Source organism: Nonomuraea sp. NPDC051941 (assembly GCF_044593615.1).
This window is the reverse complement of sequence record NZ_JBIUCF010000027.1, coordinates 115,343-171,280: the sequence shown is the minus strand read 5'-3', so window position 1 is coordinate 171,280 and position 55,938 is coordinate 115,343. Positions and strand designations below refer to the sequence as shown.

General features: G+C 72.1%; 53 protein-coding genes (1 of these 53 running past the window's edge). 31 read left to right on the top strand and 22 right to left on the bottom strand.

The annotated features are described in order from the left end of the window. The first annotated feature begins 2 nt into the window (after positions 1-2). The 3 genes from ACIHFD_RS38065 to ACIHFD_RS38055 are packed head-to-tail and all read left to right on the top strand — an operon-like array spanning position 3 to position 3,861. Positions 3-1,055, top strand: a complete 1,053-nt coding sequence (locus ACIHFD_RS38065; RefSeq protein ID WP_397371110.1) for an ABC transporter substrate-binding protein — start codon at positions 3-5, stop codon at positions 1,053-1,055. Beyond that, positions 1,052-2,773 (top strand): ABC transporter permease, encoded by a 1,722-nt coding sequence (locus ACIHFD_RS38060; RefSeq protein ID WP_397371109.1) that lies wholly within the window; start codon positions 1,052-1,054, stop codon positions 2,771-2,773. The genes ACIHFD_RS38065 and ACIHFD_RS38060 overlap by 4 nt, the downstream gene beginning before the upstream one ends. After that, positions 2,770-3,861, top strand: coding sequence for an ABC transporter ATP-binding protein (locus ACIHFD_RS38055; protein ID WP_397371108.1), 1,092 nt, complete (start codon positions 2,770-2,772; stop codon positions 3,859-3,861). Before ACIHFD_RS38060 ends, ACIHFD_RS38055 begins: the two co-directional genes overlap by 4 nt. Here ACIHFD_RS38055 and ACIHFD_RS38050 read toward each other — a convergent pair. From ACIHFD_RS38050 to ACIHFD_RS38030, 5 genes are all read right to left on the bottom strand, one after another. Then, complete coding sequence (locus ACIHFD_RS38050; RefSeq protein ID WP_397371107.1) at positions 3,856-4,647, bottom strand: SDR family oxidoreductase; 792 nt, start codon at positions 4,645-4,647, stop codon at positions 3,856-3,858. The genes ACIHFD_RS38055 and ACIHFD_RS38050 overlap by 6 nt on opposite strands. 196 nt (positions 4,648-4,843) lie before the next feature. Next, positions 4,844-5,215: a hypothetical protein gene (locus ACIHFD_RS38045; protein WP_350741005.1), complete on the bottom strand. Its 372-nt coding sequence runs from the start codon at positions 5,213-5,215 to the stop codon at positions 4,844-4,846. Positions 5,216-5,244: 29 nt separating this feature from the next. Then, positions 5,245-5,619 (bottom strand): roadblock/LC7 domain-containing protein, encoded by a 375-nt coding sequence (locus ACIHFD_RS38040; protein WP_397371106.1) that lies wholly within the window; start codon positions 5,617-5,619, stop codon positions 5,245-5,247. A gap of 29 nt (positions 5,620-5,648) precedes the next feature. Then, positions 5,649-6,569 (bottom strand): hypothetical protein, encoded by a 921-nt coding sequence (locus ACIHFD_RS38035; protein ID WP_397371105.1) that lies wholly within the window; start codon positions 6,567-6,569, stop codon positions 5,649-5,651. 3 nt (positions 6,570-6,572) lie between these two features. After that, positions 6,573-6,947, bottom strand: a complete 375-nt coding sequence (locus ACIHFD_RS38030; RefSeq protein WP_319719198.1) for a roadblock/LC7 domain-containing protein — start codon at positions 6,945-6,947, stop codon at positions 6,573-6,575. Positions 6,948-7,307: 360 nt separating this feature from the next. Between ACIHFD_RS38030 and ACIHFD_RS38025 the strand changes: the two genes are divergently transcribed. Genes ACIHFD_RS38025 through ACIHFD_RS38010 form a run of 4 tightly spaced genes read left to right on the top strand, consistent with a single transcriptional unit; the run spans position 7,308 to position 12,187 of the window. After that, positions 7,308-8,030: a FadR/GntR family transcriptional regulator gene (locus tag ACIHFD_RS38025; RefSeq protein WP_397371104.1), complete on the top strand. Its 723-nt coding sequence runs from the start codon at positions 7,308-7,310 to the stop codon at positions 8,028-8,030. Position 8,031: 1 nt separating this feature from the next. Continuing rightward, positions 8,032-8,835: an SDR family oxidoreductase gene (locus ACIHFD_RS38020; RefSeq protein ID WP_397371102.1), complete on the top strand. Its 804-nt coding sequence runs from the start codon at positions 8,032-8,034 to the stop codon at positions 8,833-8,835. Beyond that, entirely contained in the window at positions 8,836-9,861 is a 1,026-nt protein-coding gene (locus tag ACIHFD_RS38015; protein ID WP_397371101.1) for an alcohol dehydrogenase catalytic domain-containing protein, read from the top strand. It begins immediately after the preceding gene. 58 nt (positions 9,862-9,919) lie between these two features. Then, positions 9,920-12,187, top strand: a complete 2,268-nt coding sequence (locus ACIHFD_RS38010; RefSeq protein ID WP_397371100.1) for a glycoside hydrolase family 6 protein — start codon at positions 9,920-9,922, stop codon at positions 12,185-12,187. A 7-nt stretch (positions 12,188-12,194) separates the two neighbouring features. Here the strand turns inward: ACIHFD_RS38010 and ACIHFD_RS38005 are convergent, their stop codons facing one another. The 4 genes from ACIHFD_RS38005 to ACIHFD_RS37990 are packed head-to-tail and all read right to left on the bottom strand — an operon-like array spanning position 12,195 to position 16,098. Then, positions 12,195-12,776, bottom strand: coding sequence for an ATP/GTP-binding protein (locus tag ACIHFD_RS38005; RefSeq protein WP_350740995.1), 582 nt, complete (start codon positions 12,774-12,776; stop codon positions 12,195-12,197). Further along, positions 12,757-13,107: a DUF742 domain-containing protein gene (locus tag ACIHFD_RS38000; RefSeq protein WP_363982148.1), complete on the bottom strand. Its 351-nt coding sequence runs from the start codon at positions 13,105-13,107 to the stop codon at positions 12,757-12,759. The genes ACIHFD_RS38005 and ACIHFD_RS38000 overlap by 20 nt, the downstream gene beginning before the upstream one ends. Beyond that, the gene (locus ACIHFD_RS37995) at positions 13,104-13,529 is read right to left on the bottom strand and encodes a roadblock/LC7 domain-containing protein (RefSeq protein WP_364257225.1); all 426 of its coding nucleotides are present in this window, start codon (positions 13,527-13,529) and stop codon (positions 13,104-13,106) included. The genes ACIHFD_RS38000 and ACIHFD_RS37995 overlap by 4 nt, the downstream gene beginning before the upstream one ends. Next, on the bottom strand, positions 13,510-16,098 hold the full coding sequence (locus tag ACIHFD_RS37990) for a nitrate- and nitrite sensing domain-containing protein (RefSeq protein WP_397371099.1): 2,589 nt from the start codon (positions 16,096-16,098) through the stop codon (positions 13,510-13,512). Before ACIHFD_RS37990 ends, ACIHFD_RS37995 begins: the two co-directional genes overlap by 20 nt. Positions 16,099-16,659: 561 nt before the next feature. Between ACIHFD_RS37990 and ACIHFD_RS37985 the strand changes: the two genes are divergently transcribed. From ACIHFD_RS37985 to ACIHFD_RS37975, 3 genes are all read left to right on the top strand, one after another. Then, on the top strand, positions 16,660-17,943 hold the full coding sequence (locus ACIHFD_RS37985) for a YcaO-like family protein (protein ID WP_397371098.1): 1,284 nt from the start codon (positions 16,660-16,662) through the stop codon (positions 17,941-17,943). A gap of 68 nt (positions 17,944-18,011) precedes the next feature. Next, a complete protein-coding gene (locus tag ACIHFD_RS37980) occupies positions 18,012-20,186 on the top strand; it encodes an NACHT domain-containing protein (protein ID WP_397371097.1) in 2,175 nt (724 codons plus the stop codon). A 16-nt stretch (positions 20,187-20,202) separates the two neighbouring features. Continuing rightward, positions 20,203-21,591, top strand: coding sequence for an amino acid permease (locus tag ACIHFD_RS37975; RefSeq protein WP_397371096.1), 1,389 nt, complete (start codon positions 20,203-20,205; stop codon positions 21,589-21,591). Between the two features lie 50 nt (positions 21,592-21,641). On the opposite strand, the gene ACIHFD_RS37970 is transcribed toward ACIHFD_RS37975, so the two are convergent. Further along, positions 21,642-22,919 carry a discoidin domain-containing protein gene (locus ACIHFD_RS37970; RefSeq protein WP_397371095.1) on the bottom strand — a complete coding sequence of 426 codons (1,278 nt, stop codon included), beginning with the start codon at positions 22,917-22,919 and terminating at the stop codon, positions 21,642-21,644. A gap of 180 nt (positions 22,920-23,099) precedes the next feature. Here ACIHFD_RS37970 and ACIHFD_RS37965 point away from each other — a divergent pair, with 180 nt between their 5' ends. Further along, positions 23,100-23,519 carry a CoA-binding protein gene (locus ACIHFD_RS37965; protein WP_397371094.1) on the top strand — a complete coding sequence of 140 codons (420 nt, stop codon included), beginning with the start codon at positions 23,100-23,102 and terminating at the stop codon, positions 23,517-23,519. 19 nt (positions 23,520-23,538) lie between these two features. Here the strand turns inward: ACIHFD_RS37965 and ACIHFD_RS37960 are convergent, their stop codons facing one another. Genes ACIHFD_RS37960 through ACIHFD_RS37950 form a run of 3 tightly spaced genes read right to left on the bottom strand, consistent with a single transcriptional unit; the run spans position 23,539 to position 27,505 of the window. After that, positions 23,539-25,041 (bottom strand): carboxyl transferase domain-containing protein, encoded by a 1,503-nt coding sequence (locus ACIHFD_RS37960; protein ID WP_397371093.1) that lies wholly within the window; start codon positions 25,039-25,041, stop codon positions 23,539-23,541. Further along, the gene (locus tag ACIHFD_RS37955) at positions 25,026-26,192 is read right to left on the bottom strand and encodes a CaiB/BaiF CoA transferase family protein (protein ID WP_397371092.1); all 1,167 of its coding nucleotides are present in this window, start codon (positions 26,190-26,192) and stop codon (positions 25,026-25,028) included. The genes ACIHFD_RS37960 and ACIHFD_RS37955 overlap by 16 nt, the downstream gene beginning before the upstream one ends. Further along, a complete protein-coding gene (locus tag ACIHFD_RS37950) occupies positions 26,189-27,505 on the bottom strand; it encodes an SLC13 family permease (protein ID WP_397371091.1) in 1,317 nt (438 codons plus the stop codon). The genes ACIHFD_RS37955 and ACIHFD_RS37950 overlap by 4 nt, the downstream gene beginning before the upstream one ends. A 99-nt stretch (positions 27,506-27,604) precedes the next feature. On the opposite strand from ACIHFD_RS37950, the gene ACIHFD_RS37945 reads away from it, so the two are divergent. The 6 genes from ACIHFD_RS37945 (at position 27,605) to ACIHFD_RS37920 (ending at position 33,106) form a co-directional block, all read left to right on the top strand. After that, positions 27,605-28,243 carry a GntR family transcriptional regulator gene (locus ACIHFD_RS37945; protein WP_364257198.1) on the top strand — a complete coding sequence of 213 codons (639 nt, stop codon included), beginning with the start codon at positions 27,605-27,607 and terminating at the stop codon, positions 28,241-28,243. A 150-nt stretch (positions 28,244-28,393) separates the two neighbouring features. After that, positions 28,394-29,674, top strand: coding sequence for an esterase-like activity of phytase family protein (locus tag ACIHFD_RS37940; protein ID WP_397371090.1), 1,281 nt, complete (start codon positions 28,394-28,396; stop codon positions 29,672-29,674). 111 nt (positions 29,675-29,785) lie between these two features. Then, the gene (locus tag ACIHFD_RS37935; protein ID WP_397371089.1) at positions 29,786-30,673 is read left to right on the top strand and encodes a DNA-3-methyladenine glycosylase family protein; all 888 of its coding nucleotides are present in this window, start codon (positions 29,786-29,788) and stop codon (positions 30,671-30,673) included. A gap of 65 nt (positions 30,674-30,738) precedes the next feature. Continuing rightward, positions 30,739-31,263 (top strand): EXLDI protein, encoded by a 525-nt coding sequence (locus ACIHFD_RS37930; RefSeq protein WP_185072484.1) that lies wholly within the window; start codon positions 30,739-30,741, stop codon positions 31,261-31,263. A gap of 92 nt (positions 31,264-31,355) precedes the next feature. After that, on the top strand, positions 31,356-32,312 hold the full coding sequence (locus tag ACIHFD_RS37925; protein ID WP_397371088.1) for an ATP-binding cassette domain-containing protein: 957 nt from the start codon (positions 31,356-31,358) through the stop codon (positions 32,310-32,312). Then, positions 32,309-33,106: an ABC transporter permease gene (locus ACIHFD_RS37920; protein ID WP_397371087.1), complete on the top strand. Its 798-nt coding sequence runs from the start codon at positions 32,309-32,311 to the stop codon at positions 33,104-33,106. The genes ACIHFD_RS37925 and ACIHFD_RS37920 overlap by 4 nt, the downstream gene beginning before the upstream one ends. A 28-nt stretch (positions 33,107-33,134) precedes the next feature. On the opposite strand, the gene ACIHFD_RS37915 is transcribed toward ACIHFD_RS37920, so the two are convergent. Continuing rightward, complete coding sequence (locus ACIHFD_RS37915) at positions 33,135-33,695, bottom strand: helix-turn-helix domain-containing protein (protein WP_350740962.1); 561 nt, start codon at positions 33,693-33,695, stop codon at positions 33,135-33,137. A gap of 89 nt (positions 33,696-33,784) precedes the next feature. Between ACIHFD_RS37915 and ACIHFD_RS37910 the strand changes: the two genes are divergently transcribed. From ACIHFD_RS37910 to ACIHFD_RS37900, 3 genes are all read left to right on the top strand, one after another. Next, positions 33,785-34,534, top strand: a complete 750-nt coding sequence (locus tag ACIHFD_RS37910) for an SDR family NAD(P)-dependent oxidoreductase (protein ID WP_397371086.1) — start codon at positions 33,785-33,787, stop codon at positions 34,532-34,534. A gap of 78 nt (positions 34,535-34,612) precedes the next feature. Next, entirely contained in the window at positions 34,613-34,813 is a 201-nt protein-coding gene (locus ACIHFD_RS37905) for a ferredoxin (protein WP_350740959.1), read from the top strand. Beyond that, positions 34,810-35,964 (top strand): NAD(P)/FAD-dependent oxidoreductase, encoded by a 1,155-nt coding sequence (locus ACIHFD_RS37900; RefSeq protein WP_397371085.1) that lies wholly within the window; start codon positions 34,810-34,812, stop codon positions 35,962-35,964. The genes ACIHFD_RS37905 and ACIHFD_RS37900 overlap by 4 nt, the downstream gene beginning before the upstream one ends. 33 nt (positions 35,965-35,997) lie before the next feature. On the opposite strand, the gene ACIHFD_RS37895 is transcribed toward ACIHFD_RS37900, so the two are convergent. Further along, on the bottom strand, positions 35,998-37,446 hold the full coding sequence (locus ACIHFD_RS37895) for an MFS transporter (RefSeq protein ID WP_397371084.1): 1,449 nt from the start codon (positions 37,444-37,446) through the stop codon (positions 35,998-36,000). A gap of 102 nt (positions 37,447-37,548) precedes the next feature. On the opposite strand from ACIHFD_RS37895, the gene ACIHFD_RS37890 reads away from it, so the two are divergent. Then, positions 37,549-37,980 (top strand): MarR family transcriptional regulator, encoded by a 432-nt coding sequence (locus ACIHFD_RS37890; RefSeq protein WP_350740953.1) that lies wholly within the window; start codon positions 37,549-37,551, stop codon positions 37,978-37,980. 30 nt (positions 37,981-38,010) lie between these two features. On the opposite strand, the gene ACIHFD_RS37885 is transcribed toward ACIHFD_RS37890, so the two are convergent. After that, the gene (locus ACIHFD_RS37885) at positions 38,011-39,063 is read right to left on the bottom strand and encodes a zinc-binding dehydrogenase (protein WP_397371083.1); all 1,053 of its coding nucleotides are present in this window, start codon (positions 39,061-39,063) and stop codon (positions 38,011-38,013) included. A 28-nt stretch (positions 39,064-39,091) separates the two neighbouring features. Next, the gene (locus ACIHFD_RS37880; protein ID WP_397371082.1) at positions 39,092-40,297 is read right to left on the bottom strand and encodes a mandelate racemase/muconate lactonizing enzyme family protein; all 1,206 of its coding nucleotides are present in this window, start codon (positions 40,295-40,297) and stop codon (positions 39,092-39,094) included. A gap of 131 nt (positions 40,298-40,428) precedes the next feature. On the opposite strand from ACIHFD_RS37880, the gene ACIHFD_RS37875 reads away from it, so the two are divergent. Genes ACIHFD_RS37875 through ACIHFD_RS37850 form a run of 6 tightly spaced genes read left to right on the top strand, consistent with a single transcriptional unit; the run spans position 40,429 to position 46,450 of the window. Next, positions 40,429-41,544, top strand: a complete 1,116-nt coding sequence (locus ACIHFD_RS37875) for a cellulase-like family protein (RefSeq protein ID WP_397371081.1) — start codon at positions 40,429-40,431, stop codon at positions 41,542-41,544. A 14-nt stretch (positions 41,545-41,558) separates the two neighbouring features. Continuing rightward, positions 41,559-42,842 carry an extracellular solute-binding protein gene (locus ACIHFD_RS37870; protein WP_397371080.1) on the top strand — a complete coding sequence of 428 codons (1,284 nt, stop codon included), beginning with the start codon at positions 41,559-41,561 and terminating at the stop codon, positions 42,840-42,842. Then, positions 42,839-43,708 (top strand): carbohydrate ABC transporter permease, encoded by an 870-nt coding sequence (locus ACIHFD_RS37865; protein ID WP_397371079.1) that lies wholly within the window; start codon positions 42,839-42,841, stop codon positions 43,706-43,708. Before ACIHFD_RS37870 ends, ACIHFD_RS37865 begins: the two co-directional genes overlap by 4 nt. Beyond that, positions 43,705-44,514, top strand: a complete 810-nt coding sequence (locus ACIHFD_RS37860; RefSeq protein WP_397371078.1) for a carbohydrate ABC transporter permease — start codon at positions 43,705-43,707, stop codon at positions 44,512-44,514. The genes ACIHFD_RS37865 and ACIHFD_RS37860 overlap by 4 nt, the downstream gene beginning before the upstream one ends. Continuing rightward, positions 44,511-45,638, top strand: a complete 1,128-nt coding sequence (locus ACIHFD_RS37855; protein ID WP_355211161.1) for an ABC transporter ATP-binding protein — start codon at positions 44,511-44,513, stop codon at positions 45,636-45,638. Before ACIHFD_RS37860 ends, ACIHFD_RS37855 begins: the two co-directional genes overlap by 4 nt. After that, positions 45,635-46,450, top strand: coding sequence for a FadR/GntR family transcriptional regulator (locus ACIHFD_RS37850; protein ID WP_397371077.1), 816 nt, complete (start codon positions 45,635-45,637; stop codon positions 46,448-46,450). The genes ACIHFD_RS37855 and ACIHFD_RS37850 overlap by 4 nt, the downstream gene beginning before the upstream one ends. Here ACIHFD_RS37850 and ACIHFD_RS37845 read toward each other — a convergent pair. From ACIHFD_RS37845 to ACIHFD_RS37830, 4 genes are all read right to left on the bottom strand, one after another. Continuing rightward, a complete protein-coding gene (locus tag ACIHFD_RS37845; RefSeq protein ID WP_397371076.1) occupies positions 46,422-47,282 on the bottom strand; it encodes a glycerophosphodiester phosphodiesterase in 861 nt (286 codons plus the stop codon). The genes ACIHFD_RS37850 and ACIHFD_RS37845 overlap by 29 nt on opposite strands. Before the next feature lie 160 nt (positions 47,283-47,442). Beyond that, on the bottom strand, positions 47,443-48,303 hold the full coding sequence (locus ACIHFD_RS37840) for a hypothetical protein (RefSeq protein ID WP_397371075.1): 861 nt from the start codon (positions 48,301-48,303) through the stop codon (positions 47,443-47,445). 1 nt (position 48,304) lies between these two features. After that, complete coding sequence (locus tag ACIHFD_RS37835; RefSeq protein ID WP_355211169.1) at positions 48,305-48,805, bottom strand: SigE family RNA polymerase sigma factor; 501 nt, start codon at positions 48,803-48,805, stop codon at positions 48,305-48,307. Between the two features lie 80 nt (positions 48,806-48,885). After that, entirely contained in the window at positions 48,886-49,659 is a 774-nt protein-coding gene (locus ACIHFD_RS37830) for a FadR/GntR family transcriptional regulator (protein WP_397371074.1), read from the bottom strand. 125 nt (positions 49,660-49,784) lie between these two features. Here ACIHFD_RS37830 and ACIHFD_RS37825 point away from each other — a divergent pair, with 125 nt between their 5' ends. From ACIHFD_RS37825 to ACIHFD_RS37810, 4 genes are read left to right on the top strand one after another with little or no spacing between them, the layout of a single operon-like run. Then, the gene (locus tag ACIHFD_RS37825) at positions 49,785-51,134 is read left to right on the top strand and encodes an ABC transporter substrate-binding protein (protein ID WP_397371073.1); all 1,350 of its coding nucleotides are present in this window, start codon (positions 49,785-49,787) and stop codon (positions 51,132-51,134) included. Continuing rightward, complete coding sequence (locus tag ACIHFD_RS37820) at positions 51,131-52,003, top strand: carbohydrate ABC transporter permease (RefSeq protein WP_397371072.1); 873 nt, start codon at positions 51,131-51,133, stop codon at positions 52,001-52,003. The genes ACIHFD_RS37825 and ACIHFD_RS37820 overlap by 4 nt, the downstream gene beginning before the upstream one ends. Beyond that, on the top strand, positions 51,990-52,871 hold the full coding sequence (locus ACIHFD_RS37815; RefSeq protein ID WP_397371071.1) for a carbohydrate ABC transporter permease: 882 nt from the start codon (positions 51,990-51,992) through the stop codon (positions 52,869-52,871). Before ACIHFD_RS37820 ends, ACIHFD_RS37815 begins: the two co-directional genes overlap by 14 nt. Positions 52,872-52,891: 20 nt before the next feature. After that, positions 52,892-54,793 (top strand): hypothetical protein, encoded by a 1,902-nt coding sequence (locus tag ACIHFD_RS37810; protein WP_397371070.1) that lies wholly within the window; start codon positions 52,892-52,894, stop codon positions 54,791-54,793. Between the two features lie 81 nt (positions 54,794-54,874). Here ACIHFD_RS37810 and ACIHFD_RS37805 read toward each other — a convergent pair whose 3' ends face one another. Further along, positions 54,875-55,938 carry the 3' portion of an SGNH/GDSL hydrolase family protein gene (locus ACIHFD_RS37805; RefSeq protein ID WP_397371069.1) on the bottom strand. The gene runs 205 nt beyond the window's last position, so 1,064 of the gene's 1,269 nt are visible here — the last part of the coding sequence; the start codon falls outside the window, past its right edge; the stop codon is at positions 54,875-54,877.

Below are 55,938 nucleotides of genomic sequence, written 5' to 3'. Positions count from 1 at the left end.
CGATGGCTTCACCTCTTGCCCGCTCACGTCCGGTCCTGTCGATCGGCGCCGCCCTCGTGCTCGCCTGCTGCGGGTGCACGCGCGCCCCCGGAGCGGCGAGCGCCGACGCCGGGAAGGTGGTGGTCGCGTGCGGCGCCACCGAGGAGTGGTGCGCGGCGATGACCTCCGTCTTCACCTCCGAGACGGGGATCCCGGCGGAGTTCGTCCGCCTGTCCAGCGGTGAGGCCCTCGCCCGGATCAAGGCGGGGCGGGCCGATCCGGAGTTCGACGTCTGGCACGGCGGCCCGGCCGACGGGTACGCCGCGGCGGCCGACGACGGCCTCCTGCAGGACTACGTCTCGCCGAACGCGGCCGCCATCCCCGACCGGTACAAGGACCCCGACGGCACCTGGACCGGCGTGTACGTGGGCGTGCTCGGCTTCTGCGACAACACCGCGGTCCTCGCCGAGAAGCACGTGCAGGCGCCCACGTCGTGGGAGGACCTGCTGGACCCGGCGCTCAGGCAGAACGTCGGCATCGCGCACCCCTCCACGTCCGGCACCGCGTACACGGCGCTGTGGACGCAGGTGGAGCTGCACGGGGGCGCCGACGACGGGGCGCTGGCGTACATGAGGCGGCTGCACCCGAACGTGCTGCAGTACAGCAAGTCCGGCGCGGCGCCCGCGCAGCAGGCCGCCAGGGGCGAGGTCGGCGTGGGCGTCGTGTTCTCCCACGACTGCGTGGCCACGCGGGAGCAGGGCTTCACCGACCTGCAGGTCACGTTCCCGGCCGAGGGGACGGGCTACGAGGTGGGCGGCGTGGCGCTGCTCAAGGGGGCGCACAACGTGGCCGGCGCGAAGAAGTACATCGACTGGGCGCTGACGCCGGGGGCGCAGGAGGTCGGGCCGACCGTCCACTCGTACCAGGCGCCGACCAACCCGGCCGCGAAGCGGTCGGACAAGACCGCCGACCTGGCCGCGCTGAAGCTCATCGACTACGACAGCACCGCCGCGGGCGCCCGCAAGCTCGACCTGACCCGGCGCTTCGACGCCGAGATCGCGAAGGCCCCCAGATGAGCACACTCACCGACTCCCCGCACCCGCGGGCGCGGCGCAGGCGGCACCGCGAGACCAGCGTCGCGCTGGCGATCGCCGCCTGCGTCGTCCTCGTCCTCGTCGGCAGCGTCTTCCCGCTCGGCACGGTGCTCGCCTCGGCGCTGTCGGCCGAGGCGTGGCCGCGCTATGCCCGGTTCTTCACCTCGCCGGTCGACCTGCGGATCCTCTGGAACACGCTCGTCCTCGGCGTGCTGGTCGGCCTGTGCGGCACGGCGATCGGCTTCCTGTTCGCCTTCGTGCAGACCCGGCTGGACGTGCCGGGCAAGCGGGTGCTGCACCTCGTCGCGCTGATGCCGGTGGTGAGCCCGCCGTTCGCGGTGGCCACGGCCACGATCGTGCTGTTCGGCCGGCGCGGGATGGTGACGCACGACCTGCTGGGCGTCGAGTACGACGTCTACGGGCTGGACGGGCTGGTGTTCGTCCAGTCGCTGTCGCTGTTCCCCGTCGCCTACCTGGGGCTGCTCGGCATGATGCGCGGCCTCGATCCGGCCATGGAGGAGGCCGCGATGACCATGGGCGCGTCCCGGTGGCGCGTCTTCAGGACCGTCATTCTGCCGCTGCTCGCGCCGGGGCTGGCGGCGCCGTTCCTGCTGCTGTTCGTGGAGGCCGTCGCGGACCTGGCCAACCCGCTCGTCGTGAGCGGCGACTACACGGTGCTGGCCAGCCGTGCCTACCTGGCCGTGACCGGCGAGTACGACACCACGGGCGCGGCCGTCTACAGCCTGATCCTGCTGGTGCCGTCCGTGGGCGTGTTCGTGGCGCAGCGGTACTGGCTGGGCCGCAAGGTCCGCACCACGATCACCGGCAGGCCGTCCGGCAGCGTGCACCCGGTCACGAGCTGGGTGCGCTGGCCCGTCCTCGCCCTGGCGGTGCTGGTCGCGCTGGTCATCGTCAGCCTCTACGGCACCATGGTGGCCGGCGGGGTCACGCGGGTGTTCGGCGTGGACAACGCGCTCACGTTTACGCACCTGCGCGAGGTGCTGCTCGGCGTGGGCCAGGAGGCGCTGAAGGACACGACCCTGCTGGCGGCGATCGCCACCCCGGTCGCCGGAGGGTTCGGGCTGCTCATCGCCTGGCTCGCGGTGCGGCAGCTGGCGCGGACGGGCGGCTGGCTGGACTTCGCCGGGACGCTCGGCGTGGCCGTGCCGGGTACGGTGCTCGGCATCGGCTACGTGCTGGCCTACCGGCCCGCCCGGTACGCCGGCGACCTGCTGGTCCTGCCCGGCTTGGTGGGCGGCAGCGCGGTGGCGGGCGGGGCGCTGGCGATCGTGCTGGCGTACGTCGTCCGTTCCGTCCCGGCCGGGCTGCGTACGGGCACGGCGGCGCTTTCGCAGCTGCACCCGAGCCTGGAGGAGGCGTCGAGGAACCTCGGCGCCGGCCCGCTGCGGACCTTCCGCAAGGTCACGCTGCCGCTGATCCGCCCGGCGCTGCTCACCGGGCTCAGCTACGGCTTCGCGCGCTGCATGACCTCCGTCTCGACGATCATCCTGCTCGTCACCCCGGGCACGCACATCATCACCTCGCAGATCCTCAGCGCCGCCAACACCGGCCGCTACGGGGTCGCGTTCGCCTACTGCACGGTGCTGACCGCGATCGTGCTGGCCGGCTTCGGGGTCATCCGGCTGCTCGTCGGGCGCTCCGCGACACTCCACCGCTCCCCCGGAAGGCAGGAACGATGACGGACGAGACTCGCAGGGGGCGCCTCCACCTGGACAAACTGACCAAGGCGTTCCTGGGCCGCGCCGGCGCCCCCGTCGTCGCGGTCGACACGATCACGCTCGACGTGGCGCCCGGCGAGTTCATCACGCTGCTCGGGCCCTCCGGCTGCGGCAAGACCACGACGCTGCGCATCGTGGCCGGGCTGGAGGAGGCGTCGAGCGGGCACGTGCGGCTGGACGGCGAGGTCATCGACGGGCTGCCGCCGCAGCGCCGCCCGATGGCCATGGTGTTCCAGAGCTACGCCCTGTTCCCGCACCTCACCGTGGGCGAGAACATCGCCTACGGCCTGCGTACCCAGCACCGGGCCAAGGACGAGACCGACACCGCCCTCCAGATCGCCCTCACCAGCATGAACCTCGTCGGCCTGGAGAACCGTGCCCCGCACGAGCTGTCCGGCGGCCAGCAGCAGCGCGTCGCCCTGGCCCGCGCGCTCGTCGTACAGCCCGAGGTGCTGCTGTTCGACGAGCCGCTGTCGAACCTGGACGCCAAGCTGCGCGGCGCCATGCGCGCCGAGATCCGCCGCATCCAGCGCCGGCTCGGCATCACCAGCCTGTACGTCACCCACGACCAGGACGAGGCGATGACCATGTCGGACCGCGTCGTGGTGATGAACAGGGGCCGGATCGAGCAGGCGGCCACCCCCGCCGACATCTACTTCCGGCCGGCGACCGTGTTCGTGGCGGACTTCATCGGCCGGGCCAACTTCGTCGAGGTCGTGCCCGAGCGGATGGCCGCGGGCGGCGCGGTCGTCACGGCCCTGGGGCGGACCATGACGGTGGCGGCCCACCCCGACGTGCAGGTGAACGCCGCCGCCTACCTCATGGTCCGGCCGGAGACGCTGTCGCTCCGCCCGGCCGCCGAGGGCGGGACCGGCTCGGTGCTGCGGGCCGCCTTCCACGGGCACAGCGTGGACTACGAGGTGGAGACCGCCTCGGGCACCCTGCTGGTGACCGTGCCGGGGCCGGATCCGCAGGGCCTGCTGGCCGAGGGCACGAACGTGACCGTCGCGATCGACCCCGGCCGCGCCTATGTCCTCACCAAGTCATGACAGGTCGGGCAGCCCCAGGTCGAGGTTGGGCCGGTCGATCCCGCCGTCCACTTCGAGCACCTTGCCCGTCACGTACCGGGCGGCCGGGGAGACCAGGTAGAGCACGGCGGCCGCCACGTCCTCCGGTTCGCCGATCCGCCGCAGCGGCGTGGCCTGCTCCATCTGGGCGCGCAGCCCTTCGTCGTTCATGACGATGTCGAGCGCGGAGGTGGCGACCGCGCCGACGGCGACCGCGTTGACCCGGACGGCGGGGGCCAGGTCGAGCGCGGCCAGCCGGGTGTAGTGCGCCAGGGCCGCCTTGGCGGTGCCGTAGGCCAGGTAGCCGCGGCCCGCCACGCGGCCCACGGCGGAGGAGACGTTCACGACCGCGCCGCCGCCCGCCTTCAGCAGGTGCGGGACGGCGGCCCTGGTCAGCTCGTGCGCCACGCCGACGTTGAACTGGAACGCGTTCTCGAGATGCTTCCGTTTCGTGTCGAGGAAGGCGCGGGGCATCGCACCGCCCACGTTGTTGACGACCACGTCCAGGCGGCCGAACGCGGCCGCGGCCCGCTCCGCGAGCTCCTCCGCGGCGCCCGGGAGCGTCAGGTCGGCGGGGACGACCAGGACCCGTCTCCCCGCCTGTTTCACCTGCTCGGCGATGGCGTGGAGCTGGTCCTCTGTGCGGGCGCAGATCGCGACGTCGGCGCCGGCCTGGGCGAGGGCGACGGCGGTGGCCGCGCCGATGCCCCGACCCGCGCCGGTGACCACGGCCGCGACGCCGCCGATCTGGAAGCGGTCCAGGATCATGCACTCAGCCTAAAGACGAACTGCAACCCGTTTCAATACGGCATCCGGCTGCGGCTCGCGACCGCCGCCGCCACCCTCGTCTCGGTCCGTACGACCGACCTCCCCCTCACCGGCCGCGGCGCGGTGGGGCGGCGCGGTGGAGAGGAAGGGTGGGTGGCCCGCGGTTGAGCGGGGGCGGGCCACCCGAGGGCCGGGGTCAGACCTCCAGTTTCTCCTCGATGCCCCGGAGCTGGTGCCGGGACATGGCCAGGTTGGCGCGCCCACGGTCGAGCGCCAGGTAGAGGAACAGCCCCTTCCCCCCGCGCCCCGTGATCGGCCGGATGATGTGGTACTGGCCGCCGAGCGTGATGAGGATGTCCTCGATGCTGTCCTTGAGACCGAGCGAGTCCATCGTGCGGAGCTTGGCCTTGACCACCTCCGTGTTGCCCGCGGCGGCGACCTGCAGGTCCAGGTCCTTGGAGCCGCCGAGGGTGCCCAGCGCCATGCCGCTCCCGTGATCGACGATCGCCGCACCGATGGCGCCGTCGATCGTCATCATCTCCTTGAGCGAGACGTCCATGCTGGCCATTGTTCTCTCCCTTTCTGCCAGGGGACGGTTCAGTGCTTACGTGCTGCGACGGCGGCCACTCCGGCGGCCGTCTTCCTGCCCTCCAGCCGCAGCAGCCCGACGTTCGCGCCGGGCTTGGCCAGGACTGTGAGGACGATGGTGGGGCCGGCGGCGTAGAAGGCCACGAAGCCGGCGGTGCCCGAGATGAGCGTTTCCTCAAGAGCGCCGTGGCCGGTCATGGTCAGCATCCGCCTGCTCATCGCGAGCAGCGCCGCCGACAGCGCCGCGGTCTGCTCGCCGCGGTCTCCTTCGAGGTCGCAGGCGATCTGTATGCCGTCCACGGTGCAGGCGACGCTTCCGCTCACGTCCGGTGTGCGCTCGCGCAGGAGCGTCATTTCCTCCAGAACCTCTTTCCGCAGCTCCACCGGTGGCCTCCTCCTGAGTACGGGGAACCTCACGCCAGCTCCTCGAGCGCCTTCTTGAGCCGCATCAGCAGCGCCAGATCGGTCGGGTCTCCCGTCACGGGCGGGCCGAGCGGCTGGGCCACCGCCCCGGGATCGTGGGGCGGCCGCTCGTAGGGGTGCCGCGCTCGCTTCGGCAGCCAGGCTCCAGGCGCTTCACCACCGTCGGCGACCTCATCGGGCTCGGTGGCCCCGGCGGTCCCGGCGGGCTCGGCGGGCCCGGCGGGCTCGGCATGCCTGGGCCGCTTGTCGGCGGGAGCGGCCCGGCCCGGGTCGGGTGGGGTGAGCAGGCCCGCGGCCGCCAGCCTCCTGACCGCCAGCAGCACCGCGTAGCCCGATCGCCCGAGCTGCTTGGCCAGCTCCAGCGGCGTGGCCTTGTGGTCGGCGCCGACGATCACCTCCCACTGGACCCGGGTCAGCGTCACCCCGTGGCCGGGCAACCACGGCACCGGCCGTACCGGCAGCGTGTCCACCTCCGCGGACGGCCAGACGTCGGCGAGGTGCGCCCGCCGCCGCGCGCACTCCCGCACCAGCCCCGCCACCTCGAAGAACCACTGCCCGCCCAGCCAGTGCCGCTCCCCCGGCCGGAACTTGGGCCGCGTCCCGCTGATCGGCAGCAGGAAGAAGGCCGCGTCGAGAACCGCGCCCAGCACCGCGAACTGCAGCTCGCCGGGCGTGAGCGGCCCCTCCTCCAGGAGCCGCGCGCAGCCGCCGTCCGCCTGGAGCCCGCGCAGCGCCGCCTCCGTCATCCGGCCCCGGGCCGTGAGCAGGCGCTCGACGCCCGGGGTCTGGGCGCACTCCATGTACGTCACTCGCCCGTCGTGGAGGAAGATCGTGCCGTTCCTCCCGAGCCGGAGCGCGCCCGTCGAACGCTCGTGCGCCAGCCCGGCCAGGAGTGCGTCGAGCCTGGTCATGACTCACGTCGTCAGCTGGCTGGAGACCGACCGCAGGCGGTGGCGCGCCAGGGCCAGGTTGGATCGTTCCAGGTCAAGGCGTACGTAGATGACCAGCGGCCCCTCGAAGACCGTCTCCAGCGGCCTGAGCAGATGGTGCCCCTTGTCCGTCGTGACGAGCATGTCGTCGATGCGGACGACCTCGCCCGGGCACGCGCGGGCGAGGCCGTCGGTCGTGGCCCGCAGCGCCTCGGTCAACGCGGCGGCCGACCGGTCGGCGTCCACGCCCGAGGCACTGCTGAAGGCCACCGCCATGCCGCTGGTGTGGTCGAGCAGCATGGCGTCCAGCGCCCCCGGTATGGACATGACCTCCGCCAGGCAGGTGTCGATTCCGAGCACGTGATCCCCCTCGCCGTAAGTGGAACGGGGACAGCGTAGGGGGGTTATGAATCGCACTGAAGTGGCCCATAGACCTGCGGTTACGCTTTTATGTGGCCAAGGCAGAGAAAACCAATACCCATACACATAGTTCTGATATTTGCGAGTATTTCTCGTAACGAATCCGCTGTTCAGCTCCGGCGGCCCCGGGCCGTGACCGACACGGCGGCGAACTTCGCCCGGCCGGTCCCCGTGCTGGCCTGCAAGCCGAGACCGCGTAGTCCAGCGCGTCGATCCGCACGTTGCCCTGCAGCGCCTGCGGCGGGGATCCCCACCAAAGCCGTTATATAGTGTGTTTAATCATACTTACAGGGGGCTCCGATGGTCGAAAGCGCCCGGCCGGGTGGCCTGCACGCGCAGCTCGTTCACGCGCTCGGACGCCGGATCGCCCACGGTGACTTCCCCGTGGGCGGCATCGTCTCCCCCGAGCGCGTCGAGTCCGAGTACGAGGTGTCCCGGACGGTCGTGCGCGAGGCGCTGCGCTCGCTGGAGGTGCTCGGCATGGTCCGCCCGCGCCACAAGGTCGGCACCACCGTCCAGCCCCAGGAGAGCTGGGCGCTGCTCAACCCGCAGGTCATCGCCTGGCGGGCGGACGGCCCCGACGCCGACACCCAGCTCGGCGAGCTGCTGACGCTGCGGGAGGCCCTGGAGCCCGCCGCCGCCAGGATCGCGGCGCTGGGCGCCCGGCAGGCCCTCGTGGACACGCTCCGCGAGCACCTCCGGGACATGCGGGACGCCTACGAAAGCCGCAGCCGCTCCGCGTTCGTGTCGGCCGACACCGGCTTCCACCGCACGGTCCTGCGGGGCGCGGACAACGCGGTCCTGAGCCAGCTCGTGCAGACCCTCATCGCCACCCTGCACGCCCGCTACTCCGACCGCCGCCAGTTCTTCACCGCCGACACCGCCGCCTCGCTGGACCGGCACGAGCAGGTCGTCGAGGCCATCGCGGCCATGGACCCGGCGGCGGCGGAGGTCGCGGCCGCGTCGCTCGTCCGCGCGTCACGCGTCGAGGTTCTCGGATCCGCACCTGCAAGGGAGAGCTGACGTGCCCCTCCAGACCGCTCCAGGAGTTCCGGCGTTCGACCTGACAGGCAGGCTCGCCCTGGTCACCGGCTCGGGTCGCGGCATCGGGCATGCCATCGCGCGCGGCTACGCGCTGTCGGGGGCGCGCGTCGTGCTGAACGGCCGCGACCCGGCGCGCCTCGAGGCGGCGGCCGCGGCCCTGCGCGAGGAGCTCGCGCCCGGCCGTCCGCCCGGCGACGTGCAGGTCCACGCGTTCGACGTCAGCGACCCGGCGCAGGTCGAGCAGGCCTGCGAGGCCGTCGTCACCGCGTACGGCTGCCCGGACATCCTCGTCAACAACGCCGGCGTGCAGATCCGCGGCCCCCTGACCGAGATCCCGGTCGACGACTGGAAACGCGTGGTCGACGTCAACCTCACCAGCGGCTTCCTCGTCGGCCGCGCCTTCGCGCGCCACATGCTCCCCCGGGGCAGCGGGAAGATCATCAACATCTGCTCGGTCCAGAACCACCTGGTGCGCGCCACCACCGCTCCCTACGCGGCCGCGAAGAGCGGGCTCGGCGGGCTCACCCGGGCGATGTGCGCCGAATGGGCGTCCGCCGGCATCCAGGTCAACGGCCTGGCCCCCGGCTACATCGACACCGACCTGAACGCGTCCCTGGTCGCCGACCCCGACTTCAGCCGCTGGATCACGCGGCGCACGCCCGCGGGGCGCTGGGGCCGCGTCGAGGACATCGTCGGCCCCGCGATCTGGCTCGCCTCACCGGCGTCCGACTTCGTCAACGGCCAGGTCATCTACGTCGACGGCGGAATGACGGCGGTGATCTGAATGGACGCGAAGGCCCTCGTCGTCACCGGCCCCGGGCACCTGACGGTCGAGACCCGGACCACCCCGGCGCCGCGGCCGCACGAAGCCGTCGTCACGGTCGTCTACGGCGGCATCTGCGGCTCCGACCTGCACTACTACAGGAGCGGGCGAGTGGGCGAGTCCGTCCTGCGCTCCCCCATGGTCCTGGGGCACGAGGTGGTCGGGGTCGTCGCCGAGCCCGCCGCCGACGGCTCGGGACCGCCGGCGGGCGGCCGCGTCGCCGTGCACCCCGCCCAGGTGTGCGGCCGCTGCGGCCACTGCCTGCGCGACGAGCAGAACCTCTGCGCGGAGCTGCGCTATCTCGGCAGCGCCGCCCGGTTGCCGCACACGGACGGCGGGTTCGCCGAGCGCCTCGTCGTGCCCGCGAGCCGCCTCGTGCCGATCCCCGACGGGCTCGACCTGCGGACGGCGGCGCTGGCCGAGCCCGCCTCGGTGGCGCTCCACGGCCTGCGCCGGCCGGGCTCCGGCGTCGAGGGCCGCGACGTGCTGGTGATCGGCGCGGGACCCATCGGCCTGCTCTCCGCCGCCCTGGCCGCCTGCGCGGGGGCGGCCACGGTCACGGCGACCGACGTGTTCGGCGAACCCCTCCGGCTGGCGCTCCAGGTGGGCGCGACCCACGTCGTCCGCGCGGACCTCGGCGAGCCGATCCCCGCCGCCGACGTCGCGATCGAGTCCTCCGGCTCCCAGGCCGGGCTCGTCTCCGCCCTGGAGGCGCTGCGCCCCGGCGGAACCCTCGTCAACGTGGGGCACCTGCCCCCGGGCGGGGTCACCGCGCCGCTGCACCTCGCGGTCACCCGCGAGCTGACCCTGATGGGGTCGAGCCGCTTCTACCACGAGATGCCGGCCGCGTTGTCGATCATGGGCGAGGACGCCGGGCGGTTCGCGCCCATTGTCACGTCCGTCTTCGGGCTCGGCGCGGCGGTGGCGGCGTTCGAGGAGGCGGCCGACGCCCGGCGGTCGAGCAAGGTCCTGCTCGCGTTCAGCTGAACCCCGGTGCCGCCCCGGCCGTACCTCCTGTCGACTGTCGGGTCGGGATGGGCGGGCGATGGCGAACGGCACCAAACACGGCGAGACGGTGGACGGGCGGACCGGCGACGACCCGCGGCGGATCGGCGGCCACCGCATCGTGCGCCGGCTCGGCTCCGGCGGGATGGGCGTCGTCTACCTCGCGAAGAGCCGTTCGCGGCGGCTCGTGGCGATCAAGGTCATCCATCGGCACCTCGCCGGCGACCCGGAGTTCCGGCGGCGCTTCCGCCGCGAGGTCGCGACCATGCAGCGGGTCGCGCCCTTCTCGACGGCTCCCGTGCTCACGGCCGACCTGGACGGCGAGACGGCGTACGTCGTCACCGAGTACGTTCCGGGACCGACGCTGTTCCGCGCGGTCGTCGAGCGGGGCCCGATGTCGGGCTCGGAGCTCGAAGGTCTGGCCATGAGCACGGCGGTGGCGCTGTGGGCCATCCACGCGGCCGGCGTCGTCCACCGTGACCTCAAGCCGTCGAACGTGCTGCTGTCCCCCATGGGCCCGAAGGTCATCGATTTCGGCCTCGCCTTCGTCTCCGACTCCACGACCCTCTCCGTCACCAGGATGGGCACGCCGGCGTACATGTCGCCCGAGCAGGTGCGCGGGCTGGCGTCGCCGGCCTCCGACGTCTTCGCCTGGGGCGGTGTCATGGCCTTCGCCGCGAGCGGGCGGCCGCCGTTCGGCTCGGGGGCGGGTCACGACGTGCTCTACCGCGTGGTCCACGAGGAGCCCGTGCTCCCCGAGCTGGGCGGCGTGGTCGGCCGGCTGGTGGCGCGGGCGCTGAGCAAGGACCCGGCGGCCCGCCCGACGGCCGCCGAACTCGTGGACGCGCTCGGCGGGGGCGCGACGATCCGCCTCTCACCCGACCTCGTCCCGGTCGGACCCCCTCCACGACGCCGGGCGAGCGGCCGGTTCCCGTACGAACCCAGGGTGCCGAGCCCGGCCGCCACCGCCTCGGGCCGGAGCCACGCCGTCCCCGAGCAAGGTCACGCCGCCGCGGAGAAGGGCCGCACCACGCCGGACCGGAGCCACGCCGCCCCGGCGCACCGGGGACGGGGAACGTCCAGGCGCTGGGCGTGGACCGGCGGCACGGTGGCCGCGCTCGCCGTGGCGACGGCGGGCGCGTACCTGCTCCCCAGCCTGTTCCCCGGCCTGCCCGCCGTGACCCCGGCGGTGAACCCGGCGGTGAACCCCGCCGTCGCGAAAGAGGCGGGCACGCTGTGGCGGGAGCTCCCCGGCGAGAACCCGCTGCGCGCGGACGGCGTGCGGTTCTACGTGCAGCCGGACACCGACGCGGCCCGGCAGTCCCGGACCTGGTCGGCGCAGGGCAGGACGGCCGACGCCGCCCTCATGCGGGCGCTGTCGCAGGTCCCCCAGGCGATCTGGCTCGCCGGCGGCTCCCCCGCCGACGTCTCCCGCACCGCACGCGAGGCGGTCGCCCAGGCCGAACGCCGGCGGACCGTCCCGGTGTTCGTCACCAACAACATCCCGGGACGTGACTGCTGGAACGGCGGCGCCCCCGACACCGCGGGCTACCGGGCGTGGATCGACGCGGTGGCCGAGGGCATCGGGAACCGGCCCGCGGTCGTCGCCCTGGAGCCCAGCGGCCTGGCGCGCATGCCCGGCAGCCCCGAGTGCCCGCAGGGCGGGGAGTCCGCCGCCGTCCAGCGGTACGCCGATCTGTCCTACGCCGTGGAGACCCTGACCGGCCTGGCCCGCACCGCCGTCTACCTCGACGGCGGGCTGGCGGGCTGGCCCGCGTTCCCGCAGATCGCCGACCGGCTGGTCAACGCGGGGGCGGTGCGCGCCGACGGCTTCTACGTCAACGCCGTCGGCTACCGGCCGACGGCGCGATCGCTCACATACGCGGCGAAGCTGTCCAGGTGCGTCTACCTGAGGGCGGCGTCGCGGAGCGCCTCGTGCGCCGACGCGGCCCTGGCCGCCGTGCCGGACGACGCGCCCGGCCTGCCGCACTTCGTCGTCGACACGAGCCGGAACGGGGCCGGCGAGTGGCAACCGCCCGCCGGGCGATTCCCAGTTCCGGACGAATGGTGCAATCCCCCCGGAAGAGGCGCGGGCGCCCGGCCGTCCGCCGGCACCGGGAAGCCGCTGGCCGACGCGTTCCTCTGGCTCAACAGCCCGGGATTCTCCAATGGCCAGTGCACCCGGGGCACCCCGGGACCGGCCGACCCGGTGTACGGCGTCGTCACCCCGGCCTCCGGCCAGTGGTGGCCCGATCAGGCCCTCGAACGGGCGCGCAACGCCGTCCCGCCACTCACGCCGGCCCCCTGAACCCGGCTCATCCGCCTTCCACCGCGTACTTCACCAAGGTGGTGAGCACCTCCTTGACCGACGCGCGGTCGCGGACGTCGCACAGCACGATCGGGATGCGCTCGTTCAGCGCGAGCGCCCGCCGCACCTTGGCCGGGTCGTGGCGGCGGGCCCCCTCGAAGCAGTTCACGCCGACCACGAACGGGACGCCGCGCTGCTCGAAGTAGTCCACCGCGGGGAAGCAGTCGCCCAGGCGGCGCGTGTCGGCGAGCACGACGGCGCCGAGCGCGCCGAGGGCCAGTTCGTCCCACATGAACCAGAAGCGGTCCTGCCCGGGAGTGCCGAACAGGTACAGCCACAGCCCGTCGCGGATGGTGATGCGGCCGAAGTCGAGCGCGACCGTGGTGGTGGTCTTGGACTCCACGCCCGAGGTGTCGTCCACCCCGATGCCCCGCTCGCTCAGCAGTTCCTCGGTGTGCAACGGCCGGATCTCGCTGATGGTGCCGACCAAGGTGGTCTTGCCGACGCCGAAGCCGCCCGCGATGAGGATCTTGATGGCCAAGGCCGAGGCGACGGCGGTCGTCCCCGGCTCAGAGGCTGCGTAGTCCATGCAGCACTTCCCTGTAGATGCGTTCGTCGATCGTCTGCGCCGCGGGGCGCGGGCGTTCGATGGTGACAAGGCCCTCTCGCCGCACATCGCTCAGGATCACCCGGGTGATGTTGAGCGGCAGCCTGAGGTGCGCCGCGACGTCGGCCACCGGCGTGGGCCTCTGGCACAGCGACAGCACGGCGCGATGCTCCGGGAGCAGCTCCGTGGGCTCGTAGGTGCCGGCGACCGTCGTGACGATGGCCACCAGATCGAACGCCTCGCCCTGCGGGCGCGCCCGGCCCCCGGTCAGCCCGAAGAGCCGGAGCAGCGGCCCGGGATCCTCCCCGGTCACTGTCTCGCGCCGTTCCAGGCGGGTGCCGGTGCCGCTCCCCTCGGCTGCGCGGAGAGGTGCTCGCCGACCCGCTTGACCATGAGCGCCATCTCGTACGTGACCATGCCCAGCTCGGCGTCGCCCGTGGCGAGCACGGCCAGCCGGGCGCCCTGGCCGGCCGCGGTGACGAACAGGAAGCCGTCCTCCATCTCGATGATCGTCTGCCGTACGCCGCCCAGGCCGAAGTGGCGCCCGGCGCCCATGGCCAGGCTGTGGCTGCCGGCGGAGATGGCGGACAGGTGCTCGGCGTCCTCCCGGGTCAAGCCCCGGGAGCCGCCCATGGCCAGCCCGTCGGCGGACAGCACGATGGCGTGCCGGATGCCGGGGACGCGCTGGGTGAGGTCGTCCAGCAGCCAGCTCAGTTCACTTCTGGGGTCGGGCATCGGGATGGTCGTCCTTTCGGTTCCACACGTCCGGTCCCTGCTCCGCCTGGCGACGGCCTTGCTGCCAGCCGCGTTGCATGGACGACATGAGTTGTGCGAGCTCCTCCGGCGAGCGCGCCGAGGTGCTGCGCCGGTCCGCGCGTCTGGCGGAACGGAGCTGGGGAGCGAGGCTGGCCTGCGGTACCCGCATCGGCAGCCCGTCGAGGTCTTCGTCCGCGTCCTCGGCCGGCACGGTGACGCTCCAGTCGGCGGGCGGGCCGGGCGGGGTGGCGGGGCCGGGGACCGGCGTCGGAATCCGGATCGGTCCAGTGGCGGGCCCGCTGTCCGGTTCCTCCGGGAGCCCGTCCACGAGCCCGTCCGCAGGTCCGCCCGCGAGTCCATTCGCGAGTCCGTCCGTGAGCCCGTTGGAGGACGAGCCCGTGAGCCCGTTCGCGGAGCCGTTCACAGGCCCACTCACTGGCCCGGCCTGGATGATCGGGGTCGGCGCGGGCCCGGCCTCGAACCAGGTCCCGCGCTCCGGGGCGCGGGCGGGCGCGTCCGGCCCGAGGGGCGGGAAGGGCTCAGGGGCGGCGGCCACCCCGCGGGACCGGGGCTCGGCGGGCCCGGTGCCGAGCGCGCGCATGGGCCTGGCTATGTGCGCGGCGACGCGGTCCGTGGCGGGCGCGACGAGGACCGGGGGCTGGAGGTTGACGAGCAGGGAGGCCGGCAGCAGCACGATCGCGGTGGTCCCGTCGTACGGCGAGCGGCGCAGCGAGACCTTGATCCCGTGCCGGCCCGCGAGCCTGGACACCACGAACAGGCCGAGCCGGTCGCTGTCGGCCAGGTCGAACTCCGGCGGGTCGGCCAGCCGGGAGTTGAGCTCGTCGAGGGTGGAGTGGTTCAGCCCCAGACCCCGGTCCTCCACCTCCAGCGCGAAGCCGTTGGCCGCGGTCATGCTGCGGATGTGCACGGTCGTGTCGGGCGGGGAGAAGACGGTGGCGTTCTCCACCAGCTCGGCGACCAGGTGGATCACGTCGGTGACGGCGGGGCCGACCAGCAGCGGGGCGTTCGGCATCGGTACGACGGTGACGCGGGTGTAGTCCTCGACCTCCAGCCCCGCCGCGCGTACGACGTCGAACAGCGGCACCGGGTCGCGCCAGCGCCGCGCGGGGGCGGAGTCGGACAGGATGATCAGGTTCTCGGCGTGCCGCCGCATGCGGGTGGTCAGGTGGTCGAGCTTGAACAGGTCCTCCAGGACCTCCGGCTCCTCGACCCGGCGTTCCATGGTGTCGAGCAGCGTGAGCTGGCGGTGGAGCAGCGCCTGGTTGCGCCGGGCCAGGTTGAGGAAGACCAGGCCGACGCCCTTGCGCAGGGTCGCCTGGCCCACCGCCGCCTCGACCGCCGTACGGCGTACGGCGGAGAAGGCGTGCACTACCCGGTCGACCTCGGCGGTGTCGGCGCGGTCGAGGCCGGGCGCCTCGGTGGCCGGGTCCACGTCGTCGCCGCGGCGCAGCCGCTCGACCAGCCGGGGCAGCCGCCGCTCGGCCAGCTCCACGGCCGACTCCTGCAGCCGGCTGAGCTCGGTGATCAGCGAGCGGCCGAACCGGTACGACAGCGCCACCGACGCCACCACCGCGAACAGCCCCAGGAGCAGGACCAGGCCGATCCGCCAGTACGCGCCGGACTTCTGGGACTGCGCCTCCTCCGCGGTGCGGGCCAGCTCCGTCTGCGTGTCGCGGCTGATCGCGCCGAAGATGGCGTCGGCGTCCCGCTTCCACACGGTGGGGTCCACGGGCGGCGCGCCGCCGCTGGTGTCCCAGCCGAACAGCAGGTCCTCCGCGTCCACCAGCCGCTTGAACGACGCGCTGGCGATCAGCCGGTCGTAGTTCGCCCGCAGTTCGGGGCCGACGTCGCGCTCGGCGTTGGCGAAGACGAGCCGGCGGCTGGTCATCGCGGAGACGAACGACGCCCGGTCCCTGGGGGTCATCTTGTGGTGCACGATCGTGGTGGTGAGGACGGCGTGCTCACGGCCCAGATACTCGGCCGCGGCGCTGTAGGCCGCCATGCCGCGCACCGCCTGGTAGGACGAGACGTCGCTGAGCGCGTCGCGGTCGCTGAACTGCCCGTTGGCGACGCTGATCAGGTTGTTGTACGCCTCGATGATGGTCAGCGGCGGGGCCAGCACGCCGCCGTCGGCCGAATCGCGCAGCGACTGCAGCCCGTCGAGCGCCTGCAGCAGCGCCTGCACCTGGGCCGGGGTCTCCCCGTCCGCCGCCCCGACGTCGAGGGCGCTGATCACCTCGCGCAGGCGCTTGGCCTTGCCGTCGGTGATCCGGCGCTGCTCGGCCAGCGGCTCGTACGAGCCGGTGCCGCGAACCGCCTCCGCCGAGAGCTGGCGCTCCCGCTGTAACTCGACGATCAGCTGCAGCACCGGCGACCCGATGCCCTCCCAGCGGTCCTGCGCCTGGGAGACGGTGACGATCTCCTCAACGCTGGAGTAGGCGATGAACCCCCACAGGGCGACCATCGAGACCAGCGGAAGCAGGAGAATCCTGAGCAGCTTGGTACGGATCGGCGGGGGCGAACTCATCCATCATGTCCAATTCCGCGCACCGGATGATGCGCCGCCGGGCAGTCGCGAACCGGCACTACCCCGAGAATGTCCGCCACGACTGGCACGCCTGTGGTGCGTCCACTATGCCGATGGGCCAGATGTACTTCAAGGTACAGATGCGAAGAAACATCACGAATGGCGGGTTGACTCTTTGTCAGCACACGGTTCGTGACCGTAACGGCCGCCATCTCACCCAGAGTGACGATCTTGGGACTCCTGATGACAGGGGCGGGTACCCACCCCGGCTGCGGCCATCCCCCAGAAAATGTAAATAAGTCCGCAAATAGCCTTTCTAGGCTTTTGCAGAGGCGGCGCTACAATTAAGGCAGAAAGGAAGGGGGAGGCTCATGGGAAATGTCGTGGACTATATCGTGACCGAGTCGCTGGATCGCGCGACCCAGCACCTGACCCAGGCCGAACTCGACCGGCTGGGCGAGCTGCTGTCCGCCACGACCGGCGATGGCAGAAGGTAGGCCGCGTCGATTTCCGAAATCCCCGCGACGGGCGGGGCGGCCGTTCTGCGCGGCGGAACGAGCGGTGCCGCTGGACGAGGCCGGGAGGCGGGCGTCCGCGGCACTGACCGCGCTCGGCCTGCGGGCGGAGCTCGTGGACGCGGGCGACGGCCGCGACCCGACCGCCTGGTGGTGCCGCCTGCTCGGCGGCGCTGGGGACCCCTCGCCGGTCGCGTGCGGGATGGGCAAAGGACGCCCGGACGAGGCCCGCGTGGGCGCTCTGTTCGAGGCCGTCGAGCACTACCTCACCGGCCCGGCCGGGTTCGACCCCGCCGCCGTGCGGCCCGTCGCGCCCGCCGCCCTCGCCACGGGCCCGCTGCGGGGGGACGCCTGCGCGCTGCTGCTGACCGGGACGCCCGGCCGGCGGATGGCCTGCCTGCGCTATCGCCTCCTCGACGGGCCACCCCTCCCCCACAGGCGCGTCGACGCGCTGGTGCCGCTGTTCCTGTCGGCCCCCTGGTACGCCGAGACCGGCGCCGCGCCGCTGCGCGAGCTGGCCGGTGACGACTGCGACTACGCCGACCTGATGCGCTACAGCTGCAACAGCGGCTCGGCCGTCGGCATCACCGCCGCCGAGGCGCTGCTGCACGCCCTCAACGAGGCCGTGGAGCGGGACGCCCTGTCGCTGCTCCTCGTACGCGCCTTCCTGGGCGGGGACGGCTTCCGGCTCAGGCTGATCGACCCGGGGACGCTTCCGCCCGGCCTCGCGCGGGCCTACGCGACGGCGGAGGAGCTGACCGGGTCACCGGTGCACCTGCTGGACATCACCAGCGACCTCGGCGTGCCGACGATGCTGGCGTACACGGCTCCGGCCGACCGCCGTCCGCACCGGCGCGGCGGCGGCACCTCGCTGGACCCGGCGTACGCCGCCTGGCGGGCGCTCACGGAGCTCGTCCAGGCCACGCTCGGCGAGGGTCTGCCGCACTCCGGAGCCGTACGCGGCGATCTGGCCGGGCTGGCGGCGCACCCCGCGCTGCACGCGTGCGGACGGTTCGACCTCACCGACGCCCTGCGAGAGGCGCAGGTGGCCCCCTATCCGCAGGCCGCCGCGGCGGCCGGGACTCCCGGCGCCCAGCTGCGGAAGGTGGCCGCGATGCTGGCCGCGCGGGGCCACCCGGCCTACCACCGCATGGTGCGCGTCCTCCCCTGCGGGATCACCGCCGTGCACGTGATCGTGCCGGATCTGGAGCGGTTCATGCTGGTCACCGACGGCAACCTCGTCCTGCCCGGCCGCAGGGGGCTGGCCGTCGCGGCCGGACGGGTTTCCGAATCGATGCCACAGGATTGGCGACCCCCATCGATGAGGTGAATGGTTTTTCCGCTTTATCGACCTTGCGTGGAGAATTACCAGCCTCTTTATCCGCACATACTGGATTTATGGGCGCACGATATTGGCAGAATCGCCAGGCCAAGATGTCGGTGGTGCTCGGCGTTCTGCTCCTGGCCCTGGCCACCATGATCCTGACCGTGGCCACCCGATTGCCGAAGGACTGGGGGATCACGGCCGGATCCGCTCAGATCATCGCGGCGGTGACGGGCGCGATAGGGCTGGGCAACGGCCTGGTGCAGTTCCTGACCTGGTGGCGCAAGCGGGGCGCGGCCACCGCCGCCCCCACCTCGGCCGACGTCGCCACCGCCAAAGACGTCCTCTCCGGGCTGGTGACCCAGCAGTGGCGCGACGAGACGGTCCTGCGCTCGCTGTGCGATCCCGAGCCCATGCCGCTGCCCTGGCACTCGACCGAGCGCCGCGAGCTCGCCGACCGTCCCGAGATCATCGCCAAGGGCACCGTGGCCTTCCCCGGCCTGGACGTGCACATCGCGGACATGGCACGTAACTTCCGCGCCCTGCGCTGCCGCCGGCTGGTCATCCTGGGCGGCCCGGGCACCGGCAAGACCACCCTGGCCGTGCAGCTCGTCCTCGAACTGCTGCGCACGCGGAAGCCGGAGGAGCCCGTCCCGGTGCTGCTGTCGGCCGCCCGCTGGGACGACCGCCTCTATGGGCGGCTGCAGGACTGGCTGGCCGCGAGCCTGGCGCTGGACTATCCGGCGCTGCGCGCGGAGGGCCTCGGCACGGACATGCCGGAGACGCTCGTGGCCCGGGGCGAGGTGCTACCCGTCATCGACGGCCTGGACGAGCTGCCCGACACCGCCCGCGCGGACATGCTGACCGCGCTGAACCGGTCGATGTACGAGACCGACCAGCTCATCCTCACCTGCCGTACCGACCAGTTCGCCGAGTCCGTCGAGGAGATCGGCGACGCCCTCACGGCGGCGGCGGTCATCGAGCCACAGCCCATGTCCCCCGCCGCGTCGGCCGACTACCTGGAGGCGTGCCTGCCGCCGGTGCCCCACTCCGTCTGGCCCCAGGTCCTGGAGGAGCTGCGCAAGGGCACCGTCCCCGCACTGTCCGAGGTCACCTCGACGTCTCTGGGGCTCTGGCTGGTCCGCGCCACCTACATCGCGCCGCGGGTGGATCCGACGCCGCTGCTGGCGCTCGGGCGCGGCAGCGCGGCGACGTTGCACGACCATCTGTGCGACCAGCTCATCCCGGCTCTGGTGAGCACGCGTACGCCCGCCGAGGGCCCGCCGCAGCCCTTCCGGCCCCAGCACGCCTGGACGCCGGAGCAGGTCGACCGCTGGCTCACGTACCTGTCCCGCCAGCTCGAGCGCAACGAGGAGGACCCGCGCGACGTGGCGTGGTGGCACCTGGCCCGCTACACCTCCAGCCGCACGGTCCGGTTCGGGGCCGCCGCCGTGATCGGGGTCGTGGTCGGGCTGGCCTTCGGGCTGCTGACGAAGTCGCTCTTCTTCAGCGCGATGGCCGGCCTGTTCTCCGCGCTCGTGGCCGAGACCCTGATCGGCTCCTGGTTCACCGAGTCGCCGGGCCACGCCGACTTCCACCTGCGCGGCAGGCTCGCCGAGCTCCTTCCCGCCCTCCGGGACGGGCTGATCGTCGGAGCCCTGGGGGCCATCGTCGGCTGGCTCATGGCCTACGCGAGCGGGAAGCCGGTCTTCGCCCTGAGATCCTCGGTGCAGATCGGGCTGCTGTCCTTCGTCGGGTTCGTCGCCCTGCTCAGCCTGATCCGCTGGGTCGAGAGCCCAACCGCCGACCTGACGGCCAGATCCCCGCGCTCGACCTGGCAGGCCGACCGGAACCTGACCGCCATCCGGATCATCGGCGGGCTCGTGGTCGGGCTCGCCACCGCGGGCGTCCTGCTGTACTCGGGGATCCCCCCGGACATGTCGATCCTGGTCGGCCTGGTGCTGGGGCTGCTGTTCGGGCTCGTCCTGGGCCGCCACCACGCCTGGCTGGCCTACAAGCTGACGATCCCCCGCCTGGCCACCCGGGGGAGCCTGCCGCTGCGGGCGATGGACTTCCTGGACGACGCCCACCGGCTGGGCCTGCTGCGCACGGAAGGGCCGTACTACCAGTTCCGGCATGTCGAGCTGCAGCAGCACCTCGCGGACGGGCGGCACGTGGCGCCCGTGACCCCGCCCACCAGGGCTCCTTCGCATAGGGACGGCCCTGGTGGGCAGGACGGACGCACATAGTCGCATCGGGGGCGTCATGACAACTTCAGGAGGCGTCTTCAGACGCAAACCGGTGGAGCTCATCGCCACCGAGCACGAGGGCGAGCTGGCCAGGACGCTCGGGTTGTGGCAGCTCACCGCCATCGGCGTGGGCGGCATCATCGGCGCGGGCATCTTCGCCCTGGCCGGCGCGGTCGCCAACCAGACCGCGGGGCCGGCCGTGCTCGTCTCGTTCCTCATCGCGGGGATCGCCAGCGCCGCCGCCGCGTTCTCGTACGCCGAGTTCGCGGGCCTGATCCCGAAGGCCGGGTCCGCCTACACCTACGGGTACGCGGTCCTCGGGGAGATCGTCGGCTGGTGCATCGGCTGGGACCTGCTGCTGGAGTACACCGCCATCGTCGCGGTCGTGGCCATCGGCATCTCCGGCTACTTCGGCTTCCTCGTGGAGCAGCTCGGCTTCACGCTGCCCGCGTGGATGCTCGGCGCGCCCGGCACCGGCGCGGGGCACGTGGTGGACCTGTTCGCGGCGATCCTGTGCCTGTTCATCGCCTTCCTGCTGAATCTCGGGATCCGCGCCGCGGCCAGGTTCGAGACGTCCGTGGTGGGCATCAAGGTCGCCGTCGTGCTGCTGGTGATCGTGGTCGGCTTCTTCTACATCAACCCGTACAACTACACGCCGTTCTTCCCGTTCGGGGTCAGCGGGGCGATCACCGGTGCCGCCACCGTGTTCTTCGCGGTGTTCGGCTACGACGCGATGAGCACCGCGGCCGAGGAGTCACGGGACGCGCAGCGGCACATGCCGAAGGCGATCATCTACTCGCTGGCCATCTCCATGGTCCTGTACGTGCTGGCCACGCTCGTGCTCACCGGCATGCAGAACTACCGGGAGATCGATCCCGAGAGCGGCTTCTCCTCGGCGTTCGCCTCCGTCGGGCTGCCCGGGCTCGCGTCCCTGATCGCGGCGGGCGCCGTGGTGGGCATCCTCACGGTCATGTTCACGTTCATGCTCGGCGTCACCCGGGTCTGGTTCTCGATGAGCCGGGACGGGCTGCTGCCGCACTGGTTCGCCAAGCTGCATCCGGTGCGCCGGGTGCCCACGCGGGTCACCTGGATCGTGGGCGTCGCGTCGGCGTTGATCGCCGGGTTCCTGCCCATCCGGGAGGCGGCCGAGCTGACGAACATCGGGATCCTGCTGGCGTTCGTGGTCGTGTGCGTGGCGGTGATCGTGCTCCGCTACCGGCAGCCCGACCTGCCGCGCCAGTTCCGCCTGCCGGGGATGCCGGTGGTGCCGGGCGTCGGGGCGCTCTTCTCGATCTGGCTGATCACGTTCCTGAGTCCGGTGACGTGGCTGCGCTTCGCCGTCTGGTTCCTGATCGGGCTGCTCATCTACTTCGCCTACAGCCGGCGCCACTCGGTGCTCAATTAGCCCGGACCGGGCACGGCCCCCTCTCGGGAGCCGTGCCCGGGTCACGTCGTTCAGAACGGGCAGGTGTCCGTCCACTGGGTCACCAGCGAGGTGTTGTTCCGGTCGGCGTCACGCACGCTGCCGCACAGGAACGGGGTGAAGCGGGCGTCGTCGCGCAGCCAGCGGCTGAAGAACGACACGATCCACTTGCCCTGCTTGGCCTTGTTGCCGTAGCCGGTCATCGGGCAGAGGTGGTCGCCGGGGACCTCGATGTACAGCTTCTCGGCCTGCGTCATGCTGTTGTACCAGGGCCTGGCGTACGTGCCGCCGGGCGCGGCGACGTCGCTCGCGCAGGTCAGGAAGAAGGTCGGCTTGGCGACCCCGGCGAAGCTCCCGCTCTGGTGGTAGGGCGCCAGCGGCACGCCCGCCCTGAACCGGGCGTCGTCGCGCAGCGCCACCATCGTGCCGCCGCCGCCCATGGAGTGGCCCGCGGCGCCGAGCACGCCGTTCAGCCTGCCCGAGATGGGGTTGCCGGTGGCGTTGCCGAGGTTGAGCAGCTGGGTGCCGGCCGCCCTGATCTGGGTGCCCCGCTGGTCGGGGCTGTCGGACAGCGTGTTGGTGTCGACGTTGAGGACGACGAAGCCCCAGGACGCCAGGCGCGGGCCGAGCCAGCTCAGGTTCTGCTGGGTGCCCTGGTAGCCCGGCATGAGCACGATGCCCGGATACGAGCCACTGGCCGTCGGATACGTGATCGTGCCCGCCTTGTAGCCGCTGGGGTTGGGGACGGTGTAGGTCGCGGTGGCCAGCGGGCCGGTGGTCGCCTCCAGCGACTGGGTGGTCGGGTCGGGGATGGTGCCCCCTGGAGGTGGCGTGGTGCCGCCCATCGTGCCGTAGACCTGGAACTCGAACAGCGAGTAGCCGTAGGCCGTGCCGCGGGCGGTGCCGTACATCCGTACGTACCGCCCGTTCCCGGTCACGGCGAGGGTCTGCGTCCCGCCGGTGCCGGTGCCGGTCGCGTAGACGGCGGTCCAGGTCAGGCCGTCGGCGGAGGTCTGGATCTGGAACGCCCTGCCGTACGCGGACTCCCAGCTGAGCACCACCTGGCTGATGGCGGCGGTGCCGCCGAGGTCGACCCGCAGCCACTGCGGGTCGCCGAAGGCGCTCGACCAGCGGGTGGCGGCGTTGCCGTCCACGGCCGCCGAGGCGGGCGTGCCGGCGTTCTCGGCGGACGACGCGGTGACGGGCTTGCCCTGGGACAGCAGCGGGTCGGCGACCGCCTGGGCGCTACCCGCGCCGCCGACCAGCGCGGCGGCGAGGGCCAGCGCGACGAAAACGAGAGAAGATCTCATGCTCTACCTCTGTGGAACGGGCGTGGCTTTCGCCAGCACGCGGACAGAAAGGCCGGTCGCGAGAGCGCTCTTCAACGCTCTGGACCATATGCGGAGGTCGACGGCGTCGAAAGCGCGGCAACCGCTGAGCGGAAGATGAATGCGGGAAGTTCCGGCGGGCGCGCCGTGTTGGTGCCGAGCATGGGAGACCGCTTCGCCGACGGCGACGTCATCAAGCGCCTGCTTCACGGGGCGCGGCACTGGGCCTTCGTGGGCCTGAGCGACAATCCGGAGCGCACGGCCTATGACCAGGCCCGGCTGCTCCAGGCTCGGGGCAGACGGGTCATTCCCGTCCATCCGGCCGCCGAGACCGTGCTGGGCGAGCCCGGGCACGCGTCGCTGGCCGAGGTGCCGGACCCGCTGGACGTGGTCGCCGTTTACCGGCGCGCCGAGCTGGCGGGGGAGTCGGTGGACGAGGCGATCGCGGCAGGGGCCAAGGCGATCTGGCTCCCGCTCGGCGTCATCGACGAGTCGGCCGCCGAACGCGCCCTGAGCGCCGGCCTCGACGTCGTCATGGACCGCTGTCCGGGCGTCGAATGGGCCCTGCGCAGAGACGCCTGAATGAGCGGTTGGGGCGCTTCTAGCCGGCCGCCTGGGCCCGGTCGCGGGTGGTGCCGAGGGCGCGGTAGCGCCGGAGCCGTTCGGTGAGCAGGTCGGGGCGGCGGCGCGGCAGCATCGCGGCGAGCTCCCGCTCCAGCTCGCGCCCGACGCGGCGGCAGAACGCCTCCGGTTCGTCGGCCGCGTCCGGGCGCTCGGGGACGACCCGGTCCGCGATGCCGTCGGCGACCAGGTCGGCGGAGCGCACACCCTGCGCGGCCGCCAGCTCCGGGGCGTGCTCGACGTCGCGGTGCACGATGGCGCTGGCGCCCTCGGGCGGCAGCGGTGACAGCCAGCCGTGCTGGGCGACGAGCACCCGGTCGCACGGGATCAGCGCGAGCGCGCCGCCGCCGCAGCCCTGGCCGAGCAGGATCGACAGCGTCGGCGCCTCAAGGGTGACGAGCTCGGACAGGCATCGGGCGATCTCGCCGGCCAGCCCGCCCTCCTCCGCCTCGGGGCTGAGCGCCGCGCCGGGGGTGTCGATGACGGTGACGAGCGGCAGGTTCAGCTCGTGCGCCAGGCGGAAGCCGCGCCGGGCCGCGCGCAGGGCCGCCGGGCCCATCGGCCCCACGTCGGTCTGGGTGCGCCGGTCCTGGCCGAGCAGCACGCACGAGATGCCGCCGAAGCGGGCCAGCGCCAGGTACAGCCCCGGGTCCTGCTCTCCCTCGCCGGTCCCGTTCAGCGGCAGGACGTCCGAGGCGGCGTAGCGGAGCAGCTGCCGGACGCCGGGCCGGTCGGCCCGCCTGGAGCGGGTGATCGACTCCCACGCGGGCACGTCCGGCAGCGGCTCGGACGGCGGCATCCCACCCAGGGGCGGCTCCACCGGTGGAGTCAGCAGGATGCGCAGCGCGCGGTCGGCGATCCCGGCCAGCGCCTGCGGCGGCAGCACGGCGTCGACCAGGCCGTGCCGGTACAGGTTCTCGGCGACCTGGACGCCCTCCGGGAACGGCTCGCCGTACAGGGACCGGTAGACGCGCGGGCCGAGGAAGCCGATCATCGCGCCGGGTTCGGCGGCCGTGACGTGGCCGAGCGAGCCCCACGAGGCGAGCACGCCGCCGAGGGTGGGATCGCGCAGGTAGACCAGGTACGGCAGGCCCGCGGCCTTGTGCTGCGTGACCGCGGCCGAGATCTTCACCATCTGCAGGAACGCCACCGTGCCCTCCTGCATCCGTGTGCCGCCCGAGGCGGGCGCGGCGAGCAGCGGCAGCCGCTCGGCGGTCGCCCGCTCCACGGCCGACACCAGGCGTTCGGCGGCGGCGACCCCGATGGATCCGGCGAGGAAGCCGAACTCGCAGGCGACGACGGCCACCCGGCGGCCGTGCAGCAGCCCCTCCCCCGTGATCACCGCCTCGTCCAGGCCCGTGCGCTGCCTGGCGGCGGTCACGTCGGCGTCCTCCACCGGCCCGAGCGGCCGATCCCAGCTGCGGAAGGAGCCGTCGTCGAGCGCGAGTTCGACGAGTTCGAGCGCGGTCATCCGGCCAGCCACGAGCGGATCTCCTCCTCGTCGGCATTCAGCACGGGAGGCGCGGCGTGGTCGGTCCGGGTGATCTCGACCTCGCCTTCCGGCCCGGCCGGGTCGAAGAACCGCAGCGGCGGGCCGGGCAGCGTGATCCCGCCGATGCCCGCGTGCTCGACGTCGATGAGCAGGCCCTGCGACCTGGTCTGCGGCCAGTCGTACACCTCGTCCAGGCTGCGCACCCGGCCGGCGGGCACGCCCGCGGCGGCCAGCCGGCGCAGCAGCTCGTCCGCGCCGAAGGGGGCGAAGGCGGCCTCGACCAGCTCGACCAGCCGCCGGCCCGCGGCCACCCGCTCCGCGTTCGTCGCCAGGCCGGGCTCCCGCGGGTCCAGGCCGAACTCGGCGCAGAAGCGCTGCCACAGTCCCTCGCTGCCCACCGCGATCTGCACGTGGCCGTCCCCGCACCGGAACAGCCCGTACGGGGCGATGGACGGGTGGTGGTTGCCCTGGGCGCGCCCGACCTCGCCGGCCACGGTCCAGCGGGTGCCCTGGAAGGCGTGCACCCCGACGATCCCGGCCAGCAGCGAGGTGCGCACGACCTGGCCGCGGCCGGTCCGCTCGCGTTCAAGCAGCGCGGAGACCACGCCGTACGCGCCGTACATGCCGGCCAGCAGGTCGCCGATCGGCACGCCGACCCGCTGCGGGTCGTCGGGCCCGGACCCGGTGAGCGACATCAGCCCGGCCTCGCCCTGCGCGATCTGGTCGTAGCCGGCCCGCCCGGCCTCCGGCCCGTCGTGGCCGAACCCGGTGATGGACAGCACGACCAGCCGCGGGTTGAGTTCGAGCAGGCGCGCGGTGGTGAAACCGAGCCGGTCGAGCACGCCGGCGCGGAAGTTCTCCAGCAGCACGTCCGCCTTGCGGATCAGGGCCTCGAGGGTGGCCCGGCCGTCCTCGTCCTTCAGGTCCAGGGCGATCGACTGCTTGTTGCGGTTGCACGACAGGAAGTACGTGGACTCGGAGCCGGCGAACGGCGGGCCCCAGCCCCGGGTGTCGTCGCCGCTCCCGGGCTGCTCCACCTTGATCACCCGCGCACCCAGGTCGCCGAGCATCATCGCGGCGTGCGGCCCGGCCAGCGCCCTGGTCAGGTCGACGACGACGTAACCGGCGAGCGGGCCGCTCATGACAGGCTCCCCGGCACGACGAGGATCACCCAGCACAGCACCGGCGCGACCACCATGATGGTCATGCCCCAGGTCATCAGGCGCTTGAAGACGTTGTCGCGTTCGGACACGTCCGCGTTCGCGACGACCAGGGCCCCATTCGTCGAGAACGGGCTGCAGTCGACCACCGAGGAGGAGATCGCCAGCGCCGTGACCAGCCCGACGGCGCCGACCTGACCGGTCTGCAGGAACGGCACGGCGAGCGGGATGAGCGCCCCGAGGATGCCGGTCGTCGAGGCGAAGGCGGAGACCACGGCACCGATGAGGCAGATCAGGAACGCGGCCACGAGCGGGGCGCCGACGTGGGCGACCCCGTCGCCGAGCCACTTCACCGTGCCCTGGTCCTCCAGCAGGGAGACGTAGGTGACGATGCCGCCGACGAGGAGCACCGTACCCCAGCTGATCTTGTCGACGGTGCCGCGGGCCGCGGAGGGGAAGATCAGCGTGAGCACGACCGCCACCGCCAGGGCTAGGAAGCCGATGTCGAGGTCGAAGACGAGCGCGCCCACGGCGAGCACGAGCAGGCCGACCAGCGTGAGGGAGCGCTGCGCGTCGAGGCGGGGCAGGGCGTCGTCGGCGGGGTCAGCGGCGGAGTCGCCCGCGGATCCGGTGGCGGCGCCTGCGCGCGCGAGGGTCGCGACCTGCTGCTTCGGCGTCTCGCGGTCGCGCTGCAGCAGCTTCGTGCCGCCCAGGGTGAGGAAGCCGACCAGGCTGATCAGCGCGCAGGCGCCCATCGCGCTGAAGAACAGCACGGCCGGGTTGCCCGGAAGGTGGCTCTTGTCCACGACGCCGTTGGTGATCGCGCCGAAGATGCCGATCGGCGAGAAGCTTCCGCCGGTGGCGCCCTGCACCACCATCAGGCCCATCATGACCGGGTTGATCCGGTAGCGGGCGGCGAAGCCCATGGCCACCGGGGCCACGATGGCCACCGCGGCCGGGCTGGCGGCGCCGATCGCCGTGATCGCGGCGCACACCACGAACATCACCCACGGCATCAGGGCGACGCGCCCGCGTACCGCGACCACGGCCCGGTGCACGATCCAGTCCACGGTGCCGTTGTTCCTGGCCAGCGCGAACAGGTACGTGACGCCGACCAGGATGACGAACAGGTTGGCCGGGAAGCCGCCGAGGACGTCCGACACCTCCACGCCGAACACCGCGGTGCCCACGACGAAAGCCGCCACGAGCGCCAGCGCCCCCATGTTGATGGACCGGACGGTGGCTATCAGGAACACCAACACCAATACAACCAACGCAACGACTTCCGCTGACATCGGCGACTCCTCGGGTCAGGTGACTCTCCGGTTACGTGCGTATTTCCGGATTGGCCTAGCCTCTGCGCCACTGCGCCGGATGTCAATAGACTGTCCCCCGTGACCAAGAAGCGCCCGCAGACCTCCGCGGTTCCCGAGCGGATGGAGCGTCCCCGCCTCTACGTGCAACTGGCCGACCACATCGCGCGCTTCATCGAGGCACAGGGGCTCTCCCCCGGCGACCGCTTGCCGCCCGAGCGTCGCCTGGCGGCCGAGCTCGGCGTCAGCCGGGCGACCCTGAGCCGCGCCCTGGTGGCGCTCGAGGTCCAGGGCATGGTCGAGGTCCAGCACGGCAACGGCGCCGTGGTGCTCGCGCCGGCGCTGCAGGAGACCCGGCAGGAGTCACCGCTGGACCCGGCGTTATCGCTGGCCGAGCGCGACCCGATGGAGCTCGCGCGGGCCCGCGAGGCGATCATGGCGGGGCTGGCGCGCAGCGCGGCGGCGCATCCCGACCGCAGCCTCCGGCTCGCCCTGCTCGACGCCGACGGCCGGCCGGTGCGCTTCTCCGACACCTGGCCCTGCGTGCGCAGGCTCGCGGGGGCGAGCCTGCTCGCCGATCTCGACGACCTGCTCTCGGAGGCCGCGCCGCTGGACGACGCCCGGGTCTCGGCCGAGCGCCTGACGGCTCTCGCCCGAGCCGTCGTGATCGGCGACGCCGACGCGGCGGCGGCCGCCTGCGCCTCCCTGCTCCGGGTCTGACCCACCGCGCGCCCAGGCGCCGTCACGCGACGGCGCCTGAGGTTGCCGTGCGGTGACGTCAACGCGCGTTCATGTGCGCTTCGGCGGCTGGACATCGAACCTCTGTAGGTTCCACCCCGAATCAGCACATTTGCCCCTAAGGGAAGCGCCATGTCTCGTCACCTTGTCGCCGCACTCGCCATCGGCACGGCGCTTGCCGGCTCACTCGCCGCGCCCGCCGCCGCCTCCCCCGTGAAGGAGCCGCGAATCCTGTCCGACGTGACGCTGCCCGCGCCGGACCTGGCCGCGTTCGAGCCCGGAATCGTCCAGGACTCCCGAGGGGTCAAGCTGGGCGGCGTCGGCAGCGGCCTGTACCCCGCCGGGCGCGACGGCGAGTACTGGATGGTGACCGACCGCGGCCCGAACGGCGAGCCGAAGGTCAACGGCGAGAAGCGGCGCACGTTCCCGGTGCCGGAGTTCGCGCCCGCGATCGTGCGCGTGGCCGTCCGGCACGGCACGGCGCGCATCGTGCGCAGCATCCCGCTGAAGAAGTCCGACGGCACGCCGATCACCGGCCTGTCCAACCAGTCCGGCCACGACGAGGCCCCCTACACCTGGGACGGCCTGACCACGCTCCCCTACGACCCGAACGGGCTGGACACCGAGGACATCGCCACGGACGGGCGCGGCGGCTTCTGGCTGGTGGACGAGTACTCCCCCTCGCTCCTGCACGTGGCCGGCGACGGGCGGATCCTGACCCGGTACGTGCCCAAGGGGCTCGGCCTGACCGGAGCCGGCTACCCCGTACGCGAGACGCTGCCCGCCATCTTCGCCAGTCGCCAGCAGAACCGCGGCATCGAGGCGCTCGGCGTCTCGCCCTCCGAGCGCGCCCTCTACCTGGCCGTGCAGAGCCCGCTGGCCAACCCCGACAAGAAGACCGGCAAGGCCTCCAGCATCGCCCGCATCCTGCGGGTGGACCTGCGGACCGGGCGGCCCACCGGCGAGTGGGCCTACAAGATGGAGGACGTCGCCACCTTCGACCCGGCCGCCGAGCAGGGCGACATGAAGATCTCCGCGCTCAGCGTGCTGAAGCCCGGCCGCCTGCTGCTCCAGGAGCGCACCGACGCCGTGGCCCGCCTCTACACCGTCGACCTCCGCAAGGCGACCGACCTCCTCGGCGGCCGCCACGACGACCCGGCGACCACGCCGTCGCTGGAGGCTTCCCTTCCCGCGGACGTCGCCGTGGCGGCCAAGTCGCTGACCGTGGACCTGGCGGCGATCGACGGGCTGCCCGGCAAGATCGAGGGTGTCGCGGTGCTCGACCCGAGGACCATCGCCATCGCCAACGACAACGACTTCGGCGTCGGCACCTTCGACGCGAACGGCCGCCTGGTGGACACCGGCATCCCCAGCCGCATCCTGACGATCCGCCTCCCCCGCCCGATCGGCTGAGCACCGCGGCCGGCCGTCCCGCTCGGCGCGACGGCCGGCCGCCCGGCGCGGACGCTTGTCATGCGGCCGCTCCGGTGCGTGACCGTCCTTGCCGGCGCCTACTATTCGCGCATGACCACGCACGGATTCACGCTCGCCGCCGAGGGCCCGTTCGACTTCGACGCCTCGCTGCGGTTCATCGAGGACTGGCCGGCCACCAGCGCGCTGCCCTCCGACGGGCGGGCGATGCGCTTCGCCTACAGCGCGGAATCCGACTGGCTGCCGATCGGCGTCACCGTGACGGGCGCGCCGGGCGGGGTCGCCGTGGCCACGACGCGGCCCGCCGGGCCGGGGATCCGGGGCGAGGTGGCGCGGATCCTGTCCCTCGACGTCGACGGCACCGGCTTCGCCAAGCTCGGCGAGGCCGACCCGGTGCTCGGCGACCTGCAGCGGCGCAGCCCCGGCCTGCGGCCGGTGTGCTTCTGGAGCCCGTGGGAGGCCGCGTGCTGGGCGGTGATCGTGCAGCGTTCGTCGATGCTCATCGCCTCGCGGATCAAGCAGCGCATCGCCGACCGGTACGGCGCGAAGGTCATCGTCGACGGGCAGGCGCACCCGGCCTTCCCCCCGCCCGTGTCGCTGTTGGAGGCCGGGGGCCTCGGGCTGCCGGCGCAGAAGGAGGAGTGGCTGCGCGGCCTGGCGCGGGCGGCGCTCGACGGCGTGCTCACCACCGAGCACCTGCGCGCGCTCGACCCGCAGGATGCCCTGGCCGAGCTGCGCGCGCTGCCCGGCGTGGGGCCGTTCTCCGCGGGGCTGATCCTGATCCGCGGCGCGGGTGCGCCGGACGCGTTCCCCGGCGACGAGCCGCGCCTGTTCGCGATCCTGCGCGAGGCGTACGGCCTGCCGGAGGACGCGCCGCCGAGCGCGTACCGGAAGCTGGCCGAGGCGTGGCGGCCCTACCGGTCCTGGGCCTCCTTCCTCTTCAGGGCCTCCTCCTACGGCACCGTCGACGACCGCGACTGAGAGCCCCGTTGCCATCCGCTTCCCGTATACGTAGACTCATACGTATACGGGATGAGGGTGAGACGATGCCGAACAAAACGATCTACGTGTCGGACGAGGATCTGCCGATCTTCCAGCGGGCGCAGGAGCTCGCCGGCGGCAAGCTGTCGACCGCCATCAGCGTGGCGCTGCGGCGCTACGTCGAGATGGAGGAGGGCCGCCAGGAGGGCTACGAAGAGATCATCGTGCAGGTCGGCCAGGGCGCCGGGCGCAAGCAGCGCTTCTCCGGCGTGCTGCTCGGCGAGTGGGGCCGCACCAGCCGCAGCGGGCGGGTGGAGATGTTCCGGGTGTACCGCTCGCGCAAGGGCAAGTTCGTCCTGCACGTCGACCGCTCGCCCGACTGGGTGAGCGGCTCGGAGTCCGACGACTGGGTGAGCACCTGGCGCGGCTACCTCGGCCTGGGCGAGACGAGATGGGGCTTCGTGCAGGGCGCGGCCACGCTGGACGTCTTCGACACGGTCGAGGAGCTGCGCGGCAAGATCCCTGACGAGTTCTACGACCTGATCGCCGACCTGGCCGAGCGGCCCGCCGTCGAGGACCTGGACATCTAGCACCCGCTGATCGAAGCGGGCGGGCGACCGTCCGCCATCCCGTCATGCCCATAAATCATGGTTAACCTCCCAACAAAAGGAGAAATCCCGCGATGCCCCCCGCCATTCACGCCGAGGGCCTGGTCAAGAAGTACGGCGACGTCGTCGCCCTCAACGGGATGGACCTGTCCGTCCCCGAGGGCACGGTGCTCGGCCTGCTCGGCCCCAACGGCGCAGGAAAGACCACGACGGTACGGATCCTGACCACCCTGGTGAGACCGGACGCCGGACACGCCACCGTCGCCGGCCTGGACGTCGTCACGCAGGCCGACCGGCTGCGCTCGCGCATCGGCGCGTCCGGCCAGTACGCGGCGGTCGACGACCACATGACCGGCGCCGAGAACCTGGAGATGGTCGGCCGCCTCTACCACCTGGGCGCCGGGCGCAGCAGGCAGCGCGCCCGGGAGCTGCTGGAACGCTTCGACCTGACCGGCGCGGCCGACCGCCCGGTGCGGGGCTACTCCGGCGGCATGCGGCGCCGGCTCGACCTGGCCGGCGCGCTGGTGGCCGACCCGCCCGTGCTCTTCCTCGACGAGCCCACCACCGGCCTGGACCCCCGGGCCCGCGCGGGCCTGTGGGACGTCATCTCCGAGCTCGTCGCGGGCGGCACGACCGTACTGCTCACCACCCAGTACCTGGAGGAGGCCGACCGCCTCGCCGATCGGATCGCGGTGGTCGACCACGGTCACGTGATCGCGCTCGGCACCGCCGACGAGCTGAAGGACCAGGTAGGCGGCGACCGGATCGAGCTGACCGTGGCCGGCGCCGGCGATCTGGCGGCCGCGCGGCACGCCCTGGCCTCCTTCGGCGAGGTGCGGATCGACCCCACCGCGCTGCACGTGACGGTCCCGGTCACCGGCGGCACCGCCGCGCTCACCACCGCGCTCGGCCTGCTGGCCGCCGAACGCGTCACAGTCCGCGACGCCGGGCTGCGCCGCCCGACCCTGGACGACGTCTTCCTCACCCTCACCGGCCACGAGGTCACCGCCGAGAAGGAGTCCGCCCGATGAACGCCCTGCAGATCGCGCTCGCCGACGGCGTGACGATCACCAAGCGCAACGCGCTCAAGATCAGACGAGCCCCGGACCTGCTCGGCGGCGCGGTCATCCTGCCGATCGTGTTCGTGCTGCTGTTCGCGTACGTCTTCGGCAGCATGATCGAGCTGCCGGGCATGTCCTACCGCGAGTACATGATCCCGGGCATCTTCGTCCAGACCGTCGTCACCAGCGCGCAGATCACCGGCTACACCCTCACCCAGGACCTGCAGAAGGGCATCTTCGACCGGTTCCGCACGCTGCCGATGGCGCCTTCGGCGGTGCTGCTCGGCCAGACCGTCTGCGACGCGCTCATGAACGTGACCAGCATCGTCGTGATGGCGCTGGTGGGCCTGGCCGTCGGCTGGCGCATCCACACCTCGCCGCTGGAGGCCGTGCTGGGCTTCCTGCTGCTGCTGTTCTTCGCGTACGCCTTCTCCTGGGTGACGGCGGCGGTGGCGCTGGCCCTGCGCACGCCCGAGGTGTTCAACAACATCGCCACCATCGTGTCGATGCCCCTGGTCTTCCTGTCCAACGCCTTCGTCGACACCGGCCGCCTGCCGGGGCCGCTCAAGGTCGTCGCCGAGTGGAACCCCGTCTCCACCGTGATCCAGGCCGCCCGCGAGCTGTTCGGCAACGCGGCCGCGACCCGCCCGCAGGCCTGGCCGCTGCAGCACGCGGTGGCGGTGTCGCTGTCCTGGTCGGTGCTGATCCTGGTGGTGTTCGTGCCGCTGGCCACGCGCCTGTACAAGCGGGCGGTCAGCCGGTGACCCCTCCCGGCGACGGGCGCGGGCTCGCTCAGGGCGCGATGCCCTCGCGCAGCAGCGCCCACACCCGGTCGGCGGTGGCGCGCCGGTCGGGTGCCGGGGTCTTGGCCAGGACCCCGGCGAGCATGCCGATGGCCAGCACCAGGTCGTCGGCCGAGACGCCGTCACGGACGTCTCCCGCGCGCCGGGCGTCGCCGAGCACACCCGCCAGGACTCCCGCCACGCGATCGCGTACGTCGATGATGCGGGGATCGGGCTCGCTCGGCCGCGTGCTGACCAGCTCGATGAACGCGGTCGAGGCGATGGCCTGCTCGGTCAGCAGCGCCAGCAGGTCGTCGAGCGTGGTGCCGGGCCGGGCCGCCAGCGCCTCCAGCTCCGTGACGCCGTCCTCGAAGACGGCCATCGCGAGGCTGATCCGGTCGGGGAAGTGCCGGTAGAGGCTGCCCTGCCCGACCCCGGCGGCGCGGGCGACCGTGCTCAGCGGCGCGTTGAATCCGGCGCTGGCGAACACCTCACGGGCGGCCGCGACCAGCGCCGCCCGGTTCTCGGCTGCGGCGCTCGGTCCTCTGTTCGGTCGACGTGACTCCGGCACAGCGGGTATCGTAGCAACCGGACAACATCGTCCGGTTGCCGTGCCGCAAGCATGGCGGGCCGGAGGACGGCTGGCGGAAGGACGGGCTCTTGAGCACATTCGACGATCGCGTCGCCCTGATCACAGGTGCGGGATCCGGAATCGGCCGGGCGATGGCCGTGGCGTTCGCCAAGGCGGGCGCCCGCGTCGTGGCCTGCGACATCGACAAGGAGTCGGCCGGGCGGACCGCCGAGGAGATCGGCGAGGCGGCCGTCGCGGTCTCCGCCGACATCGCCGACGAGGCGTCGGTGGCCGCGCTGACCGAGGCGGCGATCGGCGCGTACGGCCGCATCGACGTGCTGTGCAACAACGCCGGGATCATGGACACGATGGCGCTGCCCGCCGACATCCCGGTCGAGCTGTGGGAGCGGGTCCTGCGGGTGAACCTGACCGGCACGTTCCTGGTCACCCACGCGGTGCTGCCGCACATGCTGCGCCAGGGCTCCGGCGCGATCGTCAACACCGCCTCGGAGGCCGGCATCCGAGGCGGGGCGGCCGGCGCCGCCTACACCGCGTCCAAGCACGGCGTCGTCGGCCTGACCCGCAGCGTGGCCTGGGCGCACGCCAAGGACGGCATCCGCTGCAACGCCATCCTGCCCGGCCCCACCATGACCAACATCGCCACGAACGCCTCCTTCGACCCCACCGGCGCCGCCCGGCTCAGTCCCGTGCTCGCCCTCGGCGAGCGGCTGGCCCAGCCGGAGCAGATGGCCGACGCCGCGCTGTTCCTCGCCTCGGACGCCGCCTCGTTCGTCAACGGGGCGATCGTCCCGGTTGACGGCGGCTGGTCGGCGGCCTGACCGCCGAGGAGCTGAAGTGCCGCGAAGGGCTCGTCGGCGGCGGCCTGCGGCGCTGGTAGAACCGAAAGGAAGTCTCTGATGAACGTCACCGTCGACACGGACAAATGTTGCGGGGCAGGCAGCTGCGTGCTGATCGCCCCCGAGGTGTTCGACCAGGGTGAGGACGACGGCATCGTGATCCTGCTGGACCCGTCGCCGGCCGAGCCCCTGCACGCCGCCGTACGCGAGGCGGCCGCCGTCTGCCCTGCCGCCGCGATCACCCTGGACGGGCAGTCTTGACGGACGTCCTGATCGTGGGCGCCTCCGCCGGCGGCCTGGCCGTCGCGGAGGCGCTGCGCCGCAAGGGCCACCAGGGCGGCCTGACCGTCCTGGGCGCCGAGCCGCACCCGCCCTACGACCGCCCGCCGCTGTCCAAGCAGGTGCTGGCCGGCACGTGGGAGAGCGAGCGGGCGCATCTGCGGGCCGAGACAGAGCTGGACAAGCTGGGCGCGACGTTCATCCTCGGCGACCCCGCGGTGCGGCTGGACCCCGAGGCGCGGGAGGTGTCCGCCGCCTCCGGGCGGACCCTGCGCGCGCAGGCCGTCGTGCTGGCCACCGGGCTGGCCCCGTCCCGGCTGCCCGGCCAGGACGGACTGGCGGGCGTGCACGTGCTGCGCACCCTGGACGACGCGCTCGGGCTCCGCGCCCACCTGCTCGAAGGACCGCGCCTCGTCGTCGTGGGCGAAGGCGTGCTGGGGGCGGAGGTGGCCGCCACCGCACGCGGTCTCGGCCTGGACGTCACCCTCGTCGGCCTCGGCCGCGCGGTCCTGGCCGACCAGCTCGGCGATCCGGCCGCCGCGCTGCTCACCAGGAAGCACGCCGAGCACGGCGTCCGGCTGCGGCTCGGCGTCGGGGTCCAGGGCCTGGCCTCCGAGGGCGGCCGGGTGACCGGGGTACGCCTGGCGTCCGGCGAGCTGCTGCCCGCCGACGCGGTGGTGGTGGCGATCGGCTCCCGCCCCGCGACCGGGTGGCTCGGCGACAGCGGGCTGACTCTGCACGACGGCGTGGAGTGCGACTCCCGCTGCCGCGCCGGCGACGGCGTCTACGCGGTGGGCGACGTGGCCTCCTGGCAGCACGAGGGGCTCGGCCGGCGGCTGCGGCTGGAGAACCGGACCAACGCCGTCGAGCAGGCCCAGGTCGTGGCCGCCAACATCCTCGGCGAGAACCTGGCCTACGCTCCCGTCCCGTACTTCTGGACCGACCAGTACGACGTCAAGCTCCAGGTCCACGGGCTGCCGTCGCCCGAGGCGGAGGTGAGCGTGGTCGAGGGCGACCCCGAGCAGAACCGCTTCGTCGCCCTCTACCGGCTCGACGGCGTGGTCACGGCGGTGCTGGGCTGGAACATGGCCAAGGCCGCCCGCCTGCGCCGCGGCCAGCTGGGCACGACGTAACCCGCGTGGGTGGCGGCCTGCCACCCACGCGGGTCAGCGGGTGCGGACCTGCTGGTCGGTGTCGGTGGGCAGGCCGGCCGGCTGCGGCTGCGCGGCGCGGCGGCCGGGGATGGTCAGGACGATGAGCGCCGCCACCAGGGCGACCCCGCCGCCGATGAGGAAGCCGGCGCGGAACCCGGCCTCGGACGGCAGCGTCACGGACCCGAACGTGACCGTCAGGTTGGCCAGCACCGCCCCGAGCACGGCACTGGCACAGGACGTGCCGATCGAGCGCATCAGGCTGTTGAGCCCGTTGGCGGCGGCCGTCTCGGTACGCGGCACGGCGCTCATGATGATGGACGGCATGGCCGCGTACGCGAAGCCGATCCCGGCGCTGACCACGGACGAGAAGACCAGGACACCCCACGCGTGCCCCATCAGGACGAGGGCCAGGAGGTAGCCGGAGGCGATGACGATCGTCCCGAGCAGCAGGGACGTCTTGGGCCCGCGAGCCCCCGACAGGCGGGCGGCCACCGGCGAGATCGCCATCATGACCAGCCCGGCCGGGGCCATCCACAGCCCGGCCTCGACCATCGACCGGCCCAGGCCGTACCCGGTGGCCTCGGGCAGTTGCAGGAGCTGCGGCGTGATCAGCGACATCGCGTACATGCCGAAGCCGATGACGATGGAGGCCAGGTTGGTCAGCAGCACCTGACGGCGCGCGCTGGTGCGCAGGTCGATCAGGGGCGCGGACACGCGCAGCTCCCACCAGCCCCACAGCAGCAGGATCACCGCCGAGGCGGCGAACATGCCGAGCGTGGTGCCGCTCGTCCAGCCCCAGTCGCTGCCCTTGGAGACCGGCAGCAGGAACAGGGCCAGACCGGCCGCCAGCCCCACCGCACCCACGAAGTCGAAGCGCCCCGGCGACTTGACCGGCGACTCCGGCACGATCATGAAGATCAGCACGCTCATCACCACGCCGAGCGCGGCGGCTCCCCAGAAAAGCGCGTGCCAGCTCACGTATTGGGCGACGAACGCGGCGGCGGGCAGGCCGAGCGCTCCGCCCACGCCGAGCGAGGAGCTCATCAGGCCGATGGCCGAGCCGAGCCGCTGCGGCGGCAGCACGTCCCGCATGATGGCGATGCCCAGCGGGATCACGCCCATCCCGAGTCCCTGCAGCGCGCGGCCGATCACCATGGGGGCCAGCGAGTTGGCGGGGGCGCACACCAGGGAGCCGACGGCCAGCAGGACCGCGCTGACGATCATGACGCGGCGCTTGCCGTACAGGTCGCCGAGCCGCCCCGAGACGGGCATGGCGACCGCGCCGGCCAGGAGGGTCGCGGTGATGGCCCAGAAGGCGTTGGCGGCCGTGGTGTGCAGGAGGGTCGGCAGGGTCGCGATCAGCGGCACCATCAGGGTCTGCATCAGCGAGACCGTGATGCCCGCCGCCGCCAGCACGCTGATGATCGCTCCACTGGACGGTGCGGCACGCGTTGAACTCATGAGTTCTCCCGTATCTCGCAGAATTATATGCACGATGCATATGGTATGTATCCTACACATCACCATATAGAGGGATATTCTGACCGCCGTGGGGAGGTAATCATGCGCGAGGAGATCGTTGACATCGAGCGCGAGCTCATGCTCATCGGCCGATATAAGGAGCTGGCGTCGTCGGCCGCGCCTGCTTCGGAACGACGGCTGGAGCGTGGCAGCAGCTACATCCTGCTCAGCCGGCTGGAGGCCGAGGGGCCGATGTCGATCGGCCAGCTCGCGCAGGCGTTCAGCCTGGACACCTCCACCGTCAACCGGCAGACCGCCGTCCTGCTCCGCGACGGGCTCGCCGAGCGCATCCCCGACCCCGAGGGTGGGATGGCCCGCAAGCTCCGCATCACCGAGGAGGGGCTGCGGCGGGTCGCTGGGGAGCGCGAGTACCGGATCCATGGGCTCGCCACGGTCCTGAAGGACTGGACCCCGGAGGAGCTGGCCGCGTTCGCCCGGGGCCTGGCCCACTTCAACGCCAGCATCGAACACTGACGGCGGCACGCGGGGCGGCGTGCCGTCCGCTCAGGCGCTTGTGACGGTGACGATGGTCTTCAGGACGTCACGGGGCGGGTCGGCCAGGCCGCGTCGTACGGCGTCCGGGAGCGGGACGGTCTGGACGGGGAGCCGATCGACCCGAATGTGACCGGCGTGCAGCAGGGCGACGGCGGCGCGTACGTCGGTGTCCCATCGGTGCGAGGCCGACCCCACGATGCGCTTCTCCCCCAGCACCACGTCCAGCGTGGACAGGACGGCGGGCTCCGGGGTGACGCCGAGCAGGACCGTGGTGCCGCCGCGGCGGCACAGGGACAGCGCGTCCGTCACCGCGGCGGGCGTTCCCGCGCTCTCCACGACCACGTCGGCCCCACGGCCGCCGGTCAGCTCGCGGACGGCGTCCGCCGCCTCGCCGGGCGCCGTGCCGGTGAAGCCGCACGAATCGGCCAGCGCGCGGCGGCCCGGGTCAGGGTCGACCGCGACGACGGCCGCCGCCCCGCGGCAGACGGCCACCTGGGCGACCAGCAGCCCGATGGCGCCGGATCCGACGACCGCGACCACGGCCCCGGACACGTCACCGGCCTTGTCGAGCGCCCGTACGGCGACCGCCGCGGGCTCGGCGAAGACGGCGACCTCGGCGGGCATGCCCTCGGGCAGCGGGACGCAGCGGCCGGCCGGCGCCACCAGGTACTCGGCCAGCCCTCCATCGTCCTGCAGTCCGAGCGCCGCCCCGCGTTCGCACAGCGGGTAGTCCCCGCGGGCGCACCACCAGCACCGGCCGCAGCCCAGCACGACGTCCGGGACGACCGGGGTGCCCGGGGCCAGGTCGACTCCGGGGCCGGGGCGGGCGACCACGCCGACGACCTCGTGCCCCAGGGTGAGCGGGGCCGTCCGGCCGGTCAGCGGGTGCGGCGTGACCGGCACGACGATCGGTCCCGCCCGGTACTCCTCGACGTCGCTGCCGCAGATGCCGCAGAGCGTCACCGCGATCAGGACCTCGCCGGGACCGGGGCTGGGGACCTCGGTCTCGACCAGCCGCACATCGCCGCGCCCGTACCAGCGCAACGCCGCCATCCGCGTCATCTCCGCACCCCGCTCCGCCGGGCGCGGCTCATGGGCGGGTGCCGGTCAGGCGGGTGGTGACGCCCGGGCGGCTGGTGAGGCCGTCGGTGAGCTCCACGCCCAGGCCGGGCCGGTCCTCCAGGCGCACCCGGCCGTCCTCCACGAGCGGCAGGCCGGTGGCCAGCTCCCCGTACCAGGTGTGGCGGAAGGCGCGCACGCTCTCCTGCACCAGCGCGTTGGGCTGGCTCAGGGCCAGGTGTACGCACGCCGCGAACGAGATCGGCCCGGTGCAGTCGTGCGGCGCGAACGGCAGGTCGTACGAGTCCGCGAGCGCGGCGATCTTGCGGGCCTCGGTCAGCCCGCCCGTCCAGCCGATGTCCACGATGGCCACCCGGATCCCCGCGCGTTCCAGCAGCCCGCGGAACGCGCGCTGCCCGGTCAGCGTCTCACCGGTGGCCAGCGGCACCGGCGTCGCGGCCTGCAGCGTGGCATAGGAGGCCTGGCTGTCGGACCGCAGCGGGTCCTCGACCCAGTACGGGCTGACGCGTTCGAGCTCCTTGACCAGCCCGAGCGCGGCATGCAGGCTCCACAGGCCGTGCAGCTCGACCATGACGTCCATCTCGGGGACGGCGTTCTTGATGTCGTCGAGCACCTTCAGGCCGGCCAGCAGGTCGGCCCGCTCCAGCCTCATGCCGCCGGTGCGCTCGGCCGCCTGGTCGAACGGCCACACCTTCATGGCGCGCAGTCCCTCGTCCCACAGCTCCTTGGCCAGCTCACCCGGCCGTTCCAGGAAGCCGCGCAGGTCCTCGTACCGCGACGTGTCGGCCAGGCCCCAGTTGGAGACGGCCTGGCGCGGCTCGTTCTTGACGTAGGAGGGGCCCGCGCAGGTGTTGTAGACGGGGAGGCTGTCCTGGTAGGGGCCGCCGAGCAGGGTGGCGACGGGCTGCCCGGTGGCCTTGCCGAGCAGGTCCCACACGGCGATGTCGACGGCCCCGTTGCCCCGGGTCTCGACCCCGCTGCCCTGGAAGCCCACATGGCCGGTGAGCAGCCGGCGCAGCCGCTCGGGGCTGGGCAGCGGCGCTCCCACGAGGAGTGGTGCGACGGTCTCGTGCAGGTAGGCCTCGACCGCCTCCGCCCCGAAGAACGACTCGCCGAGGCCGATGAGGCCGTCGTCGGCGTATAGCCGCATCAGGAGCACGTTGGGCTGAATCGGGCATCGGATGGTCTCCAGGCCGGCGACGGCTCGGGTGCTCATGGTCCAAGAACGCTAGCTGGTTAGACCAGTAACCCGCAAGGACCAAGAGGAGCCTTGACAGTCACGCTTCGGCCAGCCACGATCTACCAATCTGGTAAGACCAACATCGAACGGATGTTGAGACTATGACGTTGACCACCAGTCCCCTAGCGATCACCATGTGGGACTTCTCCTGGCTCGAACGGCGCTGGGACGGCGCCGGTTACCAGGACTGGGACCGCGCACTCGACGAACTGGCCGAACGGGGCTACGACGCGGTACGCATCGACGCCTTCCCCCACCTGGTGGCGGCCGATCCGGAGCGGACCTGGCGCCTGCTCCCCGTGTGGCACTTCGAGTCCTGGGGCGCCACCGAGCCGGTCTCCGTACGCGTGCTGCCCGGCCTGCTCGACTTCATCCGGGCATGCGCGGACCGCGGGCTGCGGGTCGCGCTGTCCTCGTGGTTCAGGAAGGACGAGCACGACGTCCGCTCGCGGATCAGGACCCCGGCCGACCTGGCCCGGATCTGGGACGTCACCCTCTCGGCGATCGAGGACGCCGGCCTCGCCGACGCCGTCTACTTCGTCGACCTGGTGAACGAGTGGCCGCTCGCGATGTGGGCGCCCTTCCTGTACGGCAACGACGCGAGCGCCGAGACCCTGTCCCGGGGCGACGCGGCCGTACAGACCTGGGCCAAAGAGGCGATCTCCACCCTGCGCGCCGCCCACCCCCGCTACCGCTACACGCTGTCCGGCTGCACCGAGACCACCGGCGCCCCGGGCGAGGACCTGTCCGAGCTGGACCTGCTCGAACCGCACGTGTGGATGACACCGCAGGCCACCACCGACTTCTACGCGGAGATCGGCTACGACCTGCACCACTCCCAGTTCGACCCGCGGGCCTACGAGCCGCTGTCCGGCCCGGCCGAGCGCCTGTACCGGTCCGACCCGCAGCGGTGGGCCGGCCGCCTGACCGAGCACATCGGGGAGGTCGCGGCGTGGTCGCGGGCGGCCGGCAAGCCGCTGGTGACCACCGAATGCTGGGGGATCGTGAACTACAAGGACGGCCCCGGCCGCGACTGGGGCTGGGTCAAGGAGCTGTGCGAGATCGGGGTACGGGCCGCGCTGGCCACCGGGCGCTGGGAGGCGCTGGCGACCAGCAACTTCTGCGGCCCCCAGTTCGACGGCATGTGGCGCGACATCGCCTGGCACCGGCGCATGACCGACGCCATCCACGCGGGGGTCACCGAATTCACGACCGTCCCCTGAGAGGAACCGGACACATGAGTGATATCCCCCGTCGAGACCTCCTGCGCGGCGCCGCCCTGCTGAGCCTGGCGACCCCGCTGGCCGCCTGCGGGTCGAGCGGCGCCCCGGTCGGCTCCAAGGAGTCCGGGCCCCAGGGCACGGTCAACGTCTGGATGCACGAGGAGCAGGCGAACACCAAGTACTTCAACGCCAAGATCGCCGAGTATCAGCGCCAGTTCCCGAAGGTCACCGTCAAGCCGCTGTACATCCCCATCGCCAACCTCGACACCAAGCTCTCCACGGCGTTCACCACGGGCTCGCCACCGGACCTGATCAAGGTCGGCGCCTGGACCCTCGCCGAGCGGGCGTCCAAGGGACAGGTCGCGCCGCTGCCGCCGGCGGAGTTCGGAGCCGGCTCCATCGACGAGCTCAAGACCAGGTTCGACACGAACGCCTTCGCCGCCCTCACCTACAAGGACCAGGTCTACGGCGTCCCGATCGACTTCAACTCGGTCCACCTCTGGTACCGCCGCGACCGCTTCGAGCAGGCCGGGCTCGACCCCGACAAGCCTCCGACGACCTGGGAGGAGGTCGAGGAGTTCAACGCCAAGCTCACCACGGGCTCCCAGGTCGGGCTCCAGTGGCAGCTCGCCGACAACATCTGGGCGATGCTGAACTTCATCCCGCTGATCAACGGCCTCGGCGGGAAGATCGTGGACGAGAGCACGGGACGCGGCGGGCTGAACACCCCGGCGGGCCTGCAGGCGCTCGAATACTACGGCCGCCAGGGCAATCCCAAGCTGAACGACCCGGTCGGCGCGTTCGGCCTGTTCGCCAAGGGCACGGCGGCCATGCTGGTGTCCGGCCGGTTCACCTCCAGCCTCATCCCGGCGCTCAATGCCAAGGCCGAGCTGGGCAAGACCTTCGACAGCACCGTCGTGCCGAACTGGGCGGGCAAGGAAAAGGTGGCCTCCGGCTACTCATGGGGGTGGATGGTCGCCAAAAAGGCGAAAAATCCGTATACGGCTTGGCATTTCGTTAACTGGCTGTCCACGTCCGAGCATGTCGACCAGCAGTTGGCCGCCACCGGCCTGGTCACCCCGGCGGCCGGCTGGCAGAAGCTGCCGAGCGCCCGCGACAAGGCCAGCCAGCAGTTGGAGGAGCAGCTCCCGTACACCGACTTCGGCCCGGTCCTGCCCCAGTGGACCGAGACGATGAAGGCGCTGCTCGACGCGCTGGAGTCGGTGATCCACAAGCAGCGCTCCGCCCAGGAGGCCGCGGTCGCCTTCGACGCCGCGGTGGGGCGGATTCTCAAATGACCGCTGCACGGCGGGCCACCATGGCCGGGGTCGAGGCCCGCGCGGGCGCGGGCCTCGCCGCCCCGGCGATCGTGTACTTCGTCCTGTTCTGGGCGCTGCCCGCGCTCGCGGCCCTCTACCTGAGCTTCACCTCGTACGACCTGTCGGGCACCCCGCAGTGGGTGGGCCTGGACAACTACCGCGAGATGGCGACCAGCGCGGAGTTCTGGAGCAGCGTGTGGGTGACCGTGCTCTACACGGTCTTCGCGGTGGGCCCGACCATCGTGATCGCGCTGGTCGTGGCCGTGCCGCTGGCCAAGCCCGGCCGGCTGCGGGCCTGGCTGCGCGGGATGGTCTTCGTCCCCGCGGTGATGCCGCTGGTCGGCGCCACCGTGCTGTGGCAGGTCATCTACTCCACCGGCGGGCTCGCCGACACCCTCGTCGGCGCCCGCCCGTGGCTCACCGACTCCGACTACGCCATCTGGGCGCTGCTCGTGATGGTCATCTGGAAGTACGTCGGCCTCTACGTGATCATCTTCGTGGCCGGGCTGCAGGCCCTGCCGGCCAACGTCTTCGAGGCCGCGGCCATCGACGGCGCCCGCACGCTGCGGACGTTCTTCCTGATCACCGTGCCGCTGCTGCGCCGCACCTTCACCTTCGTGATCGTGGTGGCCGTCACCGGGGCCATGCAGTCGTTCGTGCCGGCCTACCTGCTCACCAAGGGCGGGCCCGTCAACGCCACCCAGGTGCTGCCGCTCTACCTGTACAACAACGCGTTCTCCTTCTCCCGGTTCGGCTACGCGTCGGCGATCGCGATCGTGCTGCTCGTGGTGCTGCTGATCTTCGCCTTCACCCAGTTCAAGCTGATCAGGAGTGACGAGGAATGAGAATCCGCCACTCGCTCACCGTCGTGGCCCTCGTCGGCTTCGTGGCGCTGATGCTGCTGCCGCTCTACTCCATGGTCGTGCTCGCCTCGGCGCCCGACGACAGCGACCTGTCCGGGCTGCGCTTCCACGGGTTCGCGCTGTTCGACAACCTCGGCGAGATCATGACCGACGGCCGGTTCCCGCGCTACCTGCTGAACAGCCTCGTCATCGCCTCGGCGGTCTCCGTGCTGGACGTGGCGATCTCGGCGGCGGCCGGGTACGCGCTGGCCCGGCTGCGCTTCCCCGGCCGGGCCGCGCTGCTCAACCTGGTGATCATCGCGCTGTCGCTGACCCCGGCGGTCGTCATGATCCCGGTGTTCGTGGCGCTCAGCGAGATCGGCTGGCTCAACAGCTACCAGGGCCTGATCGCGCCGTTCGTGGCCAGCGCGCTCGGCGTCTTCCTGGTCCGGCAGTTCGCGCTGGGCATCCCCGCGCAGATGCTGCACGCCGCGCGGGTGGACGGCGCCGGCGAGCTGCGCATCTTCTTCCTCATCGCCGTCCCGCTGCTGCGCCCGGCCCTGCTGACGGTGCTGCTGCTGCAGTTCCTGGCCCAGTGGGACAACCTCATCTGGCCGCTGATCGCGGCCAGCGAGCAGGAGCTCTGGACGTTGCCGCTCGCGCTGTCGTCCTTCGAGGGGGAGCACGGGATCGTCTACCACCTGCAGACCGCGGCGGCGCTGCTGTCGATCCTGCCGCCGCTCGTCCTGTTCGCCCTGCTGCAGCGCTACTACGTCTCGGGCCTCACCCTCGGAGGAGTCAAGCGATGACCGACGGCATCCGCATCGAACGGGTCACCAAGCGGTACGGCGGCCAGGTGCTGTTCGCCGACGTCGACCTGCACGTCCGCGACGGGGAGTTCCTGGTGATCGTCGGCCCGTCGGGGTGCGGGAAGTCCACGCTGATGCGCATCGTCGCCGGGATCGAGCCGGTCAGCGCCGGCCGGGTCACGGTCGGCGGCAAGGACGTCACCCACGCCCACCCAGGCGACCGCGGGATCGGCATGGTCTTCCAGGACTACGCCCTCTACCCGCATCTGAGCGTCGAGGGCAACCTGGCGTTCGGGCTGCGTGCCCATCACGTGCCGAAGGACGTCATCCGGCAGCGGATCGAGGACACCAGCCGCGTGCTCGGACTCGCCGACCAGCTCAGGAAGAAGCCGGGCCAGCTCTCCGGCGGACAGCGGCAGCGGGTCGCGCTCGGGCGCGCCATGATCCGGGAGCCGGCCGCGTACCTCATGGACGAGCCGCTGTCGAACCTGGACGCCGCGCTGCGCGTTCAGATGCGGGCCGAGCTGATCGAGTTCCACCGCCGCACCAAGGGGACCGTCCTGTACGTGACCCACGACCAGGTCGAGGCCATGACCATGGGCGACAGGGTCGCGGTGCTCAACGAGGGCGAGTTCGCGCAGATCGGAACCCCGACCGAGATCTACGAGCAGCCGGCCACCGTGTTCGTCGCCACGTTCCTCGGCAGCCCGCAGATGAACCTGATCGAGGCCACCGCGCGGGCCGGCGCGGACGGGGTGGAGCTGATCAGCGGCGACCTGCGCTGGCGGCTGCCCCGGTTGCCGGACGACCTGCCGGAGTCGGTGCGCGTCGGGTTCAGGCCCGAGTCCGTACGCGTACGGGCCGACGACGGGGCCGCCCTGCCCATCGAGGCGACGCTGTCGTACCGGGAGAATCTCGGCAACGAGAGCATCCTGCACCTGCGCGACGACACGGGCCGGGCGATCGTCGCCCGCGTGCCGCCCCGCACCGGGCCGCGCGACGGGGAACGCGCGACCTTTTATGTGCCGCTGACCGATCTTCACCTGTTCGGCCCGGACGGGCGGGCGTGCTGGCACGGAGCGCGGCTCGGCACCGGTGGCGAGCCGCTACCGTGGTCGGCATGACCGCTGAGCGCGGGAGGAAACCGTCACTCGAGAGCCCCGCCGAACCCAATGTCGGGGGGAAGACGCCGACCAGCCCGGGTGCGCTGATCGCCGTTCTCGAAGACCGGATCCTGACCGGACACTGGGCCCCCGGCGTGCGCCTGCCCTCCGAGCGGGATCTGGCGACCGAGTTCGCGGTCAGCCGCCCGGTCATCCGGGAGGTCCTCAAGGCCCTGCAGGAGCGCGGGCTGATCGAGGTCTCACCGCAGCGGGGCAGCTTCGTCCGCCACTACACGGCCGAGAACCTGATGCGGCCGATGAACCTCGCGGCCCGCGCCGCCGGGGTGACCGCCCGCCAGCTCATGCGGGCGCGGGTGATGCTGGAGACCGAGGCGGCGAGCCTGGCCGCGGCCAACGCGAGCAAGCGCGACCGTACCGACCTGCTGCGGGTCCACCAGCTCTTCGCCCGGCCGGGCGACGTGCACGCCAGGGCGCGGGTCGATCTCGCCTTCCACGAGACCATCGCCAGGGCCTCGGGCAATCCGGTCATCCACATGATGTTCACCGCGATCCAGGACCTCACCTACGGGCTGATGCTGCGCAGCCTCAGCGACCGCGAGGTCCGGGAGGCCGGCGAGCCCCTGCACACCGTGATCCTGGAGGCCATCCTCGACCGCGACCCCGACGGGGCCCGCGAGGCGATGCGCCGCCACCTCGACCTCGCCGAGGACTTCTACGGGCCCGACATGGACACCGACCTCGCCGACGTCATCGAGCACCGGCTCGCGGCGTCCGGCGACGACCTCATAGCCGACCTCCGCCAGCCCTCATGACCACGCGCATGGCCCGGCGCTTGACGGCGTCGATCTGGTCGGGCCGCCCGGTCATGATGCCGTCCACGCCGTACGACATGAGGCGGCGGATGACGGCCCGCCGGTCCGTCGTCCACGTGTAGACCCGCATGCCGTGCTCGTGGACCTGCCTGACGTAGGTCGCGGTGAGGCCGCTGTGCGGCACCGTGACCGCGGCGGCGAACCCGGCCAGGTCCTCCAGCCGGGAGGCGTCCGGCTTGCCCATCAACGCGACGGGGAGGTCGGGCATCATCTCGTGCAGGTTCCGCATCGACTCCCAGTTGTACGCCTGCACGGCCAGCCGCCTGCCCTTCCACAGGGATCGGTACTTCCTCAGCTCGGCGGCCACCCGTTCGTCGATGTCCGTGCTGGCCGGATCGTGCTTGATCTCCAGCAGCATCCCGACCCCGCTCCTGCTCATCTCCCGCAGTCCCCGTTCCAGGGTGGGCACCTTCTCGCCCTGGAACTGGGAGGAGAACCACGAGCCGGCGTCCAGGCGCTGGATCTCCGCGAGCGTGAAGTCGGCGACCCGCCAGGGGGAGCGCCCGGGGAAGACCTGCTCGACGTTGGTGGTGCGGGCCAGCGTCTGGTCGTGCATCAGGATGAGCCGCTGGTCCTTCGTCTGCTGGACGTCGTACTCGCACATGGTGGCCCGCTGGGTCCGGGCCACCTCGCAGGCCACGATGGTGTTCTCGGGCGCGTACCCGGATCCGCCCCGATGCGCGATGTTGTCGACCTCCCACGGCGCGGCAGCGGCGGGCCTCGCCATGACGGCCAGTGCGGTGATGACGACGGCACCCAGCAGACGGTACATGAGCGATCCTCCGGCCCGGCCCTTCTTGTCCCCCGAACCCGACACGGACCTCTTATGTCGAGTTACGTCGAAAAGTGCCCACTAATGCCAGCAAAGAGCGGTTCGCTACGGCGTGTCGCGGACGTCCGCACGAACTTTTTGCCGACGACCGCCGACGATCTCAGTAGCCGCTCCCCCGGCCCAGGGGGCCGAACGCCACGTCCTTCTGCCGCCCCAGCACCTGGTCCTGCGAGCCGTACGCGGTGACCGTGACCGGCGGGGAGTCCAGCAGCGTCATCGACCCGTCCTCGGGATTCCGCACCAGCTTCCCCGGCACCCGGGCGATGAAGAAGCCGCCGGCCAGCAGCGCGTCGGTGCGCCGCCCGTCCGCCCAGTCGATCTCCACCCGGCGCACGCCCGAGGTGACCCGGCCGACGACGACCCGGTACATGTCGTCGTGCTGGACCCGCTGCGGCCCCGTCGCGTACGAATGCGTGTGCGAGGTGTACGCGTCCACCTGGAGATCCCCTTGGAAGCCGGTCAGGTCCCCGGGCGGCTTGAACCCCCAGTACGTGAAGACCGCCCGCTCCGCCATGTCCTTCTGCGTGGTCGGGGTGCACAGGACGAAGCCGGCGAGGCTGCCGACCAGGGCGGTCATGCCCTTCTTGTCCCGGTATTCGGCCAGCACCCGGAAGTCCTCCACCGAGCCCTGCTCGGGGAGGCGCAGGTTGCCGTCCATGTTGTGGACGGGGCCGCCGTTGGGCATGCACTCGCGTACGACCTGCAACTGCTCGGGGGTGTTCTCCGGCAGCCGGGCGACCTCCGCCGCGGTGTCCGGGCCGGAGTCGCCGGAGGGAAGCACGACGATCACCGCCGTGACCAGGGAGGCGGCCGCCGCGAGCCCGGCGAGCGACCACGTCGCGCGCCGGCGCCGCAGCGCGCCGGTCCGCGCCCGCCGGGCGTGCGCGAGGGCGTCCACGGGCCTGGCCTCGGCGGCCATCCGCCGGAACTCCGCGGCGATCCGCTGTTCGTCGATGGTCATCTCAGGCCTCCAGGGTGACGTTCTCGCCGACCAGCTCGCGCAGCCGGGCGACGGCTTGGTGGGTCTGGCTGCGCACGGTCCCCACCGAGCAGCGCATGATCTTGGCGACCTCGGACTCCGGCAGGTCCTCGTAGTAGCGCAGCACCAGGACGGCCCTCTTGCGCGGCGGCAGGGCGCGCAGCGCCTGATCCAGGCTGAGGCGGGTGTCGACCTCGCCGGTCCGGTCGCCCGTGGCCCGGTCGGGAGGCGCCTCGACCACGCGTTCGCGGCCCCAGCGCGGACTTCGCCACCGTCCGACCTGTTCGTGGTACATGACGCGGCGCACGTACGCCTCCGGGTTGTCCCGGATCCGCCGCCAGTGTCCGGCGGTCTTCGCCAGGGCCGTCTGCAGCAGGTCCTCGGCCGCGTGCTGGTCGTTGGTCAGCACGTACGCGAGCCTGATCAGGCTGTCCGAGCGCGTGGCGACGAACTCGGTGAAATCTCGCTGCTGGTCGGGGTGCAAAAGGGCTCTCCTCTGGTCTCACCCGTCCAGATGGAGCCGGACCCGCGGATCTATGGCGTCAGGGCTTATTACGGGGCCTATTACGGGCGGCGGCGGTTCCAGGAATCGGTGATGTGCTTGCGCATCGCGGCCGCCGCCCCCTCCTGGTCGCCGGCCGCGATCGCGTCCTTGATGGCCTGGTGCTCGGCCAGCGTCTGGCGCATCACGGCCTCGTTGTACTCGCCGTGGTAGAGCATGCTCGTCCGGGCCTTGTCGTGGATGCTGTTGACGATGGCCCGCCCCAGCCGGTTGCGTGACGCGGCCATGATCATGTCGTGGAAGCGCACGTCGGCGGCGGCGAAGTCGGGTGTGGAGGCGAGGTTGGCGCGCATGACCGCCAGCTCGGCCCCGATGCGCTCCTCGTCGTCGGGGGTGCGGGCCAGGGCGGCGGCCGCGGCCATCTCGGCCTCCAGCGCGGTGCGCACGGACACCAGCTCGTCCAGGAACGTCACGTTCTCGTCGTGCGCGATGACGGCGGTGAGCACGACGTCGTCGAGCAGGTTCCACTGCCGGGAGTCGGTGACCTGGGTGCCGCGGCCGTGCTCGATCCTGACCAGGCCCTTCTCCTGGATCACCTTGACCGACTCGCGGATCACCGTCCGGCTGACCCCGAACTCCTCGCAGAGGTCGGCCTCGGGCGGGAGCGCCGTGCCGGGCGGCAGCGCCCCGCGCACGATGTCGTCAACCAGCTGCTCGACCACGGTGGTGCCCAGCTTGGCCCCGCGGACCCGGCGCGGTGGCCGCTTGCCGGCCCGCTCGGGCGGCTGCGGATCCCGCGTCGAATCCCACGGCCCCGTAGTCGCGTGCTGAGTCAACGCATCCTCCCGTCCGCCTGAACGCCCTTCAGTGTAGGGCATTGTGAATACGTCACACGTATGATGTCATATCCCGAAACACGGCGTTTACGTACCTCAAGCCGCCTTGTCCGAAGGAAGCCCCCATGAGACGACGCACCCACCTGGCGGTCACCGCGGCAGCGGCCCTGCTCGCCGTCGCGGCCTGCGCTCCCCCGAACGCCCCGACCCAGGCGAAGCCGACCGGCTCCGCCGGATCGCAGTACGGCTTCGCCCCCGCCGAGCAGAAGGCCGGCAAGCTCCTGGTGTGGGTGGACTCCACCCGGCTCGACGCCGCGAAGGCGTACCAGAAGGCACACCCCGACGTGCAGCTGGACATCGTCACCTACGACGGCAACGCCAACGGCTCCAACACGCTCAAGACCAAGGTGCAGCTGTTCGACCGGGCCGGCGAGGGCTGGCCGGACGTCGTGTTCACCACGGACAACAACACCGCGTCCTGGGCCTCGCAGGGCGACAACGCGTTCGTCGCCCCGCTCAACAAGGGCCTGCTCGACGACGCCACGCTGAGCGGCTTCGCCAAGGGCGCGCTCGACGTGTGCACCGTGGACGGCACGGTCTACTGCCTGCGCAACGACCTGGCCCAGGTGGTGCTCTGGTACAACAAGAAGCTGCTCGACAAGTTCGGCTACACGTTGCCCACCACCTGGGAGGAGTACCAGGCGCTGGGCGAGAAGGTGGCCGCCGAGCACCCCGGCTACATCATCGGCACGGCCGGTGACGCGTGGGCGCCGGAGATCTACATGTGGGGCGGCGAGTGCCCGGCCAACCAGGTCACCGGGCCCAAGGCCATCACCGTCAAGGCGACCGACCCCAAGTGCGTGCGCACCGCGAAGATGATGGACAAGCTCGTCGCGAACAAGACCATGTCGATGCTGTCCCTGTTCGGCCCCGAGTTCGCCAAGAGCCAGGGCGACAAGGTGCTCATGCTGCCCGGCCCGGCGTGGTACGGCGGCGCGGTCTTCCAGGGCACGCTCAAGACTCCGAAGGGCGAGCTGGCCGTGGGTGACGCCCTGCGCTGGTCCGACCAGAGCACTCCGGTGACCGGCAACGTCGGCGGCGGCACCTGGTGGCTGTCGCGGCACAGCGCGCGCCTCGACGCGGCCAAGGACTTCATCGGCTGGGTCGCGACGGCCGACGCGTACCAGGTCGAGCTCTCCCCCGGCTATCCCGCGTACACGCCGGCCGCGACCAAGTGGATCAAGAAGCAGCAGGACAGCGGCTACTACGCCGGCGACCTCGCCGGCCCGATCTCGGCCGCGGCCGGGCAGGTGTGGCCCGGCTGGGGCTCCCCCGAGTTCAGCCAGGAGGCGGTCTGGGCCAAGACCGTCATCCCCGGGCAGACCGCGGGCAAGACGGTCGAGTCGCTGCTCCCGGAGTGGCAGACGGCCATCGAGCAGCAGGCCCAGGTCTTCGGCTACCAGGTCACCAAGTGACCGGATCGAGACTGCGGCTCTCCGCCGGGCACGTCTTCGTCTCCGGGTACGTGGTGCTGCTGGTCGCGTTCGGCATCGTGCCCACGGTGTACGCGCTCAATCTGGCCTTCACCGATGCCCGCGGAGTCTTCACCGGTTTCGCCAACTTCGTCAGGACCGCGCAGGACTTCCGGTTCCTGGCCGCCGTCGAGCACGTGGCGACCTACCTCGTGCTCTGGCTGGTCACCCTGACCGTGCTGGTCCTGCTGCTCGCGCTGCTGGTCCACCGGCTCACCGCGGGCTGGTCGCGGGCCGCGCTGCGGTTCGTCTACTACGTCCCCGGCGCGCTGGCGGGCGCGTCGAGCGTGCTGCTCTGGCTGTTCATGCTGGACCCGTCCGTGAGCCCGGTGGACGACCTCGTCCGCGCGCTCTGGGGCGAGACCTTCGTGCAGGTGATCTCGCCGGGTCACCTGCCGTGGATCTTCACCCTGATCGCGTTCTGGACCGGCGCGGGCGGCTGGATCGTGGTCATGTACGGCGCGCTGAACACGATCCCCCACCAGCTCATGGAGGCCGCCCGGGTGGACGGCGCCGGGCCGGCGAAGATCGCGCTGCGGGTGCAGCTGCCGATGCTGCGCAAGTGGATCGTCTACATGCTGATCCTGTCCCTGGCGGCGGGCACGCAGCTCTTCGTCGAGCCGCAGCTCATCTCCCAGGCCAGCTTCGGCGTGGTGGGCAACGACTATTCGATCAACCAGCTCGCGTACCTGTACGCCTTCAACCAGAACGACTTCAACGGCTCCGCGGCGATCGCCGTCGACCTGCTCATCGTGGCGCTGTGCTGCGCCGGGCTGTTCGTCGCGCGGGGAGGTCTCTTTGACACGGACTGACCCCGCGCGGGCTGTCGCGAAGGTGCTCGTCATCGCGTTCCTGCTGGTCTTCGCGGTGTTCTTCGTCCTCCCCATGCTGTGGCTGGTGCTCGCCTCGACCAAGAGCCCGGCCGACCTGATCCACGGGAACCCGCTGTCGCCGGGCTCGCTCGGCTCGCTCGTCACCAACTGGCAGCACCTCATGTCCTTCCAGGACGGCGCCGTGCTGACCTGGATGGGCAACTCCGTCACGTACGCGGCGTTCTCCGTGGCGCTGACCCTGCTGGTCAGCATCCCCGCCGGCTACGCGATGGCGCTCATGAGCTTCACCGGCCGGCGGCTGCTGCTGATCGTCACGCTGGTCGTGATGCTCATGCCGGGGACCGCGCTGGTGCTGCCGATCTTCCTGGAGCTCAGCTACGTCGGCCTGGTCAACCAGGCGGCCTCGGTCGTGCTGCCGATGTCGTTCTTCCCGTTCGGCGTCTACCTGACGTACATCTACTTCTCCACCAGCGTCCCCGGCGAGCTGCTCGACGCGGCGCGGCTGGACGGGTGCGGGGAGAGCGCGACGTTCCTGCGGGTGGCGCTGCCGCTGGCCAAGCCGGTGGTCGCGCTGGTCGCGTTCTTCAGCTTCGTGACGAACTGGAACAACTTCTTCCTGCCGTACGTGATGCTGCCGGACAGCGACAACTACCCCATGCAGGTCGGGCTCACGCAGATGCTGGCCGCGACCCCCACGTTCAACCCCGTCGTCGGCGCCAACGCCGAGGTGCAGCCGCCCGAGCTCATCCTGGCGACCCTGCTGTCCATCGCTCCCGTGCTGCTGGTGTTCCTCTTCTCCCAGCGCTTCCTGGTCGCCGGGCTGACCGCCGGCGCGACCAAGGGATGACCGCCTCTCCTAGGAGTTACATGACCGTCGTGAAAGCCAGCGTCCCCGTCCTCGACCCCCCGGCGTGGGCGCTGGCCCAGCGCGCCCTGCTCGACCTGCTGGACAGCGGGTGGCGGCTGTTCTCCGACCGTTACACCAGGCCGGACGGCTCGCTGCGGTACTCCGGCCGGCTGTCCTCCCGCGACGGCGCGGACGACTTCTTCGAGCCGTTCTTCAACTGGCCGCAGCTCTATCTGCTGGGCGGCGCGGACGACCTGCTCGACGGCAGCGCCCGGCACTGGCACGGCGTCGTCGGGCAGATGACCGAGCTGGGCATGTTCGCCGACGAGTTCGAGATCGGCTACGACTGGTTCCACCAGGGCGAGAGCCTGCTGTTCACGTACTTCCTGACCGCCGCCGACCCGGCGGCCTGGGCCGGGCGGGCGACCAGGTTCGCCGACCTCTACCTCGACCCGGCCAAGGGCAACTACGACCCGGCGCACCGCATCATCAAGGCCCCGCACAACGGCAGCCGGGGGGCGCGGGAAGGGGTGTCCGGCTCGCCCGCGTACCCGTGGACCGCGGCGGAGGCGGCGCAGTACGGCTACCCGCTGGACTGGCTCGTCCCCGACGGCGAGCCCGTGCCGCCGCTCGCCGACGACCCCCGCCTGGGCGCCGAGATGCAGCGCCGCCTCGGCCGGGGCGACGCGGTCGGCAACCTCAGCGTGGCCGGCCTGGTCTGCAACGCCTACCTCGTCTCGGGAGACGAGCGGTACGCCGCCTGGCTGCGCGAGTACGTCGGAGCCTGGCGGCGCCGGGCCGAGGAGAACGGCGGCGTCGTCCCCGACAACGTCGGCCTCGACGGCGTGGTCGGCAGCCTGCTCGACGGGCGCTGGTACGGCGGCCACTACGGCTGGACCTGGCCGCACGGCATGTACAGCATCGGCCAGGCGACGGCCGTCGGCGCCCTCAGCGCCGCCCTGGCCACCCGCGACGACGGCTACCTGGACCTCATCAGGTCGCTGCTGGACGCGGTCATCGCCAGGGGCGTGAAGCTGCCGTTCAGCCAGAGCGACTCGGCCAACCAGGGCCGCTGGCGCGCCCACCTCGGCTCCGACGTGGACGTGCCGACGCTGCTGGTCCCCTACCGGCACAGCGACAAGGGCTGGTTCGACTACAACCCGGTCCAGACCTCGGTGCCGCTCGCGCTCTGGCACCACACCGGCGCCCCGGAGGACCGCGCCCGCCTGGACGCGCTGCGCGCCGCGACCGGCTACGACTGGGCCACGGTGCGGCCGTTCCGCGACAAGGAGGAGGCCGGGCACGAGGAGCCCTGGTATGCGTACCTGTGCGGCGACAACCCCGGCTATCCCGAGCGGATCCTCGCCGCCGCGCACGCCCAGGCCCGCCGCCGCATCGCCCTGCTGCTCGACAACGCCGACCGCGACCTGCCCGAGTCGGACATCCACCTCTGGCAGAACGTCAACCCCGTGGTGACCGAGGCCCTCACGCAGCTCATGTGGGGCGGGCCGCAGGTCATCTACAACGGGGGCCTGCAGCAGGCCAGGGTCCGCTACTTCGACGCCGTACTCCGCCGTCCCGGCGTGCCCGAGCAGGTGGCGGCGCTGGTCAGCTCGATCGAGCCCGAGGCCACGGTGGTCACGCTCGTCAACCTCTCCGCCACCGCCGACCGGGTGCTGGTCGTGCAGGCGGGGGCGTTCGGGGAGCACGAGATCGCCGGCGTCGCGGCCACGGCCGCCGAGCCGGGCTGGACCGGCCACGACACCGAGTACGTCCACCACGAGCCGGTGCGGTCGGTCACCGAGACCCCGGTGAACGGCCCGCACCTGACGGTGGAGCTGCCCGCCGGCACCGCCGTCACCCTCACCCTGCGCCTGCGCCTGCACGCCTACCAGCCGTCCTACCGGCAACCCTGGGACTGACGCCCGCTCCCCGCCCCCTCCTCCGATGGGCCCCTCAGTACGGAGGGTCGCACGGGTGCGGCGGGCCGGGGAACGGGAGGGCTACCGGTGCAGCAACCGCGCGGGCACCGCGTCCGCGAGCGCCTTGAAGCCCGTCGGGTTCAGGTGCAGATGGTCGCCCACGTCGAAGGTCGCGAGCATCCGCCGGGGATCGGCCGGGTCCCGCAGCGCCCGGTCGAAGTCGATCACCGCGTCGAACGCGCCACTCGTGCGGATCCAGTCGTTGACCGTCTGCCGGGCCGCCTCGCGGTAGCCCTGGGCGTCGTCGTAGAAACTGCCGCCGAAGGGCGTGATCGTGGCCCCGTACACCCGGATGTCCTGCGCGTGAGCGCGCGCGACGATCTGGTCGTAGGCGGCGATCAGCTCGTCGGCGATCCTCTTCTGGGCCTCCTGGGTGGCGTCCGCGGTGCCGATGTCGTTGACACCCTCGAAGAGGATCAGCCACTTCACGCCGCTCTGCGCGAGCACGTCGCGGTCGAGGCGGGCCAGGACGTTGGGGCCCAGCCCGTCGTTGAGCACGCGGTTGCCGCCCGCCGCCTGGTTGGCGAAGGCGACGCCCGCGGTGCGGCGGTCAGCCTGCAGGCGGTCGAAGAGCTGGTCGGGCCAGCGGTTGTTCTGGTTGGTGGTGGAGCCCCTGCCGTCGGTCAGCGAGTCGCCGACCAGCGCGAGCGTCGCCGTGGCGGGCTTGGCCCAGACCTCGAGGCCGCTCAGGAAGTACCAGTGGTCGACGGGGGTGGCGCCGGTGAGGTCCGCCGCGTCGGCCTGGTTGCCCCTGGCGAGGTAGGAGGTGGTCCGGGAGCCGGGATGCGAGGTGACGGCGGTGGAGGCCTGGCCGTCGGCCAGGTAGAGGGTCACGGTCAGTACGGTGCCCGCGGCCAGCGTGAGGTCGAGCGGGTCGGACACGACCTGCGCCCCGACCGGCACGACCGCCGAGGGCCGGCCGAAGAACGTCACCGGGCGGACGCTCTCCGGCCGGATCGCGCTCACCCCGGCCTTCCCGCCGCCCGGGAGCGCCACGGTGACACGGGTGACGGGCAGCGGCGCGCCGCCGAACGCGTTGGACAGGCGCAGCCGGAACCGCTGCCCGCCGACCGACACCCGCAGGG

Coding starts and splice junctions, on each gene's coding strand:
- ACIHFD_RS38065 (WP_397371110.1), top strand. CDS start 3: ATGGCTTCACCTCTTGCCCGCTCACGTCCGGTCCTGTCGATCGGCGCC.
- ACIHFD_RS38060 (WP_397371109.1), top strand. CDS start 1,052: ATGAGCACACTCACCGACTCCCCGCACCCGCGGGCGCGGCGCAGGCGG.
- ACIHFD_RS38055 (WP_397371108.1), top strand. CDS start 2,770: ATGACGGACGAGACTCGCAGGGGGCGCCTCCACCTGGACAAACTGACC.
- ACIHFD_RS38050 (WP_397371107.1), bottom strand. CDS start 4,647: ATGATCCTGGACCGCTTCCAGATCGGCGGCGTCGCGGCCGTGGTCACC.
- ACIHFD_RS38045 (WP_350741005.1), bottom strand. CDS start 5,215: ATGGCCAGCATGGACGTCTCGCTCAAGGAGATGATGACGATCGACGGC.
- ACIHFD_RS38035 (WP_397371105.1), bottom strand. CDS start 6,569: ATGACCAGGCTCGACGCACTCCTGGCCGGGCTGGCGCACGAGCGTTCG.
- ACIHFD_RS38025 (WP_397371104.1), top strand. CDS start 7,308: ATGGTCGAAAGCGCCCGGCCGGGTGGCCTGCACGCGCAGCTCGTTCAC.
- ACIHFD_RS38015 (WP_397371101.1), top strand. CDS start 8,836: ATGGACGCGAAGGCCCTCGTCGTCACCGGCCCCGGGCACCTGACGGTC.
- ACIHFD_RS38010 (WP_397371100.1), top strand. CDS start 9,920: ATGGCGAACGGCACCAAACACGGCGAGACGGTGGACGGGCGGACCGGC.
- ACIHFD_RS38005 (WP_350740995.1), bottom strand. CDS start 12,776: ATGGACTACGCAGCCTCTGAGCCGGGGACGACCGCCGTCGCCTCGGCC.
- ACIHFD_RS37995 (WP_364257225.1), bottom strand. CDS start 13,529: ATGCCCGACCCCAGAAGTGAACTGAGCTGGCTGCTGGACGACCTCACC.
- ACIHFD_RS37990 (WP_397371099.1), bottom strand. CDS start 16,098: ATGAGTTCGCCCCCGCCGATCCGTACCAAGCTGCTCAGGATTCTCCTG.
- ACIHFD_RS37980 (WP_397371097.1), top strand. CDS start 18,012: ATGGGCGCACGATATTGGCAGAATCGCCAGGCCAAGATGTCGGTGGTG.
- ACIHFD_RS37975 (WP_397371096.1), top strand. CDS start 20,203: ATGACAACTTCAGGAGGCGTCTTCAGACGCAAACCGGTGGAGCTCATC.
- ACIHFD_RS37970 (WP_397371095.1), bottom strand. CDS start 22,919: ATGAGATCTTCTCTCGTTTTCGTCGCGCTGGCCCTCGCCGCCGCGCTG.
- ACIHFD_RS37965 (WP_397371094.1), top strand. CDS start 23,100: ATGGGAGACCGCTTCGCCGACGGCGACGTCATCAAGCGCCTGCTTCAC.
- ACIHFD_RS37955 (WP_397371092.1), bottom strand. CDS start 26,192: ATGAGCGGCCCGCTCGCCGGTTACGTCGTCGTCGACCTGACCAGGGCG.
- ACIHFD_RS37950 (WP_397371091.1), bottom strand. CDS start 27,505: ATGTCAGCGGAAGTCGTTGCGTTGGTTGTATTGGTGTTGGTGTTCCTG.
- ACIHFD_RS37940 (WP_397371090.1), top strand. CDS start 28,394: ATGTCTCGTCACCTTGTCGCCGCACTCGCCATCGGCACGGCGCTTGCC.
- ACIHFD_RS37935 (WP_397371089.1), top strand. CDS start 29,786: ATGACCACGCACGGATTCACGCTCGCCGCCGAGGGCCCGTTCGACTTC.
- ACIHFD_RS37930 (WP_185072484.1), top strand. CDS start 30,739: ATGCCGAACAAAACGATCTACGTGTCGGACGAGGATCTGCCGATCTTC.
- ACIHFD_RS37925 (WP_397371088.1), top strand. CDS start 31,356: ATGCCCCCCGCCATTCACGCCGAGGGCCTGGTCAAGAAGTACGGCGAC.
- ACIHFD_RS37920 (WP_397371087.1), top strand. CDS start 32,309: ATGAACGCCCTGCAGATCGCGCTCGCCGACGGCGTGACGATCACCAAG.
- ACIHFD_RS37905 (WP_350740959.1), top strand. CDS start 34,613: ATGAACGTCACCGTCGACACGGACAAATGTTGCGGGGCAGGCAGCTGC.
- ACIHFD_RS37895 (WP_397371084.1), bottom strand. CDS start 37,446: ATGAGTTCAACGCGTGCCGCACCGTCCAGTGGAGCGATCATCAGCGTG.
- ACIHFD_RS37890 (WP_350740953.1), top strand. CDS start 37,549: ATGCGCGAGGAGATCGTTGACATCGAGCGCGAGCTCATGCTCATCGGC.
- ACIHFD_RS37885 (WP_397371083.1), bottom strand. CDS start 39,063: ATGACGCGGATGGCGGCGTTGCGCTGGTACGGGCGCGGCGATGTGCGG.
- ACIHFD_RS37880 (WP_397371082.1), bottom strand. CDS start 40,297: ATGAGCACCCGAGCCGTCGCCGGCCTGGAGACCATCCGATGCCCGATT.
- ACIHFD_RS37870 (WP_397371080.1), top strand. CDS start 41,559: ATGAGTGATATCCCCCGTCGAGACCTCCTGCGCGGCGCCGCCCTGCTG.
- ACIHFD_RS37865 (WP_397371079.1), top strand. CDS start 42,839: ATGACCGCTGCACGGCGGGCCACCATGGCCGGGGTCGAGGCCCGCGCG.
- ACIHFD_RS37860 (WP_397371078.1), top strand. CDS start 43,705: ATGAGAATCCGCCACTCGCTCACCGTCGTGGCCCTCGTCGGCTTCGTG.
- ACIHFD_RS37855 (WP_355211161.1), top strand. CDS start 44,511: ATGACCGACGGCATCCGCATCGAACGGGTCACCAAGCGGTACGGCGGC.
- ACIHFD_RS37850 (WP_397371077.1), top strand. CDS start 45,635: ATGACCGCTGAGCGCGGGAGGAAACCGTCACTCGAGAGCCCCGCCGAA.
- ACIHFD_RS37845 (WP_397371076.1), bottom strand. CDS start 47,282: ATGTACCGTCTGCTGGGTGCCGTCGTCATCACCGCACTGGCCGTCATG.
- ACIHFD_RS37840 (WP_397371075.1), bottom strand. CDS start 48,303: ATGACCATCGACGAACAGCGGATCGCCGCGGAGTTCCGGCGGATGGCC.
- ACIHFD_RS37825 (WP_397371073.1), top strand. CDS start 49,785: ATGAGACGACGCACCCACCTGGCGGTCACCGCGGCAGCGGCCCTGCTC.
- ACIHFD_RS37810 (WP_397371070.1), top strand. CDS start 52,892: ATGACCGTCGTGAAAGCCAGCGTCCCCGTCCTCGACCCCCCGGCGTGG.